This is a genomic window from Prevotella sp. SGI.167, assembly GCF_050313615.1.
Taxonomy (GTDB): Bacteria; Bacteroidota; Bacteroidia; order Bacteroidales; family Bacteroidaceae; genus Prevotella.
Genome location: NZ_JBNPLT010000030.1, coordinates 1 through 41,341 on the forward strand (window position 1 = coordinate 1; position 41,341 = coordinate 41,341).

A 41,341-nucleotide genomic window follows, 5' to 3' on the forward strand; every position below is an offset into this window, starting at 1 on the left:
TTATTTTAACACTTTCACTGTGTTTATCGTATTTTTTCTGATATTTCACTTTATTATATACATGCAGGCAATGCGCATGCGTGCGGGCGCACACTCATTGTCAGTATTCATCAAATGATACTTAAAAAATAACATTTCCTTGGTGATTACATATATTATTAGTAATTTTGCCGTGTCAAAATATAATGGAAGAACAGTACATATAAAAAATACAATTCAGAATATGAAGATAATAGTATCGGAAGAAATAGAATCAGTATGCCCTACCTTTGTAGGAGCATGCGTGGAAGCTAAAGTAGAAAATACTCCATACAGCAAAGAACTATGGGATGAAATCAATTCACTAGGTGAGAAATACAAAGAAACGCTCACCACAGAGTCTCTGAAAGAGATAAGCGGAATTGCAGCAACCCGAAAAGTTTATCGTGCTTGTGGCAAAGACCCATCCCGTTACCGTCCGGCTTCAGAAGCCCTTATCCGAAGAATGCTGCAGGGCAAGGAACTCTATCAAAGAGATACGCTGGTGGACCTAGTCAACTTGGCGAGTATCGCATACGGTTATAGCATCGGTGGTTTCGATGCCGACAAGTTTGAAGGAGATACACTGACACTAGGTGTCGGGAAGGCAGACGAACCTTACGAAGGTATCGGCAGAGGTATAATCAATATCGAAGGTCTTCCTGTTTATCGGGACAAGATTGGCGGTGTGGGAACTCCTACCAGCGACAACGAACGCACAAAGATGACCATTGACACAACCCATCTGGTGGTTCTCATCAACGGCTATGATGGAGATGAGCAGCACGTGCGCGAGAATGCCGAGTTCATCCTGGAGCTTCTGAAGAAATACTGCAAAAGCCACGAAGGGAGCTATTTTATTTACCAATAAAATAAAATCTCTCAGTAGCAGAGAAAATTACGTCGGGACGTTTCAATCTGCGCCCTTCCATGGCAAAACATTGCCCTTACTGGAGCAATATTTTGCCATGGAAAGGCACTTTTCGTTACATCGGGATACATTATATTCAATAACTACAAGGAAGAAGAAAGATACGGAAGAATTCCTCTAACACTCTTCACTCTTCACATTTTACTCTTAAGCACCTGTAAACCAGGCGATTCAATGGGTGAAGAGTAGGACTGTCTCTTCACCACTCTTCACCCACTCTTCACCCCGATGGATTTTCATACAGCTTAGCCGGGAGAATATCCTGAGCTTCTATAAAAACTGGAATAAGGCTTAAGTAAACTTTAATAGAGCCATAAGTAAAGTTTATCTAAGGCTCAAAACAAGTCCAAAGATAACTTATTCTAAAAACAAAAGAAACTTAAAACAAACCTAATAGAAGCTTAAAACAAAACACTAGAAAGGCTTAGAGTGAGCAATGATAGAAGCCAAAGGACAAGCCATGATAGAAGCCGCTTACTTTTAAAAGGTGAAGAGTGGTGAAGAGACAGCCCCACTCTTCACCTACCGATTTTCCTGATTTATAGCGACTTAAGAACTAAATGTGAAGAGTGAAGGGTGTTTTTGAGTTTTATCCCTAATTTTTCAAATAATAAAACAGGACAGCGGACAGCTATCCCCATACAACCGCAAAAAGGGGACCGGCCACCGCCAGTCCCCAAAGACGAGAGAGAGATATAAGTGTTGACTTGGTCAACAACGAGGCAAATCACTTTGCCTTATATCCTATAATTTACTTTATAGAATCATTCTATAAACACTATATATCATTCATTATTCACTTTAACCTTAGTCAGTAACTCCATCACGAAGTCCAGGATTCTGTCCTGCTTCAGGAAGAGAACCACCAGTATTATTAACGATACCCTTATTGTTATCAGTCTCAGACTGTGGGAATCTCATGTTCAACCATGGATCATCTGCGCTAATATTGAACTGGAATGCATCAGAAAGGTTAGACTCCTTGTCAGCATGGAATCGAACAATGTTCTTACCCAAACGTCTAGCATCAGCAACGAAGAAGCCCTCGCCCCAAAGCTCGACACGACGCTGGAACCAGATTTCGTCAGCCAAAGAACGGCCGCTGGCAGATACGCTGTAAGAAGGATCACGGTAAGTCTTGACAAAGTCCTCAAGAACCTGCTTAGCCTTAGCCTCATTACCACTCTTCGCAAGACCTTCAGCCTGGATGAGAATCATCTCTTCTACACGCATCAATGGCCAGTCGTTATTGTTCAAAGTACTGCCTATACCAGACTTCATACCAAACTTGATATTGGTATAAGCTGGGAATCCGACCTTGCTACCATCATCCAAAATCAATGATGCGATCTCATCACCTTTGGCACCACCCCAAGTAAGGTTAGCCCAGTTAGGAGAATGAAGGTTCTCATCAAGCCACCAGCCTTTACGAACATCGGTAGCTGGAATCTTATCATACAACAAATTGTTGATACACATATTAACACCACAGGCAGCAGCATAACCATCACCACTGAACGAGCTAGCCCAAGAAGCTGATGTTGCATAACCAGAACTAGAAACCTGAGCATCTGTAATATCAATACCCCAAATCCAGTTGCCAGCCTCGATATCGTCGAAACCAGGAACACTTACATCAGCGATAGAAGCAGGAGTGAATCCCTGCATTGCCTTTTCTGCATCCTCGGCTGCCTTTGCGTATTCGCCCATTGCCAGATAGGCGCGGGCACGAAGACCGTAAGCCACCTGCTGGTTAACCTGAGCCTTATCTGTACGCTGATATCCAGCCAAGTTGTCAATAGCTATATTCAAGTCAGAGATAATCTGATCATAAACCTCAGCTACAGTAGCACGAGGGTTATTGGTAGCATCGCCGTCAGCCTTAATCATAGGTACGCAAGGCTGATCCTTGCAGGAAGCATAGTTGCCCTGGAAGTATGGAGCCAACGACATATAATCGAAAGCACGAATGGCATAAGCCTGAGCAGCCTTATACTTAGCAACATCCTCGGCAGTTGCCATATCTACAGAATTGATAATCTCATTAGCTACACCTATCTGACGATAAGGCATTGTATATCGCATATATGGATTGGCATAGTTTGGATTACGGGTTGAGTATGCACAGGCTGCAGAGAACCAGTTGTAACCATTGTTGGCAGATGTTGCATCAGCACCCTCCAAATCCAGAGAAATGGCAGCAGAGATAAAACCGAAATCGTCATCACGGGCACTACGAGAACCATATACAGCATACGGAGCACCCATCATGGTGTACATACCAGAAAGCGTTGCATCCATACGAGAAGGTACCGCATCCTGAGATTCCTGCTTCTGGTCAGCCAGCAGATTACCTCCTTCTGGATATTGCTCGTCGATATCAGAACATGATGCTAATGTCAAGGCACCCAACAATAAAAGTGAAATCTTATCTAGTTTCATATTCAAAATCTTTTAAATTTGTTAGAATGTAAGTGAAATACCTGCTGTGACAGAACGCAATGAAGCATAACTACCACTTGACAAACCAGAACCATAGGTCATAGAACCCAAACCGTAGTTGTATCTTGGATCCAAGCCCTTACGCTTTGTCAGCACGAAGAGATTCTCGCCTGCAACATATATTCTAAGGTTGTTTAATGCGAGAGGACGAATCAATGACTTAGGGAATGTATAACCCAATGTCAAGTTGTTCAAGCTCAAGTAATTTGAACTGGTCAGGAAACGGTCCTGTGATGTCTGAGAGTCGAAACCTGCATCATCACCAGCAGCATTACTCAAACGAGGAATGTTAGAATTCTTATTATCCTCGCTCCAGGCATTCAACAAATCCTTATGCATTGCACTACCGGCAGAATAACCATTGTGCATCAAGCTCTGGTACATACCATCATAGATTTTACCACCCAACTGATAAGAGAACTGAGCAGACAGGTCGAAACCATAAGCAGAAAGGCTGGTACCGAAACCACCCACTACAGTAGGCAATGTTGTACCCAAATCATAAGATGTAGCCTCAGTAATATCTGTTGTAAGTTCCTGAGTTGTAACACCCTTATCATCAGTAACATCCTTATACCACTGTGCTTCACCAGTCTCATGGTTTACACCAGCATACTTCTTCATATAAGCCTCGTATACAGAACCACCTACCTTCAGGATCTGATAGCTATATTTCAAACCACCTTCATCGATAGAAGGGTCAAGTTCAGTAATCTCATTATGGTTGAATGTAGCATTGAAGTTCAAATCCCACTGAATATCATTGGTCTTGATAGGTGTACCCTGCAATGAGAACTCGAAACCACGGTTTACCACAGAACCAATATTAGTATAGTAAGAAGATACTGAAATACCTGAAGACAGTGGAAGAGTCTTAGCCCACAACAAGTCCTTTGTCTTCTGATGATAATACTCGATAGTACCACTCAAACGATTCTTGAAGAAGCCGAAATCAACACCAAGGTTCCAGTCGTCATGGGTTTCCCAAGTCAGTTTATCATTACCCTTCTGAGACATGGTGATAGAATACTGCTTGGTGGATTCGTTATACGATGTAGTATATCGATCAGCCCAATAGTAATAACTACCCAAGTTATCATTACCGACAGAACCGTAGCTTACCTTCAATTTCAAGAGGTCAATCCACTTTGCATCCTTCAGGAAGTTCTCCTTGTTCATCTGCCAAGCCACACCAATACTACCGAATGTACCCCAACGGTTACCTGGAGCGAAAGCAGAAGAAGCATCACGACGAAGAGAAGCATTCAAGAAATACTTATCATTGTAATCATACATCAAACGACCGAAGAAACCTTCTGTCATATAGTTGTCTGTGTAGGAAGAAACACTCTTCTGGCTTGTACCACATGCATTATCCAACTCACCGATAAATGGATCATAGAGGTGGTCATTGTATCCATAGAGATACTGGTACTTATATTTATACTGCTCATAACCAACCAGAATATTGAAATGATGAACCTCAGCCAAAGTCTTGTCATAGTTGGCAGTAAAACGCTGGTTATTGGTGAAGGTACGAGTTGCATTTACTGCAGTTCCACCATCAGTACTTAAGCTGGCACCGAACTGGCTATACAAACCATTCCAACGCATATTGTCAACAAAGACATTCAAGTTAGCATCCAATACCAATCCCTCAATAGGAGTAATCTGAGCATCCCACTGTCCCTGGAAGATATCCTTGAAAGTCTTACTTCTGTTGTATTCGTTATCACGAACAGCATTACCAATCACAGAAGGACGAACGAAATTTGTCTGGTTAGAATCATACACCTTACGTCCAGACTCCATCTTGATAGAACCATCAGCATTACGTACGTAAAGCGGATAGATAGGACCCATAGAGTTGGTTACATAGAACAAGTTACCAGAACTTGCCCATGAAGAATCATCATAGGAAGGAGACTCAGAATCAGTATGAGTATAGCTCAAACCGGTAGAAAGTTTCAACCACTTCTTTGCCTGATAGTCTACAGTTGCACGAGCAGTATAACGCTTCAACTCAGAGTTGTCAACGATACCGCCATCCTGCAAGTAACCACCACTGGCGAAATAATTCATCTTACCAGATGAACCAGTTACGTGAGCATTATATTCCTGCCGGAAAGAGTTGTGATAAGTCTCATCATACCAGTTATCAGGAGTATAGTAATAAGTACCGTCGCTGTAACCCAAGGTAGCATTAGGATTAATCTTGAAATCACGACCAATCAACTGCTCGCCGGCAGGTATGGTGTAAACCTGATAACCCAGACCCTTATTGCTAGTATTGTACAAGTTCTTGCAAGCGTAAGCATAAGCCTCATCAGCAGTCTTGCCATGATAATACTGAGAATTATACATAGCCTTGAAATGAGTCTCATAATACTGAGCAGGGTCAGAGATTACGTCGTACTGAGGAATCAAGCGAGAGTTAGAACCCCACTTAGCATCGAAAGTAACACGGGCATCCTGGCCATCACGTGCTTTCTTGGTAGTGATAATGATAACACCATTAGCACCACGGGCACCATAGATGGCACTTGCAGAAGCATCCTTCTGAACAGAAATGCTCTCGATATCAGAAGGGTTGATGTTAGAAATACCAGCTTCGTAAGGAGCACCATCCACAATATAGAGAGGTGCAGAGCTGGCACTGACAGAGCCAATACCACGAATACGGATTACAGGGCTGCTACCTGGTTCACCACAAGAAGATGTAGCCTGAATACCAGCAACCTTACCCACCAAGGCACTTGTTGCAGTAGAAGTAACGTGAGCAGAAATCTCATCAGATTTGATTTCAGCAGCAGAACCGGTAAAAGCTGATTTCTTGGTCTTACCATAAGCGATGACCAAGACATCATCCAAAGCCTGATTGTCCGGATCCAAGATAACCTTCATATTCTTGGCTATCTTCATCTTTTTTGGCAACATACCCAAGTATGTTACCTCTACAGTTGAATTTGCAGGCACATTCAAGGTAAAGTTACCATCAATATCAGTAACAGTACCTGTATTGGTACCAACTACCTTGATGGAAGCACCAACAACTGGAGAACCATCGTCTGCAGAAGTTACCTTACCTGTAACAGCAGTCTGCGCGAGAGCCATTCCTGTTGAAAGAACAAGCCCTCCCATTAACATGGTTAGTCTTTTTGTCATAATTTCTCTCTCTAAAAATTAAACAACTTACAATTATCGGATGCAAAGATACACACTTTTTATAAAATAAACAAATTTTTAGCTAACAAAATGCAATTAAAAAGCTATTTTCTTGTCCCTTTTGTATATTTTCTGCATATTTCCCAACTTTTAGACAGATTTTTATGACTAAAGACAACAAAATGTTAGTTTTCAGCAATAACACCATACTTGATGAGGGCATTCTTCACTCCATCTTCATCCACATGGGTGGTAATGAAATCGGCTACCTGCTTCAGATCTTCGCCGGCATTGCCCATTGCCACACCCACTCCAGCTTCCTTGATGATGGAGATATCGTTGCCGCCATCACCGAAAGCCATGGTTTCTTCAATGTTCAAACCCAGATAATCAGCCATGGCATGAAGTCCCTTTCCCTTGTCGGCTCCACGCGCCGTGATGTCAGTAAAGGCAGGATGCCATCTGCCGGAAGTGCAGTTTTCGAGCGTAGGCATCAGGAGCGCTTCCTGCTCTACGGTACAGAAAGGAGTGACCTGCAGAATTGGCTCTTCGCCCAAATCGTTTACATCCGTAATGAAGATACTGCTATCCACTCCCAGTCCCTTGCAGAAAATCTCATAAACCTCGTCGGTATAATGATGGATGGCAAAACGGCTCTCGCTTACCACGATGGCAGGATAGTTGTCTCTATCAGCAGCATCGATGATCTTCTTCACATCCGAAGGAAGGATGGCATGCTGACTCACCACCGTATCCTGGACAAAACAGCGGGCACCATTGGTGGTGATGTAACCGTCGATGAGATGCTCTATCTGACCAAGATTATTGATAATCTGCTTTGGGCGACCTGTAGAAATATAAATCTCTACCCCATTCTTCTTTGCCTGTTCCAAGGCATCTACCGTGCTTTGCGGAATCCTGTGGGTTTTGAAACTCACCAAAGTGCCATCAATATCGAAGAACAAAGCCTTCACCTTTTTATTCTCTTTCTTATCCATATATCATACAATAATTTTCCTTTTATTATAATAATGCTATATATATAATAAGGTGTAATCATAAAAAAACACTTATTATCGGGTACAAAATTACAAAAAAACGGATAATTCACAAAAAATATAAAGAATTATTTGATTTTACTTGCAATCATCAAATAAAAAATGTAAATTTGCAATGACTTCCATGCACAGGAAAAATTCTTGATTCATGCAAAAGGAAGCAAGCTAACTAACAAGAAAACAATGAAGAAGGAATGCTACAAATTATTGGCAGCAATCATTTTGATGCTAGTAGCGACGTTCACTTCATGCGAAAAGTTTTCTCTCGATGAATCGGGCCAAAGCTCAACACATGACGCAAACGCCAACGTAACGGTGCGCATACACCAAGTTCAGAACCGCACTATCGGAAAAGTTACCAAGGCAACAACTTCGGGAACAGCTCTCCAGGATGTATGTTCCAGAGTTTCCTTTGTGGTCTTTGATGGCGAAGAGAAAATAGAGACCATCAACCAAACCAGCGATGACGCGAATTTCGGCATTGCCAGTTTCAGTCTGGATGAAGGCGAATACAGACTCGTTGTCATTGCCCATAGCGGCAAGGGCAACTGCACGATGAGTGTGCCCGAAAAGGTAAAATTCACGAGCAACAAACTTACCGACACCTTTTATTATTATGGCAGATTGAGCATCAAGAGCGATAAGGTAGAGGCAGATGTGAAGCTGCAGCGAGCCGTAGCAGCCTTCAAGCTTCATATTACTGACGAAACGATTCCGGAAGAAGTCAGGAGCATCAAGTTCTACTATACCGGAGGAAGCAGTACGCTGGATGCAACCACGGGATATGGCTGTGTAAACAGTCGGCAGACGGAAATCTTCAATTTCACAGACAACAACAGAGACTTCACCGTATATACTTTCCCGCACGAAGAGAACAAGGCTATCAAGATGACCATCAGCATCTTAGATGCCGATGCCCATGCCATCAAAACCTTTACCAAGTCTGATTTAAAGATGAAAAGAAACGAAATCATCAAGACAGACATTTCGCTTACGAAATCATCAGGCGGAAGTTTAGATGAAGACGATGACAGAAATGTAGGCTTAACGGTTGATGCCGACTGGGGTGAAGAAACCGTTGTACGTTTCTGAGAAAAGGGAATAAGTAACATGCATCATAGTAGGAAAACTATGATGTATGTTCCATTTTTCCACAATATAAGATTTTTTTTATTTCTTAAAGATTTCATAAATAAATTTTCTTTGATATTTAAGAATAATTCGATAATTTTGCATCCGATATTATATAATATTATATAAGGATGAAAAAAATAATAACTATTTTCATGATGATGGGAGCATTGATTCCTGCCGGGGCACAAGCGCAAGCGTTAAGTCTCGACAGTTGCCGTGCTATGGCTCTGCGCAACAACAAGCAGATCAATGCCTCGAAGCTCAAGAAAGACGTGGCGTATAACCTGAAGAAATCGGCACGCACGAAATACTTGCCTAAGGTGGACGCCTTGGGTGGATATGAATGGTTCAGCAAAGAGATTTCCCTGCTGAACAGTGATCAGAAAGCAGCATTCAGCAATTTGGGTTCTACTCTGGCTGGTGGAATCTCAGGGAATGCCAGCAATCTGATGGGACAGTTGGTTGGTCAGGGCATCTTGACGCCAGAACAGGCACAGAAGATAGGAGGCTTGCTTTCTGATAAATTGGTTTCTGTCCAGCAGCAGGGCAATGCTATCGGACAAAATGTAGTGGATGCTTTCAGAACTGACACCCGAAACATGTGGGCAGGAAGCGTGATGGTAAGACAGCCTATCTATATGGGCGGTGCTATTATTGCAGCCAACAAGATTGCCGATATCGGAGAAGAAATAGCTGAGAACGATCTGGATCATCAGACCCAGCAGACTCTCTACGCCATCGACCAGGCTTACTGGCTGGCAGTTTCGCTCAAACAGAAGCATAAGCTAGCCACCAGTTACCGCGACCTGGTACAGAAGCTCAATGATGATGTTCACAAGATGATCAAGCAGGGTGTTGCGACGAAGGCTGACGGCTTGAAGGTAGACGTAAAGGTGAACGAGGCAGAGATGAAGATGACTCAGGCAGAAGACGGACTGGCTCTTTCCAAGATGCTGCTCTGCCAGCTCTGCGGAATCCCGATGAATCAGGAAATCACACTTGCTGATGAAGATAAGGAGACCTTGGCTCTTTCAGGAACACCTGTCGACACAGAACAGCAAAGAGTAGCAGCTGCCGACTCAGCGATGAATACCCGTCCGGAATTGAGAATGCTCCAGAATGCACTCGATATTTCCAAGCAGGCTACCAATCTGGTGAGAGCCATCTACATGCCACATGTAGCTCTGACCGGTGGCTACACCATTTCAAATCCTAATGTTTTCAATGGATTCCAGAAGAAATTCACAGGAGTATGGAACGTAGGAATCATCGTCCAGGTGCCAGTATGGAACTGGTTTGACTGCGCCTATAAGGTGAGAGCATCTAAGGCAACCACCAATATCGCCCAGATGAACCTGGATGATACGCGCGAGAAGATTCACCTTCAGATTGCGCAGAGCCAGTTCAAGGTGAAGGAAGCTAAGAAGAAGCTCAATATGGCGATGAGAAACATTGCCAGCGCTGAGGAAAACCTCAGATGCGCCAACCTCGGATTCAAGGAAGGCGTAATGGAGGTTACCGATGTGATGGCTGCACAGACTGCCTGGCAACAGGCTCAGAGCCAGAAGATTGACGCCGAAATCGACGTGAAGCTGGCACAGGTTGGGCTCAACAAGGCGCTCGGTATCCTGCAATAACGGCACCGGGGGCAGAAATCCTGGGGCGGAAATCCTGGGGCGGAAATCCTGGGGGCGGAAATCCTGGGGGCGGAAATCCTGGGGCGGAAATCCTGGGGCGGAAATCCGATGGAATCGGATTTAACGGTGACTAGAGGGGGACTTTCTTCCTCAGTTTCATCTTTATAAAAGAAGTTTTTAAAAAATTCAAATTCAGATAAAAATGTCTAAGAAATCACAGCATAACAACATATTACTCGCTGTCATCGGATTTACGGCGGTAGTTATCCTAGTGGGTGTCATCGGTTTCTTTACCTTGGAACAGAAGGACGACACCATCCAGGGCGAGGTAGAAGTTTCAGAATACAGAGTATCCTGCAAGTTGCCTGGCCGTATAGTAGAATTGAGAGTGAAGGAGGGCGACTATGTTCACGTAGGCGATACTCTCGCCATCCTCGAAGTTCCTGAGATGAAATCACAGGAGCAGATGCTTCAGGCAACCAATGCTGCTGCCGAAGCCATGAAGGATTTGACCGATGCCGGTGCACGCAAGGAGCAAATTCAGGGTGCTTATCAGCTGGTTCAGCAGGCAGAAGCTGCTGCAACCATCGCCAAGAAGACCTACGACCGCATGCAGAACCTCTACAACGAGGGCGTCATCAGCGGTCAGAAGCGCGATGAGGCTTTTGCTGCCTACAAGGCAACAGAGGCACAGGTGGCTGCAGCCAAGAGCCAGTATGAAATGGCCAAGAACGGAGCACGTGAGCAGGAGAAGCGCATGGCTGCCAACAACACCCAGGCTTCCAAGAGCGCCGTGGATGTAGTGAAGAATCTCCTGAAGGAGACGGTTCAGATTGCCCAGTGCGAAGGCGAGGTAAGCAATGTCTATCCAAAGGTAGGCGAGCTGGTGGGTCTTGGTTCTCCTATCATGAGCATCTCTATCATGAGCGATATGTGGGGAACCTTCAATGTCCGCGAAGACCATCTCCAGGGCTTGAACAAGGGTGATGAATTTACCGCTTTCGTCCCAGCCTTCAACAAGGATATCAAGATGAAGGTTTATTACCTGAAGGACCAGGGTTCATACGCAACCTGGAAGGCAACCAAGGACAATGGCGATTACGACCGCAAGACTTTCGAGGTAAAGGCCCGTCCTATCACCAAGCTCGAAGGATTGCGCCCGGGAATGTCACTCATCATTAAATAACTTCTATGTTCAAGAGATTATATCATATTGCCCTCAGAGAATGCGGCATCATGTGGAAGAATCCTATCTATCTCTTCTGCATGGTCATCTTCCCCATCGTGGTGGTGATTTTCTTCACTACCCTGATGCAGGGAGGTGTGCCTACCGACATGCCTGTGGGCATTGTTGACCAGGACAAATCTCATACCTCCCGCCAGCTGGTGCATAAGCTCGACGCTTTCCAGACCACCAAGGTGGTGGCTCACTATGAGAACATAGCTGAGGCAAGACATGCTATCCAGAAGAACGAAATCTATGCCTTCCTGGTGATTCCTAACGGAACGGAGGCAGGATTGATGGCTCAGAAACAGCCTAAGATTTCCTTCTACTACAGCAGCGTGTCGCTGGCGGCAGGCTCCCTGCTCTTCCGCGACTTGAAGACCATTTCTACCCTGGGAGGAGCAGCGGCAGGAATGGCGAAGCTGTCGGCACTGGGAAAGACGAATGATGAAATCATGACCTTTCTGCAGCCTATTGCTGTAGATTTGCACATGATAGGCAATCCATATGCCAACTACAACTACTATCTCTCCACGGTGATGGTGCCGGGACTCATCATGCTGTTCATCTTCCTGATTACACCTTATTCTATAGGAACGGAGTTGAAATTCAACCGGGCAAAAGACTGGATGCGAATGGCGAACAACAATCCTTATCTCGCCATCGCCGGCAAGATGCTTCCTCAGACGCTCATCTTCCTGAGCATCTTCCTGCTGTTCGAGTTCTATATCTATTATGTACTGGATTTCCCTCATCCGGGCGGTGCGCTGCCTATCATCCTGCTGGGCATTCTGAGCGTATTATCCTGCCAGTGCTTTGGCATTTTTGCCTTCGGACTGATGCCTTCGCTCCGTATGTCGATGAGTATCTGTTCGTTGTGGGGCGTGGTTAGTTTCTCCATCTGCGGAGCCACCTATCCGCTCTTCGCCATGGATTCGCCTATCCAGGCCATCGGACAGCTCTTCCCTATGCGCCATTACTACATGATTTACCAGATGAACATCTTCAATGGTTTCCCGATGAGCGATGCAGTATTGCACTGGGGTGCGATGGTGCTCTTCTGTGCCCTGCCAATGCTCACTATCTGGAACATCAAGAAGGCAATGCTGGTTTACAAGTACCTGCCGTAGGAAAGTGAAGAGTGAAGAACGAAGAATTCAACAGCTTTACGAATCATAAAGTTCAATGTTCAAAGTTAAAGAGTTCAATGTTAAAAAGTAGTTTACTATATAAGATTATCAATGGTATCTGGGACATGTGCTTCATCTGGAAGACGGAAATGCGCAATGTGTTCCGTGACGAGGGTGTGCTCATCTTCTGTATCCTGGTGCCGCTGGGCTATCCGCTGCTCTACTCGTGGATTTACAACAACGAGGTGGTGAGAGAGGTGGATACGGCGATTGTCGACCTCAGCCACAGCCATACTTCCCGCGAGTTTATCCGCGATTACGATGCCTCTCCTGATGCCAAGGCAACGTATTACTGCAACAGTCTTGATGAGGCGAAGCAGCTGGTACAGAAGCAGGCTGTGCATGGAATCATCTATATTCCTTCCGATTTCGACACCAAGCTGAATCGTGGCGAACAGGCGCATGTGGGCGTTTATTGCGATATGAGTCTGATGCTTACCTATAAGGCGATTTATCAGACGGCGCAGGGCGTGGCAAGCCATATCAATTCGGGCATTCAGATTTCTAAAGGTGGCGGATTCACGGATAGAGACGATGAGATTACCACCGAGCCGCTGGCTTTCGATGAGGTTCCGATTTTCAACACAACCGGGGGATACGGAAATGCGATTCTTCCGGGTGTTCTGGTGCTGATTCTGCAGCAAACCATGCTGTTGGGCATCGGAATGGCGGCAGGAACATCAAGAGAAACGAACAGAAATCGCGAACTGATACCGGTAAGCAAGCATTATGGCGGTATTTTCCGCATCGTTTTCGGTAAGGCGATGGTTTATTTCATGGTTTATGCCGTGATGGGAATGTATCTTACGCTGGTAGTTCCGAAACTGTTCGGATTTGTCAGCATGGTAACGTGGACCACCATTCTTGGTTTCCTCTTGCCTTATATCCTATCGTGCATTTTCTTCGGTTTTATGCTGTCATGTCTGGTAAAATATCGTGAAAACGTGATGCTTCTGGTGGTATTTACCTCCGTTCCATTGCTTTTTATGACGGGAATTTCATGGCCACAAAGCAATATTCCGGGCTTTTGGCAAGGTTTTTCGTGGGTTTTCCCATCCACTTTCGGCATCCGGGGATTCCTCAGAATCAGCAGTATGGGAGCATCTCTTGCTGATATTCTTCCGGAATTCAGGGCGCTCTGGATACAGACGGGTGTCTATTTCCTGGCTGCCTGCCTGGTTTTCAGGCAGCAACTGCGTTCTGCAAGACTCAAGGCAAATCTTACAGCTGAAGTAGCAGAAGAAGAGGATGAGGCGGAAGAAATCGTTAATAATGTACAATGAATAATGTATAATTCATAATTTCGGGGGAGGAACCATGCAAAAAACGACTGTTAACTGTTAACCTGTTAACTCCTGAGAAAAAAGAGGGTGTGTCAAGAGCGCAACCCCGCCAGGCGTCCCGGCGGATTTGAAATCCGCCGTAAAAAAAAGGTTCGACCTATTAAACCGGGGATTTACAATCCCCCAACATAAGGTAAAGCATACTCCTTTGCTGCGGATTGCAAATCCGCAGAGCCTAATAGGTTAGGACATTTTTTAATGCCGGATTGCAAATCCGGCAGGACGCCAGGGGTGACCATGCAAAAAACAGCTGTTAACTGTTAACCTATTAACTCCTCTGATAAAAATAAAGCTAGGACTGCTTGAGGGCAATCCTAGCTTTTTATTTTATACCCTTATCAAATAGGATATTTACTACTTGTGTGTACTTACAATCTTGGTTGGAGCCTTCTCGGCATTTCTGCGGTTCACCACCGTCACGATGCTCTGGGCAAGGCTCAGGAAAGCCTGACCGGTGATGGTATCAACCTTGGTTGCAGCAGGAGCACCATCATCTCCACCCTCGCAGATGCTCTGGACGATAGGAATCTGGGCAAGCAATGGCACGTTCATCTCCTTGGCAAGATTCTTGCAGCCCTCCTTACCAAAGATATAATACTTATTCTCAGGCAACTCAGCAGGAGTAAAGTAAGCCATGTTCTCGATAAGACCGAGGATTGGCACGTTCACCTTGTCATTCTGATACATGTCAATACCCTTACGGGCATCAGCCAGAGCCACCTGCTGAGGAGTACTTACGATAACCGCACCCGTGATGGCAAGCGTCTGGAGCAGAGTAAGATGAATATCGCTTGTGCCAGGAGGAGTATCAAGGATGAAGTAATCCAACTCGCCCCAGTCAGCATCAGCAATCAACTGCTTCAAGGCAGAGCAAGCCATACCGCCACGCCACAAAGTAGCCGTGGTAGGACTTACGAAGAAACCGATACTCAGAAGCTTAACGCCATATTTCTCGATAGGTTCGATGAGGTCTCTTCCGTCCTTGTGAACAGAATAAGGACGCTCCTCCTCAACACCGAACATCTTAGGCATGGAAGGACCGAAGATATCAGTATCGAGCAAACCCACCTTATAGCCCAGCTTAGCCAGGGCAATGGCGAGATTGGCAGAAACGGTGCTCTTGCCTACTCCACCCTTACCGGAGCTTACAGCGATGACGTTCTTCACCTGTGGCAGCATCTTGCCCACCTCAGGACGAGGAGCCGACTTGAATTCAGTAACTATCTCAACCTCAACCTCCTTGGAGATATGATAATGGATGGCAGCCTCAGCCGCCTTCACGGTACTCTTCAGGAAAGGATCAGTATCACGAGGGAAGAGCAAGACCACCTTCACCTTCATACCATTGATGCTAGGCGTATCAGCCAGCATCTCGCTCTCGATGAGGTTCTTCTTCGTACCCGGGTAGATGACCGTAGCAAGAGCCTCTTCTATTAATTTCGGATATAATGTCATAATTCTTCTGTTTATTTGTGCAAAAGTAACAATAAATAATGTAATAAGCAAATAAAAACTAAATAATTTCAGATATTAAACACTTTTATGTATCTTTGCAGGTTAGAGAAATGTGGAGATTTCACACTTATCCACGACCAACCCGTTTAAAACGCAAAGAAATGAACTATAAAAAGATTATTATAGGTGCTGCATTGACCTTGGCCTGCTTCTCTTGCCTTCCTGTCAATGCCCTAACCTCAAACAGAAGCAAGAAAACAGAAGCACAGGCCGTTGCCCCAAAGGTTTACTGGACCGACAGCAACGGCAGAGTGACCTACTCCATCAACGCCACAAAGGCACCCGTGGTGAAAATAGCGCTCAGAGAGTTTGCCAACGACATGAAAGCGGTTACCGGCTTAGAAGCTAGGGAGAAATCGAATGCTCCGATACAGATTTATCAGCTCGATTTACTTTCGAACAAGGAATTTTCAGCTGTTGAAAAACTCAAGATTCCGCTGCATCAGTTCATAACCGCCAAGGACGCCTTCTACATCGGTGTGAGGAAGAACCGCCTCATCGTGGTAGGAAGCAACGCCCGAGGCACCGCCTACGCCATCATGCAGCTGTCTCAGCTGGCTGGCGTCACTCCCTTCATGGCGTGGCACGACCTTCAGCCTCAGCCACACAGCTCCATCTCTACCCCTTCCAAGCAGGAATGGCTGGAGATTCCGAGAATAGAATTCAGAGGACTGGCGCTCAACGGAAGCCAATGGATGAACCCGAAGAACTATAGCCGCATCGCACGACTGATGCTGAGACTGAAATGCAACACCCTCTGGAAGGTAGACGGAAAGCACGATGCTGCCTATAATAAAGCCGTCGTAGACAGCTTTGACATCTGTCTGGCGGACAACTACAAGGTGACGGAACTGACGGGCAAAAAGCACAAGAAGAAGCGCAGAAAGACCATCGAGAACGTGAAGATGGTTTGCGACAACAGCCAGATGGAGATGGGACAAACGGCTCCGGGACTGCTGCTCGAAATGCTGAACAACAGGGATTACCTGGAGACCAAGAACGGTCATCGCAACAAATCGCACCGCTCTGCAGTCCACAACGACGAGGATTGCGCCTGGATAGCCAACCTATCCAATCCGCTGACAGCATCGCTTCAGCTGTCGATGATGATGGATCTGGCATGGGATAAAAACGCGCTGACAAAGGATTGCAAGAGCTATCTGGACAATTGGCTCAGCAACCTTTTTGGAGCCGCTACAGGCAAGAAAATCGCGCCTCTGATGGAAGAATACTATCGCCTTACCAGCATCCGCCAGCCGGCTTATATGATCATGCCTTACGGCGATACAGAATTCCATTCGGGAGAGTTCGGCAATGAGCTGGAGCGCCATCTCTACTATTTCGAACAGCTGAAGGCGAAGGCTGCAGCCATCGAGCGTACCCTGCCAGCCGGTCAGAAAGACGGTTTCTTCGAGATTGTGAAGTATCCTATCTTCTCTGCAGCCCTTATCGCCGAAAAGGAATTAGAGGCGCAGGAAGCCCGCCAAATCGCCCGTCCGGGACTTTTCTACAAGGACGATGAAGCGAAGACAGCAGCAGCCGTCAGCCTCAACGCCTACAATACGCTGAAGCAGCTCAATGCCTATTACGCCAGGATTGGCAAGGGGAAATGGGCGAACTTCATCGACAACAAAGCCTCAGAGATGCAGGCTCCGCAGCTGCCGGGCACGCTCAGAGCCAACGAAATCAAATCGCTGATGGCAGATGCCTTCAACCGGAATACCGATTTCCTCGCGCTCTCTACCTACACCAACGACATCATCGCCAAGAATGCCTATGAGTGGCAAAAGGGCTATAACGCCCCTCAGAGCCAGGGAAAAGACGCTGAGCGCATCAAGTTGATTCCGCTCCTGGGACACAGCAACAAGGCCGTTAAACTGCCTAAGGGAGCCACGCTCAACTATACTTTCTATTGCAGAAAGAGCGGGGATGCGAGATTTACGCTGGCTGTAATACCAAGTTATCTGGAAAATGTGAAGAACATGAGGGTAAGCGTGAGCATAGATCGTGCCGAGCCGGTAGTGTGCCAGATGAAGGAAATTTTCAATTCAAAGGAATGGAAATTCGACCATTGGAGGGGTCAATCCCTCAAGAATTTCTATGTTACGCTGTCTAGCGGCAACCACACCATCGAAATCAAGGCATTGGATGATAACGTGATTATCGACCAGTGGGTAGTGGATTTTGATGTGGATAGAGAATATTATGTATTCCCAGTATCGAGATAAATGCAAGCCTCTGCTTCAAAGCAGGGGCTTCTTTTATGGCCTAGGCTTGCCACAAATGATGACCAGGGCTTGCCATAAATGATGGCTAAGACTCTACATAAGAGACGGTTAAACAGCGCTTCCATTCCTGCTTACCAAGCAATAATAAAGGCAAAAATACATTAAAAATACTAACTCATAGTTTCTTCCATCCCAACTCTATGAGTTGACCATCAGGAAGCATAGAGTAAGCACGAAAGAGGGGCAGGGTTAACAGGGTTAACAGTTAACACCCCAAAAATGCATACCCCCACCCCTACACATATAAAAATAAGTATATATATATTTATTATTATATAAGGTACGCGAGGGGGAGGTAGGAAAAAACAGCTGTTAACTGTTAACTCTGTTAACCACCTCTCTTGCCTTAAAAAGAAAAAGCCTCTCAGCAAGGGGGAATGCTGAAAGGCTATGGTATTTTATTCGAGATACTTCTCAACAAATTCCTCAGGAGTCAAAACTTCCGGTCTTTGTCCTAATACGTTTTTATAATCTTTGATGTTGATAGTCAACAGAACATCACAATCATTCTGCAAGGCACAGTGATACTGAAAACTATCCTCTATGTCGGTAAAGCGCTCATCATTGACAGCTTCTTGAACTGTTTCTGCTGAACAATCTACAGTAGGAGCCAACTGCAAAAACGCTAAAAGCGTCTGTCTGACTCTCTCTGTCTGCTCAGGCCTATGAATACCATGCTCTTTAAAATAAAGAGTAACAAGATATGCATTTGTGTACATACCTCCAACAGAAGCTACAGCAGAAATAATTTCATCTTCTATAGCATCAAAAACATCACGTACCCATCTGAATTGCTTACGGCACGTGGTGTATTCGATAAAAATATTAGTATCTAAAAAGACTTTCATCGTTGTCAGATTTGATATTTTTCTTCTAGATACTCCTCTATTAATTCCTTATCCGACTTATCTGTCTTCATATCAGTCTTCATAATACCGCATAAGGCATCATGAGCATATTGCTTTCTTGCAATCTTTGCCTTAGGCTTAGCTTTAGCCACTAATTTCTTAGCATACTCTGTCAACTCCTGCTTCAATGTTTCCAACTGATAAGACTGAGGTACATCCAATGATATATTGATAGTTGTCTGCATAATCTTTCCTTTCTTTTAAGAAGTTATATTTCTGTGGGCAAAGTTACGATTATTTTATGAAACTCGCAAGAAAATGGATGAAAAAGGCAGAAAAAAAGCACTCCAAGAAGCGAAAACTCCTCAAAGTGCTCTGAACGAAATATTATCTCTTATTGGTTTTTACTCAATAACTACGGTTGTCCAACCGTGCTTGTCCTCGATGGTACCATACTGGATTCCACGGAGGGTATCATAGAGGTGCTTAGAGATAGGACCTGGCTTCTCACCGAAGTTGTAGCGCTTGCCAGTATCCAAGTCGTCAATGTAGCTGATAGGACTGATTACGGCAGCTGTACCGCATGCACCAGCCTCCTCGAATGTATCCAACTCATCCTCAGGAATCTGACGGCGCTCAACCTTCATACCGAGATCCTCAGCCAGCTGCATCAAGCTCTTGTTGGTGATAGATGGGAGGATGGATGTACTCTTAGGAGTAACGTATGTATTGTTCTTGATACCGAAGAAGTTGGCAGCACCACACTCATCCATGTATTTCTTCTCCTTGGCGTCGAGATAGAACTCGCAGGCATAACCCTTCTCGTGAGCAATATTGTTGGCTCTGAGGGAAGCAGCATAGTTTCCACCCACCTTATAGATACCTGTTCCGAGAGGAGCAGAGCGGTCGAAATCACGGATGATGACGTATGGGTTGGTAGAGAATCCACCCTTGAAGTATGGACCCACTGGAGTTACGAAGATGAGGAAGCAATACTCTTTAGAAGGATGCACGCCCACCTGAGCACTTGTACCGATGAGCAGCGGACGGATATAGAGCGTAGCACCGCTCTCATAGGTAGGAATCCACTCCTGGTTGAGGCGGACCACCTTTTTCACCATTTCCTCGAACATTTCTGTAGGCACCTCTGGCATCAGAATGCCACGACATGTGCTCTGCAAGCGCTTAGCGTTCTCGTCCATGCGGAACACGCGCACCTTGCCGTCTGGGCAACGATAAGCCTTCAAGCCCTCGAAAGCCTCCTGACCATAGTGCAAGCAGGTTGCAGCCATGTGCAATTTCAAATACTCATCAGAGCAAACTTCTATTTCGCCCCATTTGCCGTCGCGATAGTAACAGCGAACATTGTAGTCAGTCTGGCGATAGCCAAATGACAAATTAGACCAATCTAAGTCTTTCATAACATCTATATTTTTAATGTTCTACTAATATTTTGAATGCAAAAGTACAAAATATTCTATTAATCTGCAACTATTTTGCAATCTTTTTAGTGAAAACGTTATCATTTTATTCATTTCTACCATATTAAGGCATAATTTTACCAAATTTATGGGCTATTTTATTCGTGCGCCGGTCCTTTTAGCGGATTACAAATCCGCAATAGTTACCTGTACGGCGGCGGATTGCAAATCCGCCGAAACAAGCGGGGGCTTCAATCCTCCGTAGGCGTTCCTGCGGATTTGAAATCCGCCGAAACTGGTGAGAGGGGAAATCAATCTTCGCTAAGGAGCTTCTTGATTTCCTCATCGGTCTTGGTGAGTTTGTCCTTGCAGAGTTTCACCAGGGTCTTGGCACGCTTCAACTGCTCGGAGAGCTGGTCAATATCGAGCTCATCATTCTCCATTCTTTCTACAATCTGCTCAAGCTCTCTTACGGCTTGCTCATATTTCATTTCTTCTTTTGCCATAATTTAATTTTGTTTGGAGTTAACAGGTTAACAGTTAACAGTGGATATTTTGCACTTCCGACTTCACATTGCCCTCGGCGAACCTCGTTTCAATGATATCGCCACTCTTCAGTTCTGAGGCAGAACGGATGCTCTTGCCATCTTTCAGCGTGATGCTGTAGCCACGTTTCAGCAACAACTCGGGGTCCTGCGCCTGAATGCGCTGAGAGAGGAGCTGCAGACGATGACTCTCGTTGAGCATTTTTCTTTCCAATACCGGCTGGATGTTCTGCGAGAGAATCTCCAACTTGCGCTGGGCATTCGATACTTTCGACTGGACATTCGAACTGAGCCGACTCATCAGACGGTCGAGATAAGCCCCCTGCCGCGTCTTTACCAGCGAGAACTGAACCGGAATGGTGTTGCTCAACCTTTCAAGTCTCATCTTCTCCACCTGCAGCCGGTGCTTCACGTTCTGCACGATAGCCTCCTGCGCATTCATCACCCGGGCATAGACCTCGGTAAGATGATTGATGAGGAAGGCAGCGGCAGCCGTAGGCGTCTTCACACGCTGGAAGGAAATCATATCAAGCACACTCTCATCCCTCTCATGTCCAATTCCCGTGATGATAGGCAGCGGGAAATTCGCCACATTCTCGGCAAGCGCCAGAGTATCGAAACCGGAAAGGTCGCTGGTGGCTCCTCCACCTCGGATGATGACCACGCAATCGAACTCCTCCCATTCGGCATTGATGCAGTCCAGGGCTGCGATGACACTCTGCTCCACACCTTCGCCCTGCATCGTGGCAGGAAAGAGACGGGTGGTAAACTGCAAGCCATAGTCGTTATCGGCAAGCTGATTGCAGAAATCGCCATATCCGGCAGCCGTGGCACTCGAAATGACGGCGATGCGCTGGCAGAACATCGGGAGCACCAGCTCCTTCTGGAGTTCGAAAACACCCTCAGCCTTCAGCGTATTGATGATTTCCAACCGCTTGCGCGCCATATCTCCCATCGTATAGTTGGGGTCGATGTCGTCTACAATCCATGAGAAGCCGTAGTTCTCATGAAACTGGGCATGAACCTTGAGCAGCACCTTCATGCCTGCATGAATGCGCTGTCCGGTGATCCGTTCGAAGTTCGGCTTGATGAGCATCCATCGGTTTCGCCAGCAGGCGGCGTGCGCCTTGGCTATCGGCGTATTGGAGCGCTCGTCCTTTTCGATGAGCTCCAGATAGCAGTGTCCACCGTAGCCCTCGCGAGCCTCAGAGAGTTCCGCTTCCACCCAATAGCTGTCGGGCAAGGACATCGAAATGATTTCGCTGACTATCGAGTTTAATTCATAGAGAGACAATCTTTGCTTCATACTCTTATATTTTTGGCACTGAATTATTTTTGGGGCACGGGATTTTTTTAGGCACGGATTACACGGATTACACGGATTTTTTATCAGAGAACAAGGGCGCGAGCCTCCGTGTAATCCGTGTAATCCGTGCCTTATTCTTTTTTCTCCGTGCCTTATTCTTTTTTCTCCGTGCCTTATTCTTTTTTCTCCGTGCCTTATTCTTTTTTCTCCGTGCCTTATTCTTTCTTCTCAGTGCCTTATTTTTTCTCCGTGCCTACTTAATCGCTTTCCCCGTTTGATAAGCTTTCCAGAAATCAGGAACACCGTAGCCGAAGACATTATCGGGATGCTGCTGGTTGTTGCCAGCCAATCTCACGAGCTTGATAATCTGCTTGGCAGTCTTGTGGGGGAGCGCCTGCCAGAGACAGGCCACCATGCCCGCAATCAGCGGAGAGGAGAACGAAGTACCGTTATCATTGATGATGCTTCCCCTGCCCGTAATCACCGCAGTAGGACTACCATACGCCATCACATCAGGCTTGATTCTTCCGTCAGCCGTAGGTCCTACGGCACTGAAAGCCGCATTCATCCCCATTTCGTTGATGCTTCCTACGGTAAGAATATCCTTTGCATCGGCAGGGAAATTAATCTTCTTCCAACTGCCCATACCGTCGTTTCCGGCAGAGTTGACGCAGACGATTCCCTTATCGGCACACATCGAAGCCGAACGCGAGATAAGGGCCGTATTTCCATCCTGCTCATAATAATGATGATTCATCTTCGTATCATCAAAACCATGATAACCCAGGGAGGAATTGATAATATCCACACCGCAGCTGTCAGCATATTCCGCAGCCTCAGCCCAGTAATCCTCCTCGGCAAGACTCTCCGTGCGCTCGTCCTCGCAACGCACCAGCAGATACTGCGCATCCGGAGCCACACCGATATAAACTTCAGGCAGATTGGCAGCCATCGTAGAGAGGACCATCGTTCCATGCTCCATCTCAGCGAAGACATTCTTGGATTCAGGCACCACGAAATCACGGATGCCTGCCAGATGAATGCCATGAAGCGCCGGAATCTTATCCACATTCATGAATCCACCGTCAAAGACAGCTATCATCAAGCCCTTGCCCCGATAGGCATTGGCATGGAGTTTCTCGCCATTCAGGGCTTTCAGCTGATCCTTAGCCGCACCGTATTCGCCGGAAGCATCGCTCGTCCAGTCGTTATTTCCCTTTCTAACAGAAGAACGCACACGCTGGGTAACGGAATCGGGCGCCTCAAAGACCTTCCGGGTCTGGGTGATGAAATCCAATCCCTCCAGTTTCCGCAGTTCCTTCTCTTTGTGGATGCGGACCAGCAGAGTATTGTTCCACTTGCTCTTGCCCACAATCTCAATGCCCGCATCGCTCACGGCCTGGAGATAGGCAGGAGCTACGGGCAGGTCGGTCACGTCGACGGGAAGCCCCTGACGCTTGCGGCGCTCTATGGAACGGGAAGAGAGAAACTCCTCCGGACGCTCTACGGAATAAGGCGTATTCATCAGATCCTTATCCTTGAGATAGAGACGATACATCATGCACTTGCCACCAGGGAAAGACACCATATCAGTCTCCGTGATGCGAGGCAATCGCATCAGTTGCTCAAAATTTGTAACCCTGTCATCGTGAGCCAGCAACGAAAGGGTGGTCATTAAGAATGCATAAAGCATTAAATATTTTTTCATCATTATAGGTCAATCCGGCATGATTCGCCGGTCGTCATTGTTTATTGTTATTGTTTATTCTAAAGTGCAAAAGTACAGAATTTGTACGAAAACTCCAAAAGAAAAGGGAAGTTTTTATCAGGAAATGCAAGTTTTTCTTATATGTATAATAAGGTATCAGATATTTTTTGTACTTTTGCAGACAAGTAGTCGACGCTGCTGCTTTCTGAAAGCAGCAGGCGATGGGCTATGAGGCAAAAAACAGATATAAATGGAAAATAAACAAGCGACATTAGAATTAGGTACAAAGCCGGTGGGCAAGCTGCTGGTTCAATACGCCTTGCCTGCTATGATTGCCATGACAGCCTCTTCGCTCTACAACATCGTAGACCGAGTATTCATCGGTCAGGGTGTGGGAGCCATGGCCATCTCAGGACTTGCCATCACCTTCCCCTTCATGAACCTCACCGCCGCCTTCGGAGCCGGTGTGGGCGTAGGAGCGTCTACTGCCATCAGCGTGAAGTTGGGACAAAAGGATTATGCCACAGCGCAGAACATTCTGGGTAACACGATTTCACTGAATCTCATCATCGGTATCGGACTGAGCATCATCTGTCTGCTCTTCCTCGACCCTATCCTGAGATTCTTCGGAGCCAGCGACCAGACGCTCACCTATGCGCATGAGTATATGGTCATCATTCTGCTGGGCAATGTAGTGAGCCACATGTATTTCGGCATGAACTCCCTGCTCCGAGTGGCGAGCAAGCCGAAGCAGGCGATGTACGCCACCATCTTCACGGTGGTAATGAACGTGATATTGGATGCGCTCTTCATCCTCGTCTTCAAATGGGGAATACAGGGAGCCGCCATCGCCACCATCCTTTCGCAGCTGATGGCACTGTGCTGGCAGTTCAAGCTCTTCAGCAACAAGAACGAGCTGCTCTACATGAAGAAAGGCATCTATAAACTGAAGAGAAAGCTCGTGGACAAAATCCTTTCCATCGGCATTTCGCCCTTCCTGATGAACGTATGCGCCTGCATCATCGTTATCTTCATCAACAACCAGCTGGTAAGATTCGGAGGCGACCTCTCTGTGGGTGCCTACGGAATAGCCAACGGTATTGCGATGGTGTTCGTGATGTTTGTGTTCGGCGTTAACCAGGGAATGCAGCCTATTGCAGGCTACAACTATGGAGCCCAGAAACTGGACCGACTGATGCGCGTACTGAACCTGAGCATCATTGCCGCCACCGCCATCATGGTGGTAGGATGGCTGATAGCGATGTTCCTGCCTTACTACTGCGCAAGAATGTTCACGACCGATAAGCAGCTGATAGACCTGGGCATCAAGGCAATCAGAGTGGTGATGTTCTGCTTCCCGGTCATCGGTTTCCAGATGGTTATCACCAACTTCTTCCAGTGCATCGGAAAGGTGAAGATAAGCATCTTCCTCTCACTCTCGAGACAGTTGCTCATTCTCCTGCCGCTCCTGGCTTTCCTGCCGATGATCTGGGGTATTGACGGTGTATGGTACAGTATGCCTATCTCCGACTTCTCAGCCGCAGTCATCGCTGCCATCGTGATGGTGTGGTACATGAACAAGTTGAAAAGACAACATAGAGAAAACATGAAAGTTAACAGTTAACAGTTAACAGCTAAAATTTTATACTTATGACCAAGATTATCATAAACGTGGGTCGCCAGATAGGAAGCGGCGGCCATATCATCGCCGAGAAGCTGGCGGAAGAATTCGGTTGCAAATGCTACGACCGTGAGCTGCTGAACCTGGCAGCCAAGGAGAGCGGATTCTCCGAGAAATTCTTCGAGCAGAACGATGAGCAGAAGGGATTCTTCAAGTCTCTCTTCCATACTCATCTGCCATTCCTTAGCGATAACAACTTTTATCACAACGACTTCTCACAGGAAGGCTTATATAAATTCCAGAGCGACGCCATCAAGAAGGCTGCCGATCAGGGCAACTGCGTTTTCGTGGGCAGAACCGCCGATTATGTGCTCCGTGACTACAAGAATGTAATCAACATCTTCATCACAGCCAATATCAACGACCGCATCAAGGCAGTCTGCAAGCGAAAGGACATCGACAGAGCCTCCGCTCGCAAGTTTATCGAAAGCCACGAGGAGCAGCGCGCCTCTTACTACGATTACTATACAGGCAAGAAGTGGGGCCACAGCGAAAGCTACGACCTCTGCATCAACAGCAGCCATCTGGGAATCGAAGAGACAGCCAAGTTTATTGCAGAATTCATCAGAAAGAAATTTAACTTATAATATAATGAAGAAGATTATGCTTTTGGGCTCAGGCGAACTGGGCAAAGAGTTTACCATCGCCGCAAAGCGAGCAGGACAGTATGTCATCGCTTGCGACAAGTATGACAATGCACCAGCCATGCAGGTAGCCGACGAGCGAGAAGTGTTCTCAATGCTCGATGGCGACGCATTGACCGCAGTGGTAGAGAAACATCACCCAGACATCATCGTGCCTGAGATTGAAGCTATCCGCACCGAGCGACTCTTCGACTTCGAGAAGGAGGGCATTCAGATTGTACCTTCTGCCCGTGCCGTGAACTACACCATGAACCGCCGTGCCATCCGCGACCTGGCTGCCAAGGAACTGGGTCTGCGCACAGCCAAGTATTTCTACGCAAAGACCTTCGAGGAGTTCAAGAACGCAGCCGACGAAATCGGCTTCCCATGCGTAGTGAAGCCTCTGATGAGTTCAAGCGGTCATGGACAGAGCTATGTTCACAACGACGATGAGCTGAAGGAGGCTTACAAGGAGGCAATGGAAGAAGGTCGCGGTGACGTGAAGGAAGTTATCATCGAGGAATTCATCGACTTCGATTCAGAGTTCACCCTCCTCACCATCACCCAGAAGAATGGCCCTACCCTCTTCTGCCCACCTATCGGCCATGTACAGAAAGGCGGTGACTACCGAGAGAGCTGGCAGCCATTCCAGATTCCTGAGGAGGCTTTGAAGAAGGCTGAGCACATCGCAGGCGAAGTGACCAAGGCTTTGACCGGTGCCGGCCTCTGGGGCGTAGAGTTCTTCCTGAGCAAGCAGGGAGAGGTTATCTTCTCTGAGCTGAGTCCTCGTCCACACGATACAGGTATGGTTACTCTCGGTCACACTACCAACCTGAGCGAGTTTGAGCTCCACTTCCGTGCCGTGATGGGCTTGCCTATCGCCGGAATCCACCTGGAGCACGTAGGCTGTTCTGCCGTCATCCTCTCACCGGAAGAGAGCACAGAGCCATTGAACTACAACATGCTCGATGCCCTGAAGGAAGACCACACCCGCATCCGCATCTTCGGTAAGCCAGAGGCTCACGTGGGTCGCCGCATGGGTGTCGTTCTCTGCTACGGCGAGAAGGGCGATGACCTCAACCAGCTCCGCGACAAGGCAAAGCGCCTGGCAAAGACCGTATTGGGTACCGACCCTTATATGAAGAAATAAACAATACATATAATATATAATAGGTACAGGAAATGGGGAAACTTCTGTTTTCTGTATCTATTATTTCCTTAGACGAATGAAAGAAATCGGAAAAATCATCGATCTACCCCTGGAAACAACTTCTACCGGTGAATTCGTATCTATTGACGACAAGAAGCAGCAGATTCCCTTCCGGGTGAAACGGGCCTACTGGATATATGGAGTGCCTCAGGGAGAAAACCGGGGTGGACATGCTCACAAGCAGCTCCGACAGGTAATCATTGCTGCCAAAGGCTCCTTTACGGTCAATCTGGACGATGGACACGAGAAGAAGCAATACCATCTGACCCGTCCCGACCAAGGCTTGTTTCTGGATACGGAAATCTGGCGTACCCTCGACAACTTCTCGCCAGGAGCTGTCTGCCTTGTACTCGCCTCAGAGCCTTACGATGCCGATGATTATCTATATGAATATGAAGAGTTCCTGGATTACATCTCTTCCCGAAAGAGATAATCCGAGAATCCTATTTAATCCACTACAGGAATGATAACTGTCAAAAGATACACCCCAGAAAACCATCAGACTTGGAATGAATTCGTAAAGCAATCCCGACAGGGAACCTTCCTGTTTGATAGAAACTATATGGATTATCATCAGGACCGATTTCACGACCATTCCCTGATGATTTATTATAAGGACAAGCTCTATGCCCTGCTGCCAGCCAACGAGGTGGGTTCTGATTCCGGCAATAAGGTGGGTTCTGATTCTGACATTGAGATTTCTCTAAAAGAACTGGTTTCCCATCAGGGACTTACGTATGGCGGTCTGCTCACCTGCAACAAGATGACAGCAGCGCTTACCTGCGAAACCTTCGAAGCCATCGGAAACTATCTGAAGCAGGAAGGCTTTTCGAAACTCACCTATAAGGCAATCCCTTGGATTTATCACAAGATTCCATCCGAGGAAGATCTCTATGCCCTTATCCACACAGGCAAGGCTAGCCTCAGCACCAGGGAAATATCCACCACCATTCCGCTGCAGAACAAGCTCAGATTCTCTGAACAGAGAAGAAGAGGAATCAGAAAGGCAAAGAGAAACCAGCTCATCATCAGACAAAGTACCCCCGAAGATGTACTTGCCTTCTGGAACATCCTCAACAACAATCTGCAGCAGAAATATCATACCCGCCCCGTACACAGCAACGAGGAACTGCAGCTCCTGATGAGCCGTTTTCCGGAAAACATCATCGGCTATTCTGTTCTCAAGGACGAGGAAGTCATTGCAGGAACCATCCTCTTCATCACTCCACAAGTAATACACACCCAATACATCGGTGCTTCAGAAAAGGGGAAGGAAGAGGGAGCCCTGGACCTGCTCTTCGATTACGTCATCAACCAGAAGAAATGGAACGCCCCATTCATCGATTTCGGTAAATCGACCGAAGACAGAGGAAACTACCTCAATGCCAACCTCATCCACCAGAAGGAAGGTTTCGGAGGAAGAGGAGTGGTTTATGATACGTATGAATGGAGATTATAAGAAAATATAAATCCCGAAATTCCACATCAGGAACTTCGGGATTTGTCTATAGAGTTAACAGGTTAACAGTTAACACCTGTTTTTTGCATACTTACCTACTATTATACTTTATTTATAAATGCAGCATTCTGCCTCTTACAAGAGTATAACAGTCACACCACGAGCAGCCTGCGCACCCATAACCAATGCCTGCTCAATATCGGCAGTCTTGGAAGGACCACTGATGAAAGTACCGAAATTATACTTCGGATCCATCTCAATACGGGCATAAGCCTCATGCATATTGTTCACAATCTTGGATTTTTCGAGGAAAATCACAAGATATTCCGAGATGAAAAGCACCGCTTTCTCCTTCATGGTCTGAGGAATCCAGACGCAACCGTTCTCAGCCACGCCCACTTCACCACGAACAATACCCACATCGGTACCATTCAGGTCGTTGGCCTCAGCCACGGTATCAGGATTCTTCTGCGCCATGGTAATCTCAGGCAGATGAGAAGCAAAGACCTTGGCTTCCGGATAAGCCTTCTTCACCAGCTCATCCAGGCTCTCGCCTTCCTTCGCCTCTATCACGTGTCCACCCACAGACTCAGTCATCTCAATAAACTGCTTCAAGGTATCCTCATACTGGATTCCCTTGACATCTACGGCAGGCATATCGAATTGAACGTGCGTATTCTTACGCAACTTGTTCAGGAAATCTTCTTTATTCATTGATATTTGAACTTTGAACTTTGAACTTTATGATCAGTAAAGCCGTTGAATTCTTCACTCTTCGTTCTTCACTCTTCACTTAAATCACTTCACCTTTCCTTCTTTCCAAAGTTGATGGAAACTCTTCTTTGCAAACTCAGGCATGGCGTGACCGATACCCCAGGCATTCCAGTGGCTGAAGTGCGTGCAGCACTCTGGAACCAGATTGACAAGCGGAGCAAACTTCAGGGCGGTAGTGTAGAGCGCAGGACGATCGAAGAGATATTTCATACCATTCGACATCGCCTTCTTCACAGAATCTGCCTTGCCCAACTTGTCCAGGCTCTGGCGCCAAGCGTAAATCTGAGAACCAGGGCCCACCTTGGAAGGACATACATTGTCGCAAGACAAGCACAAGGTACATGCCGAAACATTGTCGCTGTACTTCTGAGGATTCTTCAGCATACCCAGGTTCACACCTATAGGACCCGGAATGAAATAGGTGTAACTGTAACCACCCGAACGGCGATAAACCGGACAGGTGTTCATGCAGGCTCCGCAGCGCATGCACTTCAAGGTCTGCCAGTGGTCCTTGTCGGCGAGAATATCGCTTCTGCCGTTATCCACCAAAACCACATGCATCTCGGCACCCGGACGAGCCTGACGGAAATGAGAAGTATAGGTAGTGGTAGGCTGACCGGTTCCACAGCGGCAGAGCAGGCGCTGGAATACAGCCAGTGACTTATAGTCAGGAACCAGCTTCTCGATACCCATCGCTACGATATGGAGCTTAGGCATGGAAGTGGTCATATCGGCATTACCCTCGTTGGTGCAGACCACACAATCGCCGGTAGCAGCCACACCGAAGTTACAGCCGGTCATACCTGCTCCAGCTTCCATAAACTGGTCTCGGAGATGATGACGGGCACAGCGGGTCAGGTAAGTAGGATCGTAGTTTCCGATTTCCTTGGAGATTCCCTTCTCCTCGAACATCTTTCCCACTTCCTCACGCTTCAGGTGGATGGCAGGCATCACGATATGGCTAGGCTTCTGACCCAGAAGCTGGATGATACGCTCACCCAGGTCGGTCTCCACCACGTCAATGCCGTGCTGCTCCAGATAAGGATTCATCTCGCACTCCTCGGTGAGCATCGACTTCGACTTCACCATCTTCTTCACGTTATGGTCTTTCAGAATACCGAGCACAATCTCGTTGAACTCCTGCGCATCCTTTGCCCAGTGCACCTTCACCCCACGGCTCTCCAGGTTCTTGGAAAACATATCGAGGTAATCGGCAAGATGGGTGATGGTGTGCATCTTGATTTCAGACGCATGCTCGCGGAGGTCTTCCCACTCAGGAAGTTCCTGCGCCATCTTATCTCTCTTCTGACGAACAGACCAGAAGGTAGCATCGTGCCAGGTGGTCTTCTCTACGTTCTGCGTAAACTTCGCAGCTCTTTTGGAATGTTCTGTACTCATAGTCCTGCAGCTAAAATTTGAACAACATGGATAAACTTGATCGGCATATTCTCCTTCTTGGCAATACCAGCCATATGCATCAGGCAGGAAGAATCCGGTCCGGTAACATATTCGGCACCCGTAGCCATGTGACGCTTGATCTTGTCCTCGCCCATACGGGTAGAAACGGCAGGCTCCTCGATAGAGAACATACCACCGAATCCGCAGCACTCATCCTTGCGCTCCGGTTCGTGGATGGTAATACCTTCCACCATATTCAACAGGTCGATAATCTTATTGAATGGCTTGATGTGTCGCTCAGAAGGAGACGACAATCCAAGCTCGCGCACACCATGGCAACTGTTGTGCACACTGACCTCATGCGGGAATTTGCCAGGCACATGATCAACCTTCAGCACATCGTGAAGGAACTCCACAACGTCCATAATCTTTTTAGAGGAAACACACTCGTGCTTACCCTCAAGAATCTTAGGGTAATACACCTTCACGTAAGCAGCACATGATGCAGAAGGAGCTACGATGTAATCGTAATCCTTGAACAGTTCATCAAATGTCTCTATGACCTTCTCCGACTTGTCCTGAAAACCAGCGTTTGCCATTGGCTGACCGCAGCAAGTCTGTTTTTCGGGATAACCCACGTCTAGTCCGTAATGCTTAAGCAACTTGTATGTAGCCACACCCGCTTCAGGGTATAAGGCATCTACATAGCAAGGGACGAATAATCCGACTTTCATTGTTGTATATTTATCTTGTTTGCTATTTTTTATTCTTTTTCTACATGACCAAAAGTCGCTGCAAAAGTAACAAAATAATTGCAAAAATACGACATTCTAGAGAAGAAATAATAATAATTGATGTTATTTAACTGTAAAGATTTGCAGAAAATTTGGAATAATCAAATAAATAGCGTAACTTTGCAACTCGAAATAGTGTGTCTACCATTTGTGAACTAACGCAAATACAGTTTAGTTGCTAAAAACATAAATAATAAGACATATAAAGAACAAACTTATAGTTATATAACATGAAGAAGAAACAGCTTAAGAAAGTCCTCGTACTAGGTTCTGGTGCTTTGAAGATTGGCCAGGCAGGTGAGTTTGACTATTCCGGTTCGCAGGCTCTCAAGGCCTTGCGCGAGGAGGGTATTAGTTCCGTCCTCATTAATCCAAATGTTGCTACAATTCAGACAAGTGAAGGTATTGCTGACAGGGTTTATTTCTTGCCGGTGACACCTTTTTTTGTAACTGAAATTATCAAGAAGGAGCGCCCTGACGGCATTATGCTCGCTTGGGGTGGACAGACTGGTTTGAACGTTGGTACAGAACTTTACCTCAACGGTGTGCTCAAGGAGTACGGTGTGGATGTGTTGGGTACTTCGGTAGAGGCAATCATGAACACAGAAGACCGCGACCTCTTCGTAAAGGAGCTCAACAAGGTTGACCTCAAGGTTCCAGTAAGCCACGCTTGCGAGAACATGGAGGAGGCTGTGGCTGCGGCACGCAACATCGGCTACCCTATCATGATCCGTTCTGCCTATGCGCTGGGTGGTCTCGGTTCTGGTGTCTGCAAGACTGAAGAGGAGTTCAAGGAGATTGCTGAATCTGCCTTCACTTTCGCACCTCAGGTGCTCGTTGAGGAGAGCCTGAAGGGATGGAAGGAGATTGAGTTCGAATGCATCCGTGATGCCAACGACCGTTGCTTCACCGTTGCCTCTATGGAAAACTTCGACCCACTCGGTATCCACACTGGTGAGTCTATCGTAGTGGCTCCTACCTGTTCTCTTACCGACGAGCAGGTGAAGATGTTGCAGGACATCGCCGTGAAGTGTGTCCGTCACCTCAACATCGTGGGTGAGTGCAACATCCAGTATGCTTTCAATGCTGAGACCAACGACTATCGTATCATCGAGATCAACGCTCGCTTGAGCCGTTCTTCTGCCCTCGCTTCTAAGGCTACAGGTTATCCGCTCGCCTTCGTTGCAGCTAAGATTGCCCTCGGTTATACACTCGACCAGATTGGCGAGATGGGTACTCCTAACTCAGCTTATGTGGCTCCATCACTCGACTATATGATCTGTAAGATTCCTCGATGGGACCTTACCAAGTTTGCCGGTGTAAGCCGCAAGATTGGTTCTTCCATGAAGTCTGTAGGCGAAATCATGTCTATCGGCCGCTCATTCGAGGAGATGCTCCAGAAGGGTCTCCGTATGATTGGTCAGGGAATGCACGGTTTCGTTGGCAACGACCACACCAAGTTCGATAACCTGGATGAGGAGCTTTCCAACCCTACCGACCTACGTATCTTCGCCATCGCCCAGGCTTTGGAGGAAGGCTACACCATCGAGCGCATCGAGGAGCTGACAAAGATTGACCCTTGGTTTATCGAGCGTATGAAGAATATCGTAGATTACAAGCACAAGCTTTCTGAATATAATACTCTGGAGGAGATTCCTGCCGAGGTATTGCGCGAGGCTAAGGTATTGGGCTTCTCTGACTTCCAGATTGGCCGCTTCGTATTGAAGACCAAAGATACCAACATGGAGAAGGAAGTGCTCACAGTTCGTGCTCTGCGTAAGAAGCTGAACATTCTTCCTGCCGTAAAGCGCATCCCTACTGTGGCAAGCGAGCATCCTGACCTCACCAACTATCTCTACATGACTTACGCCGTAGAGGGTTACGACATCAACTACTACAAGAACGAGAAGTCTGTCATCGTTCTCGGTTCGGGTGCTTACCGCATCGGTTCTTCTGTAGAGTTCGACTGGTGTTCAGTAAACGCCATCAACACAGCCCGCAAGTTGGGTTACAAGTCAATCATGATCAACTACAATCCGGAGACCGTATCTACCGACTACGATATGTGCGACCGTCTCTACTTCGATGAGCTTTCATTCGAGCGTGTACTCGATGTCATCGACCTGGAGTCACCACGTGGTGTGATTGTTTCAGTAGGTGGTCAGATTCCAAACAACCTGGCTATGAAGCTCCATCGCCAGTCTGTGCCAATCCTGGGTACATCTCCTGTCAACATCGACCGTGCAGAGAACCGCGGTAAGTTCTCTGCCATGCTCGATAAGCTCGGCATCGACCAGCCTAAGTGGAGCGCCCTCACCTCTATGGAGGATGTTCAGAAGTTCATCGACGAGGTAGGCTATCCTGTTCTCGTTCGTCCATCTTACGTTCTTTCCGGTGCAGCCATGAACGTTTGTCACGATGATGATGAGCTGCGTCGCTTCCTGGAGGCAGCTTCTGAGGTTTCTAAGGAGTACCCAGTGGTTATCTCTCAGTTCATGACAGAGACCAATGAAATCGAGTTCGACGGTGTGGCTCAGAACGGTGAGATTGTAGAGTATGGTATTTCAGAGCACGTAGAGTATGCTGGTGTTCACTCTGGTGACGCAACCATGACCTTCCCTGCCCAGCAGATTTCCTTCGCTACAGCCCGTCAGATCAAGAAGATTTCACGTGCCATTGCCAAGGAGCTCAACATCTCTGGTCCTTTCAATATCCAGTACCTGGCTAAGGGTCGCGATGTGAAGGTAATCGAGTGTAACCTCCGTGCATCCCGCTCATTCCCATTCGTGAGCAAGGTATTGAAGCGCAACTTCATCGAGACGGCTACCCGCATCATGCTCGACGCTCCATACCAGAAGCCGGATAAGTCTGCCTTCGATATCGACCGCATGGGTGTGAAGGCTTCACAGTTCTCATTCGCCCGTTTGCAGAACGCCGACCCTGTTTTGGGTGTAGATATGAGTTCTACCGGTGAGGTAGGTTGTATGGGTGATACTTTCGAGGAGGCATTGCTCAACTCATTGATTGCCACCGGCTACAAGATTCCTTCAAAGGATAAGGGCATCATGCTTTCAAGCGGTGGTGCGAAGGAGAAGGCTTCTCTGCTCGATGCAGCCCAGGCACTGGTGAAGAACGGTTACACCATCTACGCTACAGCCGGCACAGCGAAGTTCCTGAACGAGAACAACGTGAAGGCTACAGCCGTAGGATGGCCTGATGAGGACCACAAGGATATCCCTAACGTGATGCAGATGATTGCCGACCACAAGTTCGACCTCATCGTCAACATCCCTAAGAATCACACCAAGCGTGAGTTGACCAATGGTTACAGAATCCGTCGTGGTGCCATCGACCACAACATTCCTCTGTTCACCAATGCCCGTCTGGCTTCCGCCTTCATCGAGGCATTCTGCACATTGAGCCAGGACCAGCTTCAGATTAAGAGCTGGCAGGAGTACGAGTAATCTCGTTGTTTTTTAGGCACGGATTACACGGATTACACGGATTTTTATGAGAGATGATTATCTCCGCTAGGCGTCCCGCCGGATTTGAAATCCGGCGTTAAAAAATGTCCTAACCTTTTTAGGCTCTGCGGATTTGAAATCCGCAGCAAAGGAGTATGCTTCTCCTTTTGTTGGGGGATTACAAATCCCCCGGTTTTAATAGGTCGAACATTTTTTGACGGCGGATTGCAAATCCGCCGGGACGCCATAATCTCACGCAAGGATTTACCCAAACGCCCTGAAAGGGCAGAATTTCCTAGCCCAGGGCAATCGTCCTGGGTTAGATAACAATCAGCAAAGTCGCCCTGTAAGGGCAAAAGCTTTGAAAACAAAAAGCTTTTGCTCTTACAGGGCTTTTTTATTCTCTACCATGAGAAAAAAAAGCCGAAATGATGGCTTTCTCATTATTTTATTGTACCTTTGCAAAGAGAAATTAGAATAAAGAATGATAGTTTGTATAGCAGAGAAACCGAGCGTGGCTAAGGACATCGCCCGAATCATCGGGGCTACCACGGCACGCGACGGTTATATGGAAGGTAATGGTTACCAAGTAACATGGACCTTCGGTCACCTTTGTGAGCTGAAGGAACCGGATGATTATACTCCGATGTGGAAACATTGGAGCCTTTCGGCGTTGCCGATGATTCCACAGCGCTTCGGCATCAAGCTCATCAACGATGAAGGCATCAAGAAGCAGTTTGCCACCATCGAGAAACTGATGCAGGCTGCCGACAGCATCATCAACTGCGGTGACGCCGGACAAGAAGGAGAGCTTATCCAGAGATGGGTGATGCAGAAGGCGCAGGCAAAATGCCCCGTCAAGAGACTGTGGATTTCATCCATGACCGATGAAGCCATCAAGCAGGGATTCCAGGAACTGAAAGACCAGGGGGAATATCAGTCGCTCTATCTTGCCGGACTTTCCCGTGCCATCGGTGACTGGATTCTCGGCATGAACGCCACCCGACTTTATACATTGAAATACGGTCAGAACAAACAGGTGCTCAGCATCGGCCGGGTGCAGACCCCTACCCTTGCCCTGATCGTAAACCGCCAGAAGGAAATCGACAACTTCGTTTCCGAACCTTACTGGGTACTCGCCACCATCTACCGCGACACCCAGTTTACGGCAACCAGCGGCAAGTTTACCAGCAAGGAGGAAGGAGAGAAAGCATTCAGTACCATCGCCGGCAAACCCTTCACCGTCACAGATGTAAGCAAGAAGAAGGGAAACGAGGCGCCACCTCATCTCTACGACCTCACCTCGCTGCAGGTAGATTGCAACAAGAAGTTTGCTTACTCTGCCGATATCACGCTGAAACTCATCCAGAGTCTCTACGAGAAGAAGTACACCACTTATCCTCGTGTAGATACCCAGTTTCTGACAGACGATATCTATCCGAAATGTCCGCAGATTCTGAATGGTGTGAGTCAGGCAAAGATAGCCAGTCAGCAGAAATATCTGCCGCTCATCCAGCAGCTCGCAGCCACTGGCAAGAAGTTGCCGAAGAGCAAGAAGGTTTTCGATAACAGCAAGGTAACCGACCACCACGCCATCATCCCAACCGGTGTTCCGCCAACCGGACTCACCGATATGGAGGCGAATGTCTATGACCTCATCGCCAAGCGCTTCATCAGCGTGTTCTATCCGGACTGTAAATTCTCTACCACCACCGTATTGGGCGAAGTAATCAACGAAGATGGTCCAAAACCGGAAAAGATAGAGTTCAAGGTGAGCGGCAAGGAGATTCTCGAACCGGGCTGGCGAGTAGTCTATGCCAAGGATGCGAAGAATGCCGATGACGACGATGCATCAGATAACACCAACGGAAACAATGGCGGAAATGCAGGCGATGGAACCGGAAACGGTGCCAAGAAGGAAGTGGTAGAAGAAAGAACCCTCCCCTCTTTCGTGAAAGGCGAATCGGGAGATCATCAGCCTACACTGACAGAAAAATGGACCACGCCACCGAAGTATTATACCGAGGCAACCCTGCTCCGTGCGATGGAGACAGCGGGTAAATTCGTGGAAGACGAGGAACTTCGTGCAGCATTGAAGGAAAACGGAATCGGTCGCCCATCCTCCCGTGCCGGCATCATCGAGACCCTCTTCAAGCGCCACTATATCCGTCGCCAGCGCAAGAACCTGATGGCAACCCCTACAGGTATCGAACTCATCGACACCATCCACGAGGAACTCCTGAAGAGCTGCGAGCTGACCGGTATCTGGGAGAAAAAGCTCCGAGACATCGAGCACAAGACCTACGACCCTGCAGAATTTATCAACGGCTTGAAAGAACAGATCAATCAGATTGTCATCGATGTTCTATCGGATAACAGCAGCCGAAGAGTAACCATCATGACGGAGGAAGATCTCAAGAAAAAGCCAGCAAAGAAGAAAGCTACAGCAAAGAAGTCTCCAGCCGACCCAATGGTAGGCAAGCCATGTCCGCTCTGCGGAAAGGGCGTTATCATCAAGGGTAAGACCGCCTATGGTTGCAGCAACTGGAAATCAGGCTGTCAATATCGCCAGCCATTCTCGCAGATGTAATAAGATATAGCTCAAGTTCGCAAGTTCAGGAGTTAAAGAAGTTAAAGGAGTTATCGCTCCCTACGGTCGCTGAGGAGTTAAGACAATAGTCTTTTTGGCGAAGTTTTTAAGCTGAAAGACATACGTCTTAACTTCCTTAACTCCTTTAACTTCCTAATATGCGAAAGTTTAATCAATATGAAACAAATAAGACTTTATCAAATCATAACAGCACTCTGCTGCCTTCTTCTGATAAGCTGCGGCATTGACAGGAACCTGAAGAAGGGAGAGAAGTTCCTTTCTCTGGGCGAATACTACGATGCTGCCGACCAGTTCAAGCAGGCTTATACCAAAACTCCAGCCAAGGAAAGAGACAATCGAGGAAAGATTGCCTTGAAGATGGCTCGCTGTTATGAGAAGATCAATTCTACACCAAAGGCGATTGCCGCTTATCGCAATGCCATCCGTTACAACCAGGCATCATTGGACGACCGCCTGGCTTACGCCCGTGTGCTCTTGAAAAACGGTGAATACAAACAGGCAGAAAAAGAATTCAGAATCCTCGTAGATTCCATGCCCGACAATGTCCTTGCCAAAAACGGATTGAAATCTGCACAGAAGGCTCCCATCTGGAAGAAAGAAGGAAGCCGATACAAAATAAAGAAGATGGACGTATTCAACTCCAGAAGAGACGACTATTCACCCATGCTCCTGGGCGATGAATACGACCAGCTCTATTTCACCTCTACCCGGAATGAGGCAGAAGGTGATGAACTCAGTGGAATCACCGGCACCAAAGCCGGCGACATCTTCTTGTCAGAAAAAGACGATAGGGGAAAATGGAGCAAACCCGAAGCCATTGGTGGTGGACTTAATACCGCCTATGACGAAGGAGCCTGTTGCTTCACTCCTGACGGAAAGGAAATGTATCTTACCCAGTGCACCACCGACCCGTCCTCTCCCCGCTATGCTCAGATAGTAACCTCCTCTCGCTCGGATGCAGCTTGGGGCAAGACATCCCAACTGCAAATAACGAGAGATACGCTGAGCAGCTATGCCCATCCAGCCATCAGTCCCGATGGCGAATGGCTCTATTTCGTATCAGACATGCCGGGAGGTGTAGGCGGTCTTGACATTTGGCGTATCCGTCTTACGGCTGCCGGTCTTGGCGGTGTAGAGAATCTCGGTGAACCCATCAACACACCGGGCGACGAGATGTTCCCTACCTTCCGTCCCAATGGCGACTTTTACTTCAGTAGCAATGGCCATGTAGGCATGGGCGGTCTCGACATTTTTATCGCCAAAGTAGACAAGAAGACTCGCAGATACAAGCTGGAGCATCCGGGTTATCCGCTCAATTCAGAAGCAGATGATTTCGGAATGACATTCGAGGGGCCACACAACCGTGGTTTCTTCTCATCCAACAGAAGGGACGGCCGAGGCTACGACCACATCTATTCATTCGAGAACCCGGAGATAGTCACCACGATGAAGGGTTGGGTCTACGAGATGGACGGCTATGAACTGCCAGCAGCCCAAGTGATGGTGGTAGGTAATGACGGAACCTACAAGAAATTGCCGGTGAAGAGCGATGGTTCCTTCTCCATGGTTATCAACACGAAGGTAGATTATCTGGTAATGGCTTCCTGCAAGGGATTCCTCAATCATAAGGAGGAATTGAGAGTAGATACGGCTAAGGAGAGCAAGGAGTATGTACTCCAGTTCCCATTGGCTTCCATCACTGCCCCCGTACTCATCGACAACATCTTCTATGAGTTTGACAAAGCTACCTTGACGTCAGCCAGCACCAAGGCACTTGATAAACTCGTGGAATTGCTGAAGGAGAATCCAAACGTAACCATCGAGCTGAGTGCCCATTGCGATTACAAGGGAAATGCCGAATACAACAAGCGGTTGTCTCAGCGCCGTGCCCAGTCTGTAGTAGATTACCTGATAGCCCATGGCATCGAGAAGGAGCGCCTTACCCCAATGGGATATGGCAAGGAGCGACCAAAGAAGGTTCGCAAGAAGCTGACCGAGAAATATCCTTGGCTCAAGGAGGGCGACGAACTCACCCAGGAGTTTATCCTCAAGCAGAGCAAGGAGCATCAGGAAATCTGCAATCAGTTGAACCGCCGCACCGAGTTCATCGTACTTCGCACTACATACAATATGTTTGACGAGAAGGGCAACCTGAAGAATCCTCCGAAACCAAAGCCAAAGAAGGAAGAATCCAATGGCAACGGCTTCGATTTCGAATTTGATTTGGAATAAAAAGAACGGATATAGATAAGGCACGGATTACATGGATTGTAATCCGTGCCTAAAAACAGGAAAGAACATTTACCCTTTTACCTTTAAAAGATTGATTGTCTGTGTTTTTCCCGTGATGCCTGTTACCACGGCGATTCCATTGTCACGAATCTCCACCTTCTCATATTTGGCATCAACAATCACTTTTCCTTTCAATGTCATAACGCCCCAATGTCTGGGAACCTGTTCAAAGGCGCAATAGGCACCGACAGGTTGCGCTATACTGCAGTAGAGGGGTGGCACGATAACTTTACCATCTATCTTCACGCCCCATTTCTTTCCAGCTTGATACAATTCCACATGTCCTTCCTCTGACTTCTCATGCAAAAGAAGCATCTCGTTTGCTTCCATTTCCTTCTTTTGCAACATCGCCTCATGATAGTATTTCTTGCCAAGGCGAGGCATCACGACATTCAAATCTTCCTTCTCATTCTTTGGATTATTGCATCCTATATAGGTCTTCTTCAAATTTGAATCCACCAGGTAGTAGTCCTGCTTGCTGTCCATAACAACGATACAATCACCATACAGGACAGCACATAGCCAATACACATGTTCGTAATCATTACGCAAGAAACATACATTCCTGCTCTCTTCATTGCTCATGCGCATCTTCCCTTCATCACCCTCACAATAGTACCATACCTGACAACCGGGAGCAGAAGGTCTGAATCTGAATATCATATAATACCCATAATTCAGAAAATCATATTGTGAAGGACGATATGGCAGAGAAAAATTTTCTTGGGTTCGAGACATGAAGATGTCGTTATATTCTATAAACTCCCATCCTTTTATATTGACAACCTGGGGAGCCTCTGCTACGTTAGTGCCATCGTCGATGACAGCCTTTGCCAACAGGTCATAATAGCATTTCGCCTTTCTGCGAGGTCGGTAGAACAGGATGTTTCCGCTCAGTAGTTTCATGTCATAGTAATCGCCTGGCTCCAGTACCTGCTCTCCGTGTCGGTTCACTACTGTCATCTTTCCATCAGGCAGTTTGATGATGGCGAACTCCCCTTTGCTATCCACAAACTCACGATACTGTAGTGTTTGGAGCAATTCTTCATGGCTCATCACCATCATCATTTCCGAGTCTGGATGAATCCGAATACCGTCTTGTTCCTTGTTCATCAGGAAAAACTCTCTTTCCTTCGGAGTCTCCATTTTCTTGCCCACTTTCAGCTTTCCTTCGAACATAGCATTCCAGTTCCATACTTGA

Annotated in this window: 29 protein-coding genes; 15 read left to right on the forward strand and 14 right to left on the reverse strand. The window is 47.1% G+C overall.

Going from position 1 to position 41,341, the window contains the following annotated elements; all coding sequences use genetic code 11:
- Positions 1-223 precede the first annotated feature (223 nt).
- Entirely contained in the window at positions 224-889 is a 666-nt protein-coding gene (locus ACQRBJ_RS12840) for a phenylalanine--tRNA ligase beta subunit-related protein (protein WP_294971804.1), read from the forward strand.
- A gap of 867 nt (positions 890-1,756) precedes the next feature.
- Here the strand turns inward: ACQRBJ_RS12840 and ACQRBJ_RS12845 are convergent.
- The 3 genes from ACQRBJ_RS12845 to ACQRBJ_RS12855 all read right to left on the reverse strand — a co-directional run bounded on the left by ACQRBJ_RS12845 (position 1,757) and on the right by ACQRBJ_RS12855 (position 7,614).
- Positions 1,757-3,391: a RagB/SusD family nutrient uptake outer membrane protein gene (locus ACQRBJ_RS12845; RefSeq protein WP_445303847.1), complete on the reverse strand. Its 1,635-nt coding sequence runs from the start codon at positions 3,389-3,391 to the stop codon at positions 1,757-1,759.
- 21 nt (positions 3,392-3,412) lie between these two features.
- Positions 3,413-6,616 (reverse strand): SusC/RagA family TonB-linked outer membrane protein, encoded by a 3,204-nt coding sequence (locus ACQRBJ_RS12850; RefSeq protein ID WP_445303848.1) that lies wholly within the window; start codon positions 6,614-6,616, stop codon positions 3,413-3,415.
- A gap of 185 nt (positions 6,617-6,801) precedes the next feature.
- A complete protein-coding gene (locus tag ACQRBJ_RS12855; protein ID WP_441933142.1) occupies positions 6,802-7,614 on the reverse strand; it encodes a Cof-type HAD-IIB family hydrolase in 813 nt (270 codons plus the stop codon).
- 243 nt (positions 7,615-7,857) lie between these two features.
- Between ACQRBJ_RS12855 and ACQRBJ_RS12860 the strand changes: the two genes are divergently transcribed.
- From ACQRBJ_RS12860 to ACQRBJ_RS12880, 5 genes are all read left to right on the forward strand, one after another.
- On the forward strand, positions 7,858-8,766 hold the full coding sequence (locus ACQRBJ_RS12860) for a FimB/Mfa2 family fimbrial subunit (RefSeq protein ID WP_294971792.1): 909 nt from the start codon (positions 7,858-7,860) through the stop codon (positions 8,764-8,766).
- A gap of 170 nt (positions 8,767-8,936) precedes the next feature.
- Positions 8,937-10,445 (forward strand): TolC family protein, encoded by a 1,509-nt coding sequence (locus ACQRBJ_RS12865; protein WP_445303849.1) that lies wholly within the window; start codon positions 8,937-8,939, stop codon positions 10,443-10,445.
- A 202-nt stretch (positions 10,446-10,647) separates the two neighbouring features.
- Positions 10,648-11,631 carry an HlyD family secretion protein gene (locus ACQRBJ_RS12870; protein ID WP_153122223.1) on the forward strand — a complete coding sequence of 328 codons (984 nt, stop codon included), beginning with the start codon at positions 10,648-10,650 and terminating at the stop codon, positions 11,629-11,631.
- Between the two features lie 5 nt (positions 11,632-11,636).
- Complete coding sequence (locus tag ACQRBJ_RS12875; RefSeq protein WP_445303850.1) at positions 11,637-12,800, forward strand: ABC transporter permease; 1,164 nt, start codon at positions 11,637-11,639, stop codon at positions 12,798-12,800.
- Positions 12,801-12,877: 77 nt separating this feature from the next.
- On the forward strand, positions 12,878-14,143 hold the full coding sequence (locus tag ACQRBJ_RS12880; RefSeq protein WP_295346428.1) for an ABC transporter permease: 1,266 nt from the start codon (positions 12,878-12,880) through the stop codon (positions 14,141-14,143).
- Positions 14,144-14,557: 414 nt separating this feature from the next.
- On the opposite strand, the gene ACQRBJ_RS12885 is transcribed toward ACQRBJ_RS12880, so the two are convergent.
- The gene (locus tag ACQRBJ_RS12885) at positions 14,558-15,658 is read right to left on the reverse strand and encodes a P-loop NTPase (RefSeq protein ID WP_441937676.1); all 1,101 of its coding nucleotides are present in this window, start codon (positions 15,656-15,658) and stop codon (positions 14,558-14,560) included.
- Between the two features lie 161 nt (positions 15,659-15,819).
- On the opposite strand from ACQRBJ_RS12885, the gene ACQRBJ_RS12890 reads away from it, so the two are divergent.
- Positions 15,820-17,946, forward strand: a complete 2,127-nt coding sequence (locus ACQRBJ_RS12890) for a glycosyl hydrolase 115 family protein (protein ID WP_445303851.1) — start codon at positions 15,820-15,822, stop codon at positions 17,944-17,946.
- Positions 17,947-18,404: 458 nt separating this feature from the next.
- On the opposite strand, the gene ACQRBJ_RS12895 is transcribed toward ACQRBJ_RS12890, so the two are convergent.
- The 6 genes from ACQRBJ_RS12895 to ACQRBJ_RS12920 all read right to left on the reverse strand — a co-directional run bounded on the left by ACQRBJ_RS12895 (position 18,405) and on the right by ACQRBJ_RS12920 (position 23,837).
- Positions 18,405-18,854 (reverse strand): PIN domain-containing protein, encoded by a 450-nt coding sequence (locus tag ACQRBJ_RS12895; RefSeq protein ID WP_445303852.1) that lies wholly within the window; start codon positions 18,852-18,854, stop codon positions 18,405-18,407.
- Positions 18,855-18,859: 5 nt separating this feature from the next.
- A complete protein-coding gene (locus ACQRBJ_RS12900; protein WP_445303853.1) occupies positions 18,860-19,099 on the reverse strand; it encodes a hypothetical protein in 240 nt (79 codons plus the stop codon).
- A gap of 159 nt (positions 19,100-19,258) precedes the next feature.
- Positions 19,259-20,275 carry a branched-chain amino acid aminotransferase gene (locus ACQRBJ_RS12905; protein ID WP_153079366.1) on the reverse strand — a complete coding sequence of 339 codons (1,017 nt, stop codon included), beginning with the start codon at positions 20,273-20,275 and terminating at the stop codon, positions 19,259-19,261.
- A gap of 311 nt (positions 20,276-20,586) precedes the next feature.
- Positions 20,587-20,781: an exodeoxyribonuclease VII small subunit gene (gene xseB / locus ACQRBJ_RS12910; RefSeq protein ID WP_089544660.1), complete on the reverse strand. Its 195-nt coding sequence runs from the start codon at positions 20,779-20,781 to the stop codon at positions 20,587-20,589.
- 34 nt (positions 20,782-20,815) lie between these two features.
- The gene (xseA, locus tag ACQRBJ_RS12915) at positions 20,816-22,126 is read right to left on the reverse strand and encodes an exodeoxyribonuclease VII large subunit (protein WP_294972287.1); all 1,311 of its coding nucleotides are present in this window, start codon (positions 22,124-22,126) and stop codon (positions 20,816-20,818) included.
- 253 nt (positions 22,127-22,379) lie between these two features.
- Positions 22,380-23,837 carry a S8 family peptidase gene (locus ACQRBJ_RS12920; protein WP_445303854.1) on the reverse strand — a complete coding sequence of 486 codons (1,458 nt, stop codon included), beginning with the start codon at positions 23,835-23,837 and terminating at the stop codon, positions 22,380-22,382.
- Positions 23,838-24,084: 247 nt separating this feature from the next.
- Here ACQRBJ_RS12920 and ACQRBJ_RS12925 point away from each other — a divergent pair, with 247 nt between their 5' ends.
- From ACQRBJ_RS12925 to ACQRBJ_RS12945, 5 genes are all read left to right on the forward strand, one after another.
- Positions 24,085-25,458 carry an MATE family efflux transporter gene (locus ACQRBJ_RS12925; RefSeq protein ID WP_445303855.1) on the forward strand — a complete coding sequence of 458 codons (1,374 nt, stop codon included), beginning with the start codon at positions 24,085-24,087 and terminating at the stop codon, positions 25,456-25,458.
- Between the two features lie 26 nt (positions 25,459-25,484).
- Entirely contained in the window at positions 25,485-26,102 is a 618-nt protein-coding gene (locus tag ACQRBJ_RS12930; protein WP_295346419.1) for a cytidylate kinase-like family protein, read from the forward strand.
- A gap of 4 nt (positions 26,103-26,106) precedes the next feature.
- Entirely contained in the window at positions 26,107-27,288 is a 1,182-nt protein-coding gene (gene purT / locus ACQRBJ_RS12935) for a formate-dependent phosphoribosylglycinamide formyltransferase (protein ID WP_217761464.1), read from the forward strand.
- 76 nt (positions 27,289-27,364) lie between these two features.
- Entirely contained in the window at positions 27,365-27,781 is a 417-nt protein-coding gene (locus ACQRBJ_RS12940; protein ID WP_294971634.1) for a sugar 3,4-ketoisomerase, read from the forward strand.
- Between the two features lie 30 nt (positions 27,782-27,811).
- Positions 27,812-28,807: a GNAT family N-acetyltransferase gene (locus ACQRBJ_RS12945; protein WP_445303856.1), complete on the forward strand. Its 996-nt coding sequence runs from the start codon at positions 27,812-27,814 to the stop codon at positions 28,805-28,807.
- Between the two features lie 135 nt (positions 28,808-28,942).
- Here ACQRBJ_RS12945 and ACQRBJ_RS12950 read toward each other — a convergent pair whose 3' ends face one another.
- The 3 genes from ACQRBJ_RS12950 to ACQRBJ_RS12960 all read right to left on the reverse strand — a co-directional run bounded on the left by ACQRBJ_RS12950 (position 28,943) and on the right by ACQRBJ_RS12960 (position 31,713).
- A complete protein-coding gene (locus ACQRBJ_RS12950; RefSeq protein ID WP_445303857.1) occupies positions 28,943-29,521 on the reverse strand; it encodes a LutC/YkgG family protein in 579 nt (192 codons plus the stop codon).
- An 84-nt stretch (positions 29,522-29,605) separates the two neighbouring features.
- A complete protein-coding gene (locus ACQRBJ_RS12955) occupies positions 29,606-30,979 on the reverse strand; it encodes a lactate utilization protein B (RefSeq protein ID WP_294971629.1) in 1,374 nt (457 codons plus the stop codon).
- Positions 30,976-31,713: a (Fe-S)-binding protein gene (locus tag ACQRBJ_RS12960; protein ID WP_294971626.1), complete on the reverse strand. Its 738-nt coding sequence runs from the start codon at positions 31,711-31,713 to the stop codon at positions 30,976-30,978. The genes ACQRBJ_RS12955 and ACQRBJ_RS12960 overlap by 4 nt, the downstream gene beginning before the upstream one ends.
- A gap of 290 nt (positions 31,714-32,003) precedes the next feature.
- Between ACQRBJ_RS12960 and carB the strand changes: the two genes are divergently transcribed.
- The 3 genes from carB (at position 32,004) to ACQRBJ_RS12975 (ending at position 40,080) form a co-directional block, all read left to right on the forward strand.
- Complete coding sequence (gene carB / locus ACQRBJ_RS12965) at positions 32,004-35,237, forward strand: carbamoyl-phosphate synthase (glutamine-hydrolyzing) large subunit (protein ID WP_445303858.1); 3,234 nt, start codon at positions 32,004-32,006, stop codon at positions 35,235-35,237.
- Between the two features lie 484 nt (positions 35,238-35,721).
- Entirely contained in the window at positions 35,722-37,827 is a 2,106-nt protein-coding gene (locus ACQRBJ_RS12970; RefSeq protein ID WP_445303859.1) for a DNA topoisomerase 3, read from the forward strand.
- A 177-nt stretch (positions 37,828-38,004) separates the two neighbouring features.
- Positions 38,005-40,080, forward strand: a complete 2,076-nt coding sequence (locus tag ACQRBJ_RS12975; RefSeq protein WP_445303860.1) for an OmpA family protein — start codon at positions 38,005-38,007, stop codon at positions 40,078-40,080.
- A gap of 69 nt (positions 40,081-40,149) precedes the next feature.
- Here the strand turns inward: ACQRBJ_RS12975 and ACQRBJ_RS12980 are convergent.
- On the reverse strand, positions 40,150-41,341 hold a 1,192-nt coding region (locus tag ACQRBJ_RS12980), incomplete at its 5' end, for a WG repeat-containing protein (protein WP_445303861.1).

Coding starts and splice junctions, on each gene's coding strand:
- ACQRBJ_RS12860 (WP_294971792.1), top strand. CDS start 7,858: ATGAAGAAGGAATGCTACAAATTATTGGCAGCAATCATTTTGATGCTA.
- ACQRBJ_RS12865 (WP_445303849.1), top strand. CDS start 8,937: ATGAAAAAAATAATAACTATTTTCATGATGATGGGAGCATTGATTCCT.
- xseB (WP_089544660.1), bottom strand. CDS start 20,781: ATGGCAAAAGAAGAAATGAAATATGAGCAAGCCGTAAGAGAGCTTGAG.
- xseA (WP_294972287.1), bottom strand. CDS start 22,126: ATGAAGCAAAGATTGTCTCTCTATGAATTAAACTCGATAGTCAGCGAA.
- ACQRBJ_RS12905 (WP_153079366.1), bottom strand. CDS start 20,275: ATGAAAGACTTAGATTGGTCTAATTTGTCATTTGGCTATCGCCAGACT.
- ACQRBJ_RS12875 (WP_445303850.1), top strand. CDS start 11,637: ATGTTCAAGAGATTATATCATATTGCCCTCAGAGAATGCGGCATCATG.
- ACQRBJ_RS12850 (WP_445303848.1), bottom strand. CDS start 6,616: ATGACAAAAAGACTAACCATGTTAATGGGAGGGCTTGTTCTTTCAACA.
- ACQRBJ_RS12930 (WP_295346419.1), top strand. CDS start 25,485: ATGACCAAGATTATCATAAACGTGGGTCGCCAGATAGGAAGCGGCGGC.
- purT (WP_217761464.1), top strand. CDS start 26,107: ATGAAGAAGATTATGCTTTTGGGCTCAGGCGAACTGGGCAAAGAGTTT.
- ACQRBJ_RS12870 (WP_153122223.1), top strand. CDS start 10,648: ATGTCTAAGAAATCACAGCATAACAACATATTACTCGCTGTCATCGGA.
- ACQRBJ_RS12880 (WP_295346428.1), top strand. CDS start 12,878: ATGTTAAAAAGTAGTTTACTATATAAGATTATCAATGGTATCTGGGAC.
- ACQRBJ_RS12960 (WP_294971626.1), bottom strand. CDS start 31,713: ATGAAAGTCGGATTATTCGTCCCTTGCTATGTAGATGCCTTATACCCT.
- ACQRBJ_RS12950 (WP_445303857.1), bottom strand. CDS start 29,521: ATGAATAAAGAAGATTTCCTGAACAAGTTGCGTAAGAATACGCACGTT.
- ACQRBJ_RS12855 (WP_441933142.1), bottom strand. CDS start 7,614: ATGGATAAGAAAGAGAATAAAAAGGTGAAGGCTTTGTTCTTCGATATT.
- ACQRBJ_RS12895 (WP_445303852.1), bottom strand. CDS start 18,854: ATGAAAGTCTTTTTAGATACTAATATTTTTATCGAATACACCACGTGC.
- ACQRBJ_RS12970 (WP_445303859.1), top strand. CDS start 35,722: ATGATAGTTTGTATAGCAGAGAAACCGAGCGTGGCTAAGGACATCGCC.
- ACQRBJ_RS12900 (WP_445303853.1), bottom strand. CDS start 19,099: ATGCAGACAACTATCAATATATCATTGGATGTACCTCAGTCTTATCAG.
- ACQRBJ_RS12925 (WP_445303855.1), top strand. CDS start 24,085: ATGGAAAATAAACAAGCGACATTAGAATTAGGTACAAAGCCGGTGGGC.
- ACQRBJ_RS12920 (WP_445303854.1), bottom strand. CDS start 23,837: ATGATGAAAAAATATTTAATGCTTTATGCATTCTTAATGACCACCCTT.
- ACQRBJ_RS12845 (WP_445303847.1), bottom strand. CDS start 3,391: ATGAAACTAGATAAGATTTCACTTTTATTGTTGGGTGCCTTGACATTA.
- ACQRBJ_RS12975 (WP_445303860.1), top strand. CDS start 38,005: ATGAAACAAATAAGACTTTATCAAATCATAACAGCACTCTGCTGCCTT.
- ACQRBJ_RS12885 (WP_441937676.1), bottom strand. CDS start 15,658: ATGACATTATATCCGAAATTAATAGAAGAGGCTCTTGCTACGGTCATC.
- ACQRBJ_RS12840 (WP_294971804.1), top strand. CDS start 224: ATGAAGATAATAGTATCGGAAGAAATAGAATCAGTATGCCCTACCTTT.
- carB (WP_445303858.1), top strand. CDS start 32,004: ATGAAGAAGAAACAGCTTAAGAAAGTCCTCGTACTAGGTTCTGGTGCT.
- ACQRBJ_RS12940 (WP_294971634.1), top strand. CDS start 27,365: ATGAAAGAAATCGGAAAAATCATCGATCTACCCCTGGAAACAACTTCT.
- ACQRBJ_RS12945 (WP_445303856.1), top strand. CDS start 27,812: ATGATAACTGTCAAAAGATACACCCCAGAAAACCATCAGACTTGGAAT.
- ACQRBJ_RS12955 (WP_294971629.1), bottom strand. CDS start 30,979: ATGAGTACAGAACATTCCAAAAGAGCTGCGAAGTTTACGCAGAACGTA.
- ACQRBJ_RS12890 (WP_445303851.1), top strand. CDS start 15,820: ATGAACTATAAAAAGATTATTATAGGTGCTGCATTGACCTTGGCCTGC.